Origin of the sequence: Bradyrhizobium sp., assembly GCF_030646015.1 — a bacterium.
In the GTDB taxonomy this organism is placed as follows: Bacteria; Pseudomonadota; Alphaproteobacteria; order Rhizobiales; family Xanthobacteraceae; genus Bradyrhizobium.
Genome location: NZ_JAUSLT010000193.1, coordinates 1 through 48,846, shown reverse-complemented (window position 1 = coordinate 48,846; position 48,846 = coordinate 1). Strand labels below are relative to the sequence as shown.

Here is a 48,846-nt window from a genome sequence, read left to right as displayed (position 1 = left end):
GAGCACGGCCCGGGTATGGGCATAGCCGGCGTCCCAGCGCTGCCGGATACCGGACGGACTGAAGTCGATATCCTTGGTATGGTTTTCACGATCGAGCTGCGGCGCCAGCAACCGCACCACATGCATCTGCGTCGGGCAACCGTAGCCGGCCAATTCCTTCACCGCCTCGCTGTTGCGTTCGGCCTCGGGTATCCGGGCGGCAAGCTGATTGATGACATGACGCAAGCGATGCGCCTGCTGCTGGCGTTCGATGTGGCTCGCAATCCGGCTCGAATACTGCACGTCCTTGTGCCGGTTGAGCACCTCCGCCATCGTAGTCGGCTCGGCGCCCGCCGGGTTCCACATATGCACCGCGAAGATCAGGGAATTCTTGCGCGGATTGTCGTCGAACACCGCTTCGGTCGGCGTGTTGGACAGAATGCCGCCGTCCCAATACATCTCGCCGTCGATCCGGACAGCGGGGAACGCCGGCGGCAGCGCGCCCGATGCCATGATGTGTTTGACGCCGATTACGCCGTCGCGGCTGTCAAAATATCGCATCTGGCTGGTGCGGACATGGGCGGCGCCGACGGTCAGCCGCGGCCTGCAACTGTTCACCAGATCGAAATCGACCAGTTCGGCCAGGGTCTGCTCGAGCGGCTCCGTGGAGTAGTACCCGGCCCGCTCGGCACCGAGCGGATAGTCGTTGCCGGCGTGGGCCAGCGGATTGGGCCTGAAGAACCCGGAGATTCCGTTCGACACGGTCGACCAGTAGAGCAGCTTTTCGTTGAAGCCGGGAAACGCGCCCGGAAGGCTCCAGACCGGGCGCTGCTCCATCCGCTTCCAGAATTCCTGCAAGCGCGGCAAGCGGTTGTTCGGCGTGTTGCCGGCGATCAGGCTGGCATTGATGGCGCCGATCGAGGTGCCGATGATCCAGTCCGGCTCGATGCCGGCTTCATGCAGCGCCTGATAGACGCCGGCCTGATACGATCCCAGCGCGCCGCCGCCCTGCAGCACCAGGACGATCTGGCCGGGCAACGTCTTGCCCAGCGACTTCAAGTTATGCGGCGACCGCTTGCCACGAGCGTCATTCATGTCTCACTCCCGTTCGATATCAACTGCATCAAATGATGTTCGCGAGCGATCCGCTCTTGTTGCATCGACATCCGCTTCAGTGCGCGGTCCAGCCGCCATCGACCGGCAGCGCGGTGCCGGTGATCGACGCCGCCGCGTCGCTGGCAAGAAATACCGTGACCGCGCCCAGCTCTTCGACGGTGGCAAAGCGCCTGTTCGGTTGCTGCGCCAGCAGCACGTCATGGACGACCTGCTCGCGGGAAATTCTGTGCGCCCTGGCCTGACCGTCGATCTGCGCCTCGACCAGCGGGGTATAGACGTAGCCCGGGCAGATCGCGTTGCAGGTGATGCCCTGTTCGGCGGTCTCCAGCGCCGCGACCTTGGTGAGGCCGACGATGCCATGCTTGGCGGCGACGTAAGCGGCCTTGAAAGGCGACGCGACCAGCCCGTGCGCGGAGGCGATGTTGATGATGCGCCCGAACCCGTTCTTGCGCATCGCAGGAAGTGCCAGCCGCATGGTATGAAACGCCGACGACAGGTTGATCGACAGGATGGCGTCCCATTTTTCGACCGGAAACTGGTCGAGCGGCGCGACATGCTGAATGCCGGCATTGTTGACGAGCACGTCGAGCCGGCTGTGGTCGGCGAGCGCCGTGTCGATCATCCCGGCGATCGCCTCGGGCTTCGTCATGTCGGCGGCGGAATAGGTTACCTTGACGCCGCTATTTTCGGCCATCTGGTCCCGGGTTCTGGCGATCTCGGCGGCATCGCCAAAACCGTTCAGCACCACGGCCGAACCGGCCTCGGCCAGCGCGCGGGCAATACCGAGCCCGATGCCGCTGGTGGAGCCGGTGACCAGCGACACCCTGCCGGCGAGAGACCGCGCCGCCGGCGAGGCCTGGGTTTTCAACTGGAAGTTCATCACCGAACCTTTCGCTGTAACGCTTGAGCCTTCACGGGCGTAACTCGCTGCGTGAAATCTGCGGTACGGCGGCGGCTTTCGGAAATGCCCTTTGGCTTCCGAAACCATAGGCTGGCGCTATTGCGGTTCTGATGTCATTGCGGCATCCAATCAGCTAATTTACCGGCAGATCAGATCGGGGCTCGATCATGGAAATGCACCAGGTTCGCTACTTCCTCGCCGTCGCGAGCGTCCTCAACTTCACGCGCGCGGCCGACGAGTGCAACGTCACCCAGCCATCGCTGACGCGGGCGATCAAGCAGCTCGAAGCCGAACTCGGCGGCGATCTGTTTCGCCGCGAGCGGCCGGCGGCGCAATTGACCGAACTCGGCCTGCGCATGCATCCCCTGCTCAGGCAGTGCTTCGAGGCCGCGACCGGCGCCCGCCAGCTGGCCTCGTCCTTCAAGAGCGGTGAAGTCGGCGCACTCCGGATCGCCCTCACCCATTCCGTCGACCTGACGCTGCTGATTCCGCATCTCGACCAGATCAAGCGGTTGTTCAACCGTCTCGAGTTCCGGTTCCTGCGCGGCACCAGCCGGGAGGTTGCGGAGTTTCTCAAGAAGGGCGAAGCCGAACTCGGCATCGCCGCCGAAATCGGCGAAGACTGGGACCGGCTCGACGCCTGGCCATTGTTTACCGAGAGCTTTCAGCTGGTCATGAACAGGCAACGTCCGCTGGCAGGCCTTGACCGTATAGAATTCGAGGATCTGCGGGCCGAGCAGTTGCTGCTGCGAAATTATTGCGAGCATGCGGAGCGGCTGAGTTCGTCGCTTCGCAGTCACGGCATCGACGTCGATCACAGCCACGAAGTCTCGTCGGAGCGCGACCTGATCGAACTGCTCGAAGCCGATATCGGAATTGCCGTTATCCCGGACACCGCGTCGATTCCGCAGACCCTGAAGCGTTCAGCGGTCGACGGACTGGACCAGCGCCGCACGGTTCACCTCTACGGCGTCGCCGGACGTCAGCGCACCGCGGTGGCCTCCGCCGTGATGCGGCTGCTGCGCGGCGCGGACTGGCAGCAGGTGCTGGGCCACAGCGCGAGTTCCTGAGGTCGGTCGCCCGGCACGCTTCGAAGATGCGATCCTAGTTCTCTTCACTGGCGCGCTTCAAGGCGGCGATCAGGTCGTCGATTTCCATGCGCTTGCGGAAGTCGGGATCGACGAACCGCGCCTTCACCAGCCCGTCGCGGCCGACCACGAAGGTCGCGGGTATCGGCAGCACCCAGCCGTCATTGCCGTGAAAATGTTTCATGTCCTGATACGACAACAGCCGCTCGATCTCGGTGCCGAGCCATATCGCGAGGTTCAGCGACAGTGCATAGCCGTTGTCGAGATCGGTCAGCACCGGGAACGGTGCATCGGCCTCGGATTTGAATTTTTCCGCGAATTGCTGCACCTCGGGCATGATGGCGACCACGTCGCCGCCCAACGCCCTGATCCGGTCCAGCGCCTGGATCACGGCCCTGACGTTCAGCCGGCAATAGGGACACCAGTGACCGCGATAGAACATCACGGCGACCGGTCCTTTTTCGAGCAGCGACGTCAGGCTGACCAGCCGACCGGTCACGTCGGGCAGAATGAAGGGCGGCATCGGATCGCCAGGCCGCGGCGCGTTTTCGCCGCCACCGTTTTCGTGGATCCGCGCCACCAGCCGATCGACCGCCTCGCCATAGGCCGGAAAGAACTCACGCCCCGCCGCGGCATAGGCTTCGAGCTGTTCGTTCAACGTTCCTTCCATGTCGCGGCAGGCCTGGAAGGCCAGTTTGAGACGCTCGGCATTGTCTGGCGATAGCGAGGTCATGTCCTGCTCCGGCGTCGGGTTTCCCGAACATTGCTTTCACTGGAGGCCGCCCGCAAGGGGCGACCCCGTGGTTGCGAGAAAAAATACGCGTATCTCGATTCAGGGACGATAGAAATTCCCGGTCGGATCGAGCGTGCCCGAGGTCGAGTACAGCTGTCCGCCGTCCATGAAGAACACGGTATTGTCCGGCACCTTCTTGGCGCCCTTCATCATCGCCTCGTGATTCTTGGGGCTGGACGCCATCGCCATCGACATCATCTTGCCGCCGCGGAACATCATGGCCATCCCCGGGCTCATTTCGGTAGCTGCCTACGAGAACGCCGATGTTGCCATCGCCGCGAGCGCAGCGGCAGCGATCAATGTCTTGGACAGGTTGGTCATTGGAAGTACCTCCGAATTAGATTGAACGCCCGCTATCGGGCGCTGGCCCATCAGAGGGGAGACCGTCGAAGATTAGAAATGCCGTTGCGCCATCGGTTCGATAGCCGGGAAGCATCGCGGGCCGGCAATAGCGCGCGGCTATCGACTTCAGAGCAAGACCGTATTTCAACCGGGGGCAGGAAGCGTCGATGATGTCCCGAAGCCCGGCTCCCGGCAAGCATCGACAGACAGGAGACATCCCATGAAGACCCGCATCTCGAATTTTGCCACGTCGCTGGCGCTGATACTGCTGCTGATCTCGGCCGCTTCCTCCGCGAGGGCAGACAGCGATGACGGCATCGTCCGGGTCAAGAGCGCGGTGCCGATGTCCGAGGCGATCACCCGGATCAAGGCCGACATCGCCGGCAAGGGCATCAGGTTCTTCTCGGAGATCGATCAGTCGAAGCTGGCGGCCGATGCCGGGATCAAGCTGAGGCCTTCAACGCTGCTGGTATTCGGCAATCCGCCGCTCGGAACCCAGTTCATCACTTCGAACCCGAACGCCGGGCTCGATTGGCCAGTCCGCCTGCTACTGACTCAGGACGACAATGGCGACGTCTGGGCGGTCTGGACCGACTTCGAATGGATCGCCAGGCGCCACAACATCAAGGACCGCGTCGCGCAATTCAAGATGGCGACCTCGGTGGTGGGCTCGATTACATCGACCATCACCACCAAGTAACGAAGTTCCGCGTGCAATGCGTCGGGCCGCGTCCATGGCGCGGCCTGCCATCAATCCGGACGGGGTGAATTCGATGACACCAGAAACATTCGACGTGGTGATCCTCGGCGGCGGCAATGCGGGCATCGGCGTCACCGGTCCGGTCAGGCGCGCCGGGATGTCGGTCGCGATGATCGAATCGCATGATCTCGGCGGCACCTGCCCGAACCGCGGCTGCACGCCGAAGAAGGTGCTGGTCGCCGCCGGGCACGCCCTGCACGAGATCGAACGCGCCGCGGTCCACCACATTGCGGTCGGCAAGCCCAAGCTCGACTGGGCCGCGTTGATCGATCGCGAGAAGGACATGATCAAGGACATTCCCGCCAACCTCGCGCGCTCGATGGCGCATCGCAATGTCGAGGTGATCAAGGGCCACGCCGTCTTCGCCGGCCCCAACGCCATCCGCGTCGGTGATCGCCGGCTCGAGGCCAAGCATATCGTGATCGCGACGGGATCGAAGCCGCGCCCGCTGCCGATTCCGGGCGCAGAACACATGATCACCTCGGACGTCATGCTGAGCGAGCGCGAATTGCCTGAAACGGTGATTTTCGTCGGGGGTGGCGTCATATCCCTGGAATTCGGCCACGTTTATGCCCGGGCCGGCGCTGACGTGACGATCCTGGAAGCGCTGCCGCAGCTATTGCCCGCGATGGATGCCGACGCGGTGGGGCACCTCCAGACCGAGAGCGCGCGCATCGGAATTCGCATCAAGACCGGCGTCGGGGTGAAACGGATCGAACCGGTGAATGGCCGGCTCCGGGTGATCTTCACCCATGACGGAAAGGAATATGCCGCCGAGGCCGATCGCGTCGTCAACGGCGCCGGCCGCGTCGCCAACGTCGATACGCTGGATCTCATGGCGGGCCAGGTCGAGCACAGCAACGGCCGCGTCGCGCTGGACCGCCATTTGCGCTCGACCTCCAACCCTCTGGTTCATGTTTGTGGCGATGCCGTGCCGATTTCCCCGCAGCTGTCGCCGATCGCGACCTACGAGGGCGACATTGTCGGCCGAAATATCGTCGAGGGGCCGAACTACAGCCCCGACTACGGCAGCATGGCAACCTCGGTCTACACCGTCCCGGCGCTCGCCGCAGTCGGCCACACCGAAGCCGCCGCGAAGCAAAACGGCCTGGCGATCAAGGTACACAGCAACGACATGCACGACTGGTTTTCCGCCCGCACCTATGCGGAGACCGTCGCCTGGTCCAAGATCATCGTCGATGAGGCCACCGACCGTATCCTCGGCGCGCATTTCGTCGGTCATGCCGGCCAGGAGTTGGTCAACCTGTTCGGGCTGGCGATGCGCTTTGGCATTACCGCAAGCCAGATCAAGGACAACGTCTACGCCTATCCGACATTTTCCTCCGACATCAAGCATATGCTCTGAGGCTCTCGCGCATAGCGCGGCGCTATGGATTCAACAGCCAACCGGCATTTCCTTCAACCGATGAATTCACCGATGGTTCGTGCACAGCCGGCCAGTCATCAGGGGCCGCGGCACAACAGAGGAGAGACCAGATGTTCAAACCATCCGTCAAATCGCGCACGCTCTGGCAAGGCCTGGCGCTGGCCAGCATGATCGCCGGATCGGTCGCCACCACATCGGGTGCGCTGGCCGGCGAATGCCCGGCCGACAAGATGAAGGCCAACGCTCGCGAAAAGGTCGACTTCAAGTCGGTCGGCGTCACCGACGTCACGCTGGGTTCGATCGATCTCGAGAAGCAACCCGCACAGATCAAGGGCCGCGAGCTGCGATTTCGCAAACTGACCATCGCACCTGGCGGCGTCGTGCCATGGCACAGCCATGACGATCGGCCCGCGCTGATTTTCGTGCAGCAGGGCGAGATCATCGAATATGCCAGCAACTGCGCCGAGCCGATCCTGCACAAGGCCGGCGAGATCAGGCCGGAAGTGTTCGGCACCTCGCACTGGTGGAAGAACCTCGGCACCGAGACCGTGATTCTCTATGTCGGCGACATCCGCAAGGATCCCGGCGACCACCACATGTAGCCACCGCCACGTAACGAGCGCCCCTCGCCTCGTTGCCGGATGTGACGTGCTGGAGTCCCACGTGTTGCCCCGCACGGCCAGGCGTCACATCCCCTTGTTTCCATCCGAGGAGCACTGCGCCGTGACGGACATCCCTGCTGCCACGCAATCCGACGGCATGGACATGCACAGCCGTTCGCCGGGCATGGTGCTGCGTTCCCTGGTCATCGGCCTCACCGCATTCCTGACCGTGGTCGATCTGTTCGCGACGCAGGCGATCCTTCCCTCGCTGACCAGGCATTACAACGTCACCCCGGCGGCGATGGGCTTTGCCGTCAACGCCAGCACCATGGGAATGGCCATCGCCGGCCTTGTGATCGGCCTGCTCAGCCGGCACATCGACCGGCGGCTCGGCATACTCCTCAGTCTTGCATTTCTCGCAATCCCCACCACCCTGCTGGCCATTGCACCGGATCTCACCGTCTTCACCATCCTGCGGGTGACGCAGGGACTGTGCATGGCATCGGCGTTCGCGCTGACGCTGGCCTATCTCGGCGAGCAATGCAGCGCGATCGATGCCGGCGGCGCGTTCGCCGCCTATATCACCGGCAATGTCGCCAGCAATCTGATCGGCCGGCTGGTGTCGGCCGGTGTCGTCGACACGTTCGGGCTGGCTTCGAACTTCTACTTCTTTGCGGCCCTCAACCTGGCGGGCGCTGTTCTGGTGTATTTCACCATCCAGCGGGTGCAACCGATGCATGCGATGCCGATGGCAGGGTCGCCCTTCGCGGCGATGCTCGCGCACTGGGGCAGCCCGGCGCTGCGCGCGGCCTTCGGCATTGGCTTCTGCATCCTGTTCGCCTTCATCGGCACCTTCACCTACGTCAGTTTCGTGCTGGTGCGGCCGCCGCTGTCGCTGGGGCGGATGGAACTGGGACTTATCTATTTCGTCTTCCTGCCCTCCATCGTCACGACGCTCATGGCGGGGGCTGCAGTCAACCGCTTCGGCACGCGGCCGGCGATCTGGGGAGCGCTGGCGGTAGCTGCTTTGGGTCTGCCGCTGCTGCTGTCATCACATCTCGCCGCCGTTGTCGCCGGCATGGTTCTGGTTGGCGTCGGAACGTTCTTCGCGCAGGCCGCCGCGACCGGCTTTGTCGGACGCGCCGCCCTCGATAACCGCGGCGTCGCCAGCGGGACCTATCTCGCCTGCTATTTCCTCGGCGGTCTCGCGGGCAGCGCGATCCTCGGCCAGTTGTTCGATCGCCTCGGATGGACCGCCTGCGTCGCCGGTGTCGGCGCAGCGCTGCTCACCGCCGGCATGCTAACGACGCGGCTGAGGCTTCCGCCGGAATCCAGCTAAAGCCGCAGCCCGCTCGATCCGGGCACTGCGGTTCGCTCCACTATTCGCGGATGATGACCAGCCGGCCGTCTTCCAGGCCCGCAACCAGACCCGGACGTCCCCCGATACCGGCTGATCCGATATTCGTTGCGAGGCGCGCAGGCAGCGGTATCCGGGCGATATCGCGAACCTTTGGCACGAAGGCGATGAGCCGAAGCGAGCGTCGATCGAGACTTGGCACCGCCAGATCGGGGTGGCCGTCGGCGTCGAAATCCGCCGTCCAGCTCATGCCAAGCGCTTTCGACCCGATGAAGTGATTGGAAGCATCGGGAACCTCGGCGGCCTTCCTCAATTGCCGATCTTGCCAGGACCATAGCTGCAACAGGCCGACGACGTGGGGTTGGCGCACGAAGGCAATATCGGTGGTGCCGTCGCCATCGAAATCGGCGATGCCGGCCGGATTCAGCCACGCATGCGCGTGACCGATCGGCGGCGTCTCCGCAATGATCCTCATGGACTCGGCGTCGATAATCGCCAGCGCCGAACCGCGCTGAAGATACGACTTCACCACCACGATTCGGTCGAGGCCATCCAGGCTAGCGATACGTGGCAACAGGTCCTCGAACACCGCGTCGGCGCCGGCAGTTACGGTGCCGATCCTTCCATCGCTTCGCTCGATGACCAGGCTCCCGGCTTCGATGGCATCGCCGAGAACGCCATGACGATAACGATCGGTCGGATGAGCGAGCCAGGCGCGGGCGATTGCGCCGTCACTGCTTGCGACCCGTCCATCCGAAAGGCCGCCCGGAGGCACGGCGGGAAAGCCAGGCGCTGGCGCGGGGATCAGCATGCCGGTCGCGGGGGCAATCCGGTACCATTTCTGCCTGATCGCGATCCGCGTATCCGTGCCCCGGACCTCGACCGAAGTCACAGGGCCTGACGTCGGCACCGTTTCGGCCCGCCATTCCGCGCGGGCCGGCCCGAGGGCCAGCCACGATATCAGCGCTATCAGGAGCAACCTCATTCCCGTCCAACAATCATGCGCGGCCGGGATTGTCACTGCGCAGCGCGAACACATTTGCGTTGGCCGCGAAAGCCGCGTGCGGACTGATCTCGGACGGTCAGTCTTCCCGCGTCAGGAGATGGGTCAGGCTTCGAATCGCGGGGGCTGCGAACAGCACGATCGGCAACATCATGATCCAGGCCATCAACCAGGATTGCAGCCAGTGCGTAACGAATGCCCCCGCCGCCAGGAACGGGATGCTGGCGATTGCCGCTGCGACCGCGCAGGTCAGACCGGACTGAATGAATCCGAAGACGAAGTGACTGAACCGGCGCGGTATCCGCAACATTTGGACCTCGGGAAAAGGTGGTCACAAATGTCAAGCAAGAGCCGTGCCTGAGCTTCAGGCGAGTGCAAAGCAGGGATCGCAGGACCGGCTACGCCGGCCGCACCGTCGAAGGTTTCGCCTCGACCGCCGGCGCAACCGCCGGTTCGTCGTCGGCGATGGCGCGCAAGGCCGCGCCTTCGAGATCGTCATACTGGCCGCTCTTCAGCGACCAGAGGAATCCGATCAGGCCGACCAGCCCGAGCCCCAGCGCCAGCGGCACCAGAAAGACCAGCACTTCCATCAGGACCTCCTGTCCGCGACGCGGCGGGCGCGCAGCGCGTTGAGCATGACCAGGATGGAGGAGCCCGACATCGCCGCGGCGGCGATCAACGGCGTCACCACCCCGCTGATCGCAACCGGGACCGCCAGAAAATTGTAAACGACCGCGAGCCAGAGGTTTTGACGCATCAGCAGCAGCGCCTTGCGGGAAAAGTCGATCGCCGCCACCACCGGGGCCAGGGGCTTGCCGAGGAAGACCAGGTCGGCGGTCGCCTGGCTCAGATGCGCGGCGGAGATCGGCGACATCGAGACATGCGCCGCCGCCAGCGACGGCGCGTCGTTCAGGCCGTCACCGACCATCATCACCTTGGTCCCCTGGGCCTTCAGTTCCTCGATGCGCGCGATCTTGTCGGCCGGCGTAACGCCCGCCCACCAGTCGCTGACGCCAAGCGCGCGGGCAGCGGCGCGCACCGCGGGCTCGCGGTCGCCCGAGAGAATCTCGACCTTGATGTTGCGCAGCTGCAACGCCGATATCATCGCCTGTGCATCCGGGCGCAGTCCCTGCCGGACGCAGAACACGTAGCTTTTTTCGCCATCGCTGAACGCAACGATGGAGGCTTCCGGATCAAGGTCCTGGCTGTCGCTGGCCAATTGCTCGGCATCGCAGAACGATGGCCGTCCAAGCCGCAATTCTCTTCCGTCCAGAGTGGCGCGCACCCCCTGCCCGGGCTCTTCGACGGCGCCGGCCAGCGGCGCCTTCGCATTCGCTGCGCGCGCCAGCGCGGCGGCGACCGGATGATGACTGGCCAGCGCCAACTGGCCGGCGAGCTTGAACACGTCCTCCGGAATGCCTGAAGCGTTGACAACCTCGAGATCGGGCAGCGTCAGCGTTCCCGTCTTGTCGAAAATGATGTGGTCGACCTCGGCCAGCCGCTCGATCGAATCGCCGGAATTGAGCAGCACGCCGGCCCGAAACATCGCGCCGGACGCCACCGTCTGCACCGTCGGAATGGCGAGCCCAAGCGCACAGGGACAGGTGATGATGAGAACGGCGACGCCGGTGACGATGGCGTCGTGCCAGCTTGCGCCGAACAGGACCCAGCCGAGGATCGTCAGCAGCGCGGTGGCGTGCACCACCGGCGCGTACAGCCGGGAGGCGCGGTCGGCGAGGCGCACGTAACGGGAGCGGGCCTGCAGTGCGTTGTCGAGCAGCCGGGTGATTTCCGCCAGCAGCGTGCCTTCGGACGCCGCGGAGACGCGAACCCGCAACGTGCCCGTCATGTTGAGCGAGCCGGCATAGACCGCGGTGCCCTGCTCGGCCGCGACGTGGCGGGTCTCGCCGGTGATCAGGCTCTGGTCGATCTCGGATCGTCCCTCGATCACGGTGCCGTCGACCGCGCAACGCTCGCCCGGCCGCAGCAGCACGATGTCGCCGGGGTCGATCGCGGCCACCGGCACTTCCGAAATTTCGTCGGGGCCGACGAATTTGGTCGCGGTCTCCGCCTTCAGTGCGGCGAGGTTCCCGGCCACCGCGCGGGTACGCCGTCGCATGCTCTGGTCGAGATAGCGCCCGACCAGCAGGAATGTCAGCAGCATGATCGCCGCGTCGAAATAGGCATGTTCGGCGTGGTTGATGGTTTCCACCACCGACATGCCGAGCGCGAGGATGACACCGATCGAGATCGGCACGTCCATGTTGACATTGCGCGTGCTCAGCGCGTTCCAGGCGGAACGGAAGAACGGCTGGCCGGCATAGGCCGCGGCCGGCAACGCGATCAGCGCCGACAGCCAGTGAAAGAAATCGCGCTGCTCGGGGATCATGTCGCTGACGTTGCCGGACCACACCGGGATCGACAGCATCATCACGTTCATGGTGGCGAACGCCGCGACGCCGAGACAGCGCAGCAGAAAACGCGATTGTTCGGCCTCGACGGCTTCCGCACCCGCGGTTTCGAACGGATAGGCCTTGTATCCGAGCTCGGCTAGCCGGTCGATGAAACGGGCGGGATCGAGCGTACCCTGCTTCCATTCAAGCGCCACGCGGCGGTCGGTCAGATTGACGCGCGCCAGCGTGACGTCGGGTATCGCCGAAAGCCCGCGCTCGATCTTCGACATGCAGCCGGCGCAACTGACGCCCTCGACCGCCAGATCGATATGCGAGAGGCCCGCGCCCGCGTCCTTGACGTAGTGTGAAAAATCCCGTGTCGCCTGCATCACGCTGCCTCTTCTAGTTCAGCACCACGCGGTTCTTCGACAGGAACATCCGCTTTCCCGCCGCGACGCCCTCGATCACCAGGTCCCATTGCCCGGCGGCGATCAGCGGTGCGTTGCCGCGATAGATGCCGATTCCCATCTCCGCCATTTCCACCGGCTGATCGGCGCGTCGATCGGTCGGGCGCTCGAAACGGCCCTGAAACTTCAGGCCCGACATCGGCTTGCCGTCATTGTCCCTGGCCTCGACCCGCAGCGTCGCGCCGCCATTCGGAGCACGTTCGATATGGGCGTCGACCTTCCAGTTTCGCGCGTTCTGGTCATGGGCGGTCACGATCTCCTTTTCGTAAGCGAGGCTCGCGGTATAGGCGCTGTCGACGTCGGTGCCGGGCATTGTCTGGATCGCAAGCCGCATCATGACCATGTTGACCGAGAAGATGACGCCGAAGAAGGCGATCAGCATGGCAAGCACCTTGCCCCCGGTCAGCGGTTTCGGGGAAACGGGCGGTCTGTTCATGCGAGACTCCTGTGCGCTCATGGCGAAACGAAGTTGTCGGTCGCCGACGTAACTTCGCCGAGCCCGATATCGGTGACCCGGAATCGTACCGGTATGGATTTTTCGGGGTTGTTCTCGGCGGGCGCGGTGACCAGAACTCTGAGTTCGGTGGTCTGATCCCGTCCGAGCACGATCATGGGACGGTCCGGCGTCACGGAATCAGCGCCCACGACATGGACCAACGCGTTGACCGGGCCGTCGATGTCGATCGCGATGACCCGGTCGAAGCCGCGCTTGTTCAGGAGGCGAACGGTATAGGCGTTGCGGATCGATCCGTCGCTCAGTTTCACCGCGACCGGATTGCGGTCGTGCAACACGTTGATATCGAGCAGCGACCGCGTCATCAGCGCATACAGCATGATCGCGCCGACAACCGAGATCAGGGCGGAGTAGACGATGGTGCGGGGGCGCACGATGCGGTAGATCGGCGGTTTGCCGGCCTGGCGCCGGTGGATGTTGATATCGTTGTCGTAGCCGATCAGGCGGGTTTCCCGACCGATCTTCGTCATCACGGTATCGCAGGCATCGATGCAGAGGCCGCACTGGATACAGTCGAGCTGTGAACCGTCGCGGATATCGATGCCGGTCGGGCAGACCGCGACGCACTGGTAGCAGTCGATGCAATCACCGGCGACTTCGCCCACCGCCCGCAATTCGTTCGCCTTCTTCAGCGACGTGCGCTTCTCGCCGCGATCGTATTTGTAGGTGACGTTGAGCGCCCATTCGTCGGTCAGCGCGGCCTGGATCCGCGGCCACGGGCACATGTAGACGCAGACCTGCTCGCGCATGAAGCCGGCCAGCACATAGGTGGTGGCGGTCAGGATCGCGATCCAGATATAGGCCAGCATCGGCGCCTCGAAGGTGACGAGCTGCTTCACCAGCGTCGGCGCATCGTTGAAATAGAGAACCCAGGCGCCGCCGGTCCACCAGGCGATCATCAGCCAGATCGAGTGCTTCAGCGTGATCTCGGCGAAGCGCTGCATCTTCATGGTGCCGCGCGCAGCGTCCTTGCGCATGCGCTCGCGGCGATCGCCCTCGACCAGGCGCTCGACGGCGTAGAACAGATCCGTCCACACGGTTTGCGGGCAGAGGTAGCCGCACCAGATGCGGCCGCCCACCGAATTCATCAGGAACAGGGTCAGGGCGGCGACGATCAACAGCCCGGTAAAATAGTAGACTTCCTGCGGCCACAGCTCGATGAAGAAGAAGTAGAAGCGGCTGTTGGGCAGATCGACCAGCACCGCCTGGTCCGGGGCTCCCAGACCGCGGTTCCAGCGCACGAACGGCAGCAGATAATAGACCCCGAGGCAGAATGCCATCAGGCCCCATTTGATGCGGCGGAAGGTGCCCTTGACGCTCTGCGGATAGACCTTCTTCTGGGCCACATACAGCGGCCCATCGTCGTCGACCTGCAGCTCGATCGGTGCGGTTTTAGCCATCGGAGGGATTGATCTCGCGTTCACCATTCGAGCCTAGACTCAACCACGAAGGCGTAGTTGATCCACCTCAAACAAGCGCCAAGCTTCCTCGTCTGACCCCGGTTACTTGCCTCCGCCGAGCGAGTGGACATAGACCGCCAGCGCCTTGACGGTGGAGGGGTCGAGACGCTCCACCCAGGCTGGCATGACGCCGGCCCGGCCGTTGGTAATGGTCTCGATCAGCACGGCTTCGTCGGAACCATACAGCCAGATCTTGTCGGTAAGGTCGGGCGCGCCGAGTTCCTGATTGCCCTTGCCGGCGTCGCCGTGACAGGACGCGCAGTTTTCGGCGAAGATCTTGCCGCCTTCGGCCGCGTTGTATCCCTTGGCGGTGGCCAGGCCCGACAGCGATCGGACGTAATTGGCGGCGGTGACGATCTGATCCTTCTTCAGCACGCCTTCCTTGCCGAAGGCGAGCATGGCGCTTTCGTGGCCTTTCGCATGCCCCGAACGCACCCCGAACTGGATCGTCTGCAGGATCTGGTCGAGCGAGCCACCCCACAGCCATTCGTCATCGTTCAGGTTGGGATAGCCCTTGGCGCCGGCGCCGCCGCTGCCGTGGCAGGGTGCGCAATTGTCGCCGAACACGGTCTTGCCGCGGGCGCGCGCCAGCGCCAGCAGGGCCGGATCCTTCTCGATTTCCGCCAGTGGTGCCGCTCCGAGCTTCACCATCTTGTCGCCGCGTATCTTGTCCAGGTTGGCGAGCTCGACGGCGACGTCGGCACGGCTCGAATACCCGAACAGGCCCGTCGTGTGGTTCGTCAGCAGCGGCCATGCCGGATATACCAGCCAGTATCCGAACGCCCAGACGATGGTGATATAGAACGTGATCACCCACCAGCGCGGCAGCGGCGTGTTCAGTTCCTTGATGCCATCCCACTGATGGCCCGTGGTCGACGTGCCGGTGACCTGGTCGATATCGTTGTGTTCAGCCATGATTCTTCATTCCTCCCGCAACGGGATTCTAGCCGCCTCGTCGAAGGTCGCCTTGTTGCGAGGCCAAAGCGCGTAAATCACGATCGCGACGAATATTCCGACAAAGATCGGCGTCCAGAAGCTCGTGACGAACTCCGAAGTGATATTCTGGACCGTTAGGATTGCTTTCATCGTATGGGCCTTCTCAGCGGAGATTTGCCTTTTCGTTGTAGAGCTTGAAGTCGACCAGCGTGCCGAGCATCTGCAGGTACGCGACCAGCGCATCCATCTCGGTCGGCAAGCCGGCCTTGCCGTCGAAGTTACGCGCCACCGCCTTCGGATAGCGTTTCGTAAAGGCGTCCACTCCGGGATTGTCGGGATCGGCCTGCGCCTTCAGATCGGCAACCGCGTTGGCGATCTGGTCGTCCGAATAGGGGACGCCGACGGTACGGCTGGTCCGCAGATGACCTTCCATGCCGGCGATATCGACCTCGGTCTCGGCCAGGAACGGATACCCGGGCATCACCGATTGCGGAACGATGGCGCGCGGATTGGTCAGATGCGTGACATGCCATTCGTCGGAATATTTGGCGCCGACCCGCGCCAGATCCGGCCCGGTTCGCTTCGATCCCCACTGGAACGGATGGTCGTACATGCTTTCGGCCGCCAGCGAGAAATGACCGTAGCGCTCGACCTCGTCGCGCAACGGCCGGATCATCTGCGAGTGGCAGAGATAGCAGCCCTCGCGGACGTAGATGTTGCGGCCGGTCAGCTCCAGCGGCGTGTATGGCCTGATGCCGTCGACCTTCTCGATCGTGCTCTTCAGGTAGAACAGCGGGGTGATCTCGACCAGGCCGCCGATGGCGACGACCGCGAGAATGCCCACGATCAGGATGATCGAGTTCTTTTCGAAAATTTGATGCCGCGTCCAGAAAGACATTTTATCGTTCCTCATTCCGCCGGCTGAAGGGCGGCCGGCGCCTGCACTTCCGCCTCGCCGGCGCGCACCGTCATCCAGAGATTGTAGGCCATGATCAGCGAGCCAATCAGGAACAGTCCTCCTCCGGCGGCGCGGATGATGTAGAAGGGATGCATCGCCTCGACGGTTTCAATGAACGAATATTCGAGGAAGCCGAGCGAGGTGTAAGCGCGCCACATCAGGCCCTGCAGGATCCCGGACACCCACATCGCGGAGATGTAGAGGACGATACCGATGGTCGCGATCCAGAAATGCCAGTTGACGAGCTTGAGGCTGTAGAGTCCCTTGCGGTCCCACAACCAGGGAACCAGGCAATAGAGCGCGCCGAACGAGACGAACCCGACCCAGCCCAGCGCACCGGCATGGACGTGACCGATGGTCCAGTCGGTGTAGTGGCTGAGCGAATTCACCACCTTGATCGACATCAGCGGACCTTCGAAGGTCGACATGCCGTAGAAGGCGACGGACACCACGAGCATGCGCAGCACGGGATCGGTGCGAAGCTTGTCCCAGGCGCCCGACAACGTCATCAGGCCGTTGATCATGCCACCCCATGACGGCATCCACAGCATGATCGAGAAGGTCATACCCAGCGTCTGCGCCCAATCCGGCAATGCCGTGTAGTGCAGGTGATGCGGGCCAGCCCAGATATAGAGGAAGATCAGCGCCCAGAAATGGATGATCGACAGCCGGTAGGAATAGATCGGCCGCTCGGCGCGCTTCGGGATGAAGTAGTACATGATGGCGAGGAAGCCGGCAGTCAGGAAGAAGCCGACCGCGTTGTGTCCGTACCACCACTGGAACATGGCATCCTGCACGCCGCCCCAGGCGATGTAGGACTTGGAGCCGAACACCGACACCGGCAAAGCGGGGTTATTGCCGAGATGCAGGACGGCGATGGTGACGATGAAGGCCAGATAGAACCAGTTGGCGACGAAGATATGCGGTTCCTTGCGCTTCACCAGCGTCATCAGGAACACCAGCAGGTACACCACCCACACGATGGTCAGCCAGTGATCCGCATACCATTCCGGCTCGGCATATTCCTTCGACTGGGTGACGCCGAGCAGATAGCCGGTGCCCGCGATCAGGATGAAGAAATTATAGCCGAGCACGACAAACCACGGCGCAAGATCGCCGGCGAGACGGGCCCGGCAGGTCTTCTGCACCACATAGAACGAGGTTGCGATCAGCACATTGCCGCCGAACGCGAAGATCACGGCCGACGTATGCAGCGGCCGCAACCGGCCGAAGCTGATCCACGGCAGGTCGAAATTGAGCGCCGGCCATGCCAGCTGGCAGGCGATGATCAACCCGACAAGAAACCCGGCAATGCCCCAGAACACCGATGCGACGGCGGCGAACTTGATCGGGGCCATATTGTAGTTGGGCCGGCCGTTGATTTCCTGCGGCGGCAGTGCCGCCGGCCGGTCGTAATACCGGTTCAAAATGGCAAAAACCGCCGCCAGACTGGCAGCGGCGCCCAATGAGGCATGGAATGCGAAGGGCGCATCGAGCGCTTTCGCCGCAGCTATCATGCAGAGAAAGGCAGCAGCCGCGAACACCAGCGTCAAGCCACTTTCACCTGTCGTCATCGTCTTCGCGTTGGGGGCTTGGCTCATGTGGAATCTCTCGTGAGGATACGGGAACCAAAAATCACAATCCCGCCGGAACCGATTTGATCGAGATCAATTTTTGTGGTTGCGGGCCGAATTCGATCGCGGGAATACCCGGAAACGATGGCCGGCCACCAGCCGCAGCGCCGCCGCGATGCCGTTTTCGCCGCGTTACAGCGCCGCCACGGTCCAGGCGATCATTTCCTTCGCCATTCGACCGAACGCGTCGCTGAAGGCGGCCACGGCTGCCGGCGGCTCGAGTTTGTCGAACTTCTGACTTCCTTCAAACAGGCGCGAGGCAATGACTTTTCCGCCCTTGTCGACGATTCGTACCGACAACCCGATCTCCGCCGCGGGCCCTGCGTCCACCGCAATCCGGAAGTGCCTGACGTCGATCAGGAGCTGGTGGTCGGCCTGTCCGATATCCGACGCGTGCAACGGAGCGTGCGCGATATCGTAATTCTCAAAGCTCTCGATCAATCGGGCCTGCAGCAGCTTCGGAATGCTGTCGGCCCAGAGAAAGTCCGCAAATCCCGGATAGTCCTTTGCCGGCAAGAACAGCATGCGCTGCGTCGCCAGCATGGCAACCGCCGTGGGCTCCGGGATCGCCAATTGGCCCGTGAGGGTCTTGCCTGCCGGCCCGAGATTCTGCGGCGCCCGCAAATCATAGGTGATCTTCTGCGCAGGCGTGCCGCCACCGGTGAGCTTTTCCAGGCCGACGATGATGCTGTCGAGTTTACCGGTATTACGCGCGAGCCCGTCCGTGAAGGTTTCCAGATTGGCGATGGTCTTTTTGAGCGGCTCGGAATTTTCAGTCAGGACCGAATCGACCTTGCGCAATGCGTCGCGGGCGGCCTGGGTCATGCTCTGGCCCGCGCCGGATTCGGCAATCAGGGTCGGCACCGCACCGGTATTCGCCAGCAGCACGCCGCCTTCCAGTGCAATGACGGGAACGCCGGTCAGGCCCTGGAATTCCAGACCGACCTTGGTGTCGGAACGCACCGGCGTCGTCGCGGCCACCGAGATCGTGGCATTGACGCGGCGCGGATTATCCGGCGCAAGGCCAAGCTCCGTCACTTCGCCGACGCGGATGCCATTGAACAGCACGCCGGCGCCGACCAGCAGACCCGGCACCGAGCCGTCAAACTGGACGTGATAGGTCGTGCGCGGACCGAGCCCGCCGGAATTGTGGAGCCAATAGACGAAGCCGAAAACGGCGATGATAGCCGCCAGCACGAAGGCGCCGACAACGGCGAAGGGAGCGCGGGTTTCCATCGCTTAACTCGCTTTGGGTTGCAGCATCTGGGAGCGTTTGCCGTGAAAATAGGCACGTACCCAGGGATGCTCGGATTGAAGCAGCTCGCGCATCGGTCCGATGGCGACGATCTTGCCGTCCGCCAGCGCTGCCACGCGATCGCAGACGGTATTGAGGCTGGCGAGATCATGGGTGACCATGAACACGGTCAGCCCCAGGGTTTTCTGCAATGTCTTGATCAGGGCGTCGAAATCGCCCGCCGCAATCGGGTCGAGACCGGACGTCGGCTCGTCGAGAAACACAATCGCGGGATCCAGCGCAAGCGCCCGGGCCAGCGCCACGCGTTTGGTCATTCCGCCGGACAATTCAGCAGGAAATTTGTCGCCATCCTCCGGCGTCAGCCCGACCATTTCGAGCTTGGCGGTGGCGATCTCGTCCATCAGCGCCTGCGACAGCACCAGATTTTCGCGCAGCGGAAACTGGATATTCTGCCGCACCGTGAGCGAGGAGAACAGCGCGCCCTGCTGAAACAGGATTCCCCATCTCCCGGCGGCAGCCTGGGTGGTCCGGTCGTTGGCGCCGCTGATCATCGAGCCCATCACCTCGATCTCTCCACTCCGCCGCGGAATGAGGCCGATGATGGTTCGCATCAGCACCGACTTGCCGCCGCCGGAGGCTCCGACCAGACCGAGGATCTCGCCTCTGCGGACATCCAGCGACAGATGATCGATGACCACCGTCTTGCCGAATCCGACCACAAGGTCGTGAACCCGAATCGCGAACTGCGGCGCAACTTCCTGCATCGCTACATTCCGATCGATGCGAAGAACACTGCAAACAGCCCGTCGAGCACGATCACCAGAAATATCGACTTCACCACCGAAGTCGTGGTCTGCTTTCCAAGCGACTCCGCGCTACCCTTCACCCGCAGGCCTTCGCTGCAGGCGACGATGCCGATCACCAGTGCCATGAACGGCGCCTTGAGAATGCCGACCTGGAAGTGCGTGACGGATACGGCCTCATGCAATCGCGCAATGTAAATCGGCGGCCCCATGCCGCCATAAAACTGTGCCACCAGGCCGCCGCCATAAAGCGCCGCCATCGCCCCGATGAAACTGAGGATCGGCAGCGCCAGGACCAGTGCGATGATGCGCGGCAGGATCAGCACTTCGACCGGATCGAGGCCCATGGTCGACAGGGCATCGATCTCCTCGCGCATTTTCATCGAACCAAGCTCGGCGGTGTAAGCGCTGCCGGAGCGGCCGGCGACCATGATGGCGACGATCAGCACGCCGAGCTCTCGCAGCACCAGAATGCCGACCATGTCCACGACATAGGACTCGGCGCCGAACTTGCGAAAATGAAAGAAACCCTGCTGCGCAATGATGGCGCCGATCAGGAAGGTGATCAGCACGACAATCGGGATCGCCTGCCAGCCGACCCGATAGAGCTGATAGACCAGCGACGTCAGCCGCAGCGATCGAGGACGGCGCAGCACGCCGACGAGGGCCATGAAGAGCGAGCCCAGCATCTGCAGGAACACGTTCACGTCGTCCATCGCACTGACGGCAGAGCGGCCGATATCTCTCAGCTTGGCCACCCCGGGATTCAGCGTCGGCGGCGGCACCGGATTGCGACGATTGACCTGACGAACCTCCTCGATCAATCCGGTGTAATTGTCGCCAACGCCGACCAGCTCAACCGGATGGCCGGCCGACGATGCCCGCCGTGACATCTTCTCCAGCAGCCAGGCCCCGAGCGTGTCGAGTTCGCGCAGGCCGGCCAGGTCCAGCTTGATTGCATTCGACCGATCAAGCTGCGGCGCAACACCCTCGGACATCGCCTCCAGCTTCGTCACATTGGCTGCGGTCCAGGATCCGGCAGGACGCAATTCGAGCACATCGCCCGACGGCGTGACGGTCAATTCGGGTGCAGTCGCCAAGATCCATGTCCTTTGAAAATACGCAGCATTTCTAAACGCTCACACTGCCAATCAAATTGACCTGCCTCAAGACCGAATTTCCTCCGGTGCGGTGCTTGACGCAAATCAACAGCACCGCTCCTGCCCGGAATAGGATGTAGTTCGACTATGTCGGCGAGAATCTGGTTGGATTGTGTCAGCGAGGACGAGATCGATGTTCGATACAAGTGCACTCAGGGAAGAGCTGCATACACTTAAAGCCGACGTGTCTCGGCTGTTCGATACGGCAGGCGAAGGAATTCGGGACACCTCCAGGACCCACGCCGAGGCACTTGCCGATCAGATCAAGGCCGCGCTGAACGAACTTGGCGAGACCCTGAGCGAGCAGGAGGACGAGGTCGCGCATTTCGTTTCGGATCGGCCGATTACATCACTCGCCTCGGCATTCGCCCTCGGCGTCGTTGTCGGCTTCATGCTGAGGAGGCACTAAGGTGAACATCGAGAGCATCCTGACCAACCTGCGCGTGCTTTGGCGCACGGACCGAATCATTGCCGATATCCGGATGCGCCATCTGCTCGTCGGCCTCGCGCTCAGGGCTCTCGCTGCCTTGATTGCGGGTTTCGGCTTGCTGATGCTGGAACTGGCGGCCTATTTCGCGCTGGTCCAGGTCTGGAGCGCCATATCCGCCGCGGCCGCTCTCGGCGCCGTCAACCTTGCGATCGCCGCAATGTTGTTCATTCTTGCTTCGAGGCCGCCGGCGGGCCGCGAGCTGGAGCTCGCCACTCAAATTCATGATACCTCGGTCGAGGCGTTGCAGGTCGAGGCCCGGGCGCTGCAGTCGCAGCTGAGCGGCATGATCCATCACCCGTTGAACGGGGTGCTGCCTTCGCTGATCGTGCCGCTGATCACCGTCATCATCCGGAGTCTGAAGGCGCGGGCGGCGCCATCGGCCCCCACGGCCGCGGCCCCGCCGAAGTAATCGCGGGCGGTCGCAAGGATTCAAATCTATCAACAGGGAGTTTTTCTGATATGCAAGACGCTCATCCAAAACCCATCCTGAATGCATCGCTTCCGGCGCAGTTTCGGCAGATCCGCCTCGAACTCGCTCGCGAACCCGGTCATCCCGAGGGCGATGCGGCGGTGGCTTATGTCCTCATCGCGCCACTTGACGCTGAGGGCCGCATCGATCCAGCCCTCTGGCGGGAACACCGTGAAGCATGCCGGGTGGCGCGGCTACGGCCGGACAGCGACCCCCGGTCGGGCCAGCTGGTCCATCGTCAAGGCGGCGGCTGGGCATTCCACTACCCTGCTGCAGCCAATATGCCGGACGAGACAGGCTTTCACTTCGCCGATGAATGCTTCGTGGCCGGTGAATACGTCTCGATCAACGAGGCCGGCAAGATGCATACCTATCGCATCGTCTCGGTATCGCACCTCTAGCATATCACGCGGCCATCGCGGCCGCGTCCCGACCGAGCCCGAAATTGTTCGGATCAATCCCGACACCGGGGGCGCGCCCAGCGCCCCCAAGCGGTCTCAATGGCAGGATTCCCGGCCAGTTTCAGTACTGCGGTCGACTGCCGAACAGCTTCGTGGCCGTTTCGATCATCTGCTCGCCGTGCCTGAGGAGCCGGTCGGTATCGCGGCGCACATAATCGAGCTGATGGCGGCTGCATTCCGCCCACATCTTCTTGTAGTCACCGACGCTGTGGGCGCTGGCGATCTTTGAAGACAATTCAGCAAACAGGTGCATCTCGGTCCGAGCATGGTCGAACATCTCATTGCCGGCGAACACCATTTCCTGAAGCAACGCCGTCTGCACGCCCATCATCAGCTGGAGAGCATCCCTACTGGCGTCGGAAAATCGTGCAGCTTCGTCAACCGATGGCTGGCCGATCCCGGTATCGCGTACGGCGACTTCTGTCATGGACTTGCTCCTTGTTATCTCACATTACAGAATTTAGATCACGCACCCGGGCGACGGCTTGCGTTGCATCAATGTGGGAAGCCAGCCGCTATTTAATGTTGATCAAGTTTTTCGTTCCTCTATATCGTATGTTTTCCCGGCGAACTGCAGCTTCGGAGGCCGTCATGCGCGCCCATCAGATCATGACCCGACCCGTTATCACCGTCACGCCGGAGACCACGATCGTCGAGGCCGCCACCACCATGCTGCAGCGGCACATCAGCGGGCTACCGGTGGTGGACGCGGCCGGGAAGCTCGTCGGCATCGTCTCGGAAGGCGATTTCATCCGCCGCAGCGAGCTCGGTACGCAACGCAAACGCGGCCGTTTCCTGGCTTTCATTCTCGGTCCGGGCCAGACTGCGACCGATTTCGTTCACGAGCACGGCCGCAAGGTGGCCGAGGTCATGACGCCAAAGCCGTTCACCATCACGGAGGATACTCGGCTCGAGGAAATCGTCGCGTTGATGGAGAAGAATCACGTCAAGCGCCTGCCGGTGGTGCGCGGGGACAGTGTGGTCGGCATCGTATCGCGCGCCAACCTGTTGCAGGCGGTGGCGAGTCTTGCCCGCGAGATCGCGGATCCCACTGCCGATGATGATCACATCCGCAATCGCATCATCGATGCGCTTCACAAGAACGAGTGGTGCCCGCAGGGCCTCAACATCGTCGTCCGCGACGGCATCGTCCATCTCGGCGGCATCATTACCGACGAAAGGTCCCGGCAGGCCTCGATCGTCGCCGCGGAGAACGTCACCGGCGTGAACAAGGTCCACGACCATCTGTGCTGGGTCGACCCGATGTCCGGCCTCTATTTTATCGCTCCGGAAGACGACGATCTGGCCAAGGCGGGTTGAGCCCGATTCCCGATGCTCCACGACCGCGATTGCCCTGCGGGCTCTAGCCGCTGCCGCGGGCACATTCCTCCAGCGCCCTGAGGATATCCCCGCGGGCGATCATGCCCTCCAGCCGGTGGCCGATGTCGATCACCGGAACGCTGCGGAAACGATGCTCGACCATCAGCTGCAGCACCCGCGTCAGTTTGGTGTCGGAGCGAACGTAGATGAACTCCGAAGTCATGATGTCGGCGACGGTACGCTTCATCAGGTCGTCATAGCGCGGCACCATCTGGTTGGGCGTAAAGGCAAAACACTTCAGGAAGTCGAACTTGGTGACGAGGCCGACCATCTGTCCGTCGTCCTCGACCGGATAGGCGTTGAAATCGTCACGCTCGAACATCGGGCCCAGTTCGCGCATCGTGAGCCCGCGCGTCACCGTCCTGACGCTACGTGTCATGTGGCCGGCGACGGTTTGCTCGAGAAATTGATACAAGGCGCGATTCCGATCGGTTCCGGTGGTTGTGGTAACGCTTTTAATGCGACAGCAACACGCAACGCGCGGTCTGGGTGATGAGATGCTGGGTCATGCCGCCGAGAATCAGCTCGCGGAACCGCGAATGGCCATAGGCCCCCGCGACAATGACGCCGGCGCCGACGTCGGCGGCAATGCCGTCGAGCTGAGCCGCGGCGTTGCGGCCGCCGCTTTTCTCGGGTGCCAGCTCGCGGGCGACGATACCGTGGCGCGACAGCCAGGCCACGACATCGCGAACCCGCGAAAGCGCCGCCGGCCGGCCCTCGTCGCCTTCCACGATTTCCGCGACGGTAACGTCCTTGGCCTTGCGCAGCAGCGGCAGGGAATCGACGATCGCCCGCCTCGCCTCGGCAGTATCCTTCCACGCCACCAGCATACTGCGCAGGTCGAGCCAGGTGACGGTGTCGGGGACAACGAGCAGCGGCCGGCCGGCCTGCATCACCAGATCTTTCGGGCTGGCCCCCACAAAGGGATCCGAAAATGCATCGCTATGCCCGCCGCTGACGATAATGTCGGCGCAACGCGCCTGCTGCAGCAGGTACCGGGCCGGAAAGTCGATGGCGCTGCGCCATTCGATTGACTTGGCTCGCTTCCTTGTCGCTCCGAGGAATTGGCCCTCAAGCTCCGCCATGCGGCTTTTCAGCGCCGCCTGGCCCTGGTCGATCAGATTCTGGGCCTGCTCTCCCGAAGTGAAGTAAAGCGGCGGGCTGAATTGCGACGCCGCGATCCCGACGACGGCTGCGTCAAAACGTTCCGCGATCTGGCAGGCGGCTTCGAGACGAGCCTCGTTCGGCTGGTCCACCGCCAAATTGACCATGACGGTCGCGTAACTCATTCAATCTCTCCGCTGCCACGAAATGCCGCCCTTTTTAGACCATGGACCGAAGCGCGAAATGAGATAGATCAAAGTCCGGCAATGGCCGGGCGACCTGGGGCTCGCGGGATTTGGCAAGACACCCGGAAAAATATACGGTGGGTCGCGCTGGCAGAGCCGGAATGGAAGGCGAAGACTTAGACGTGACCGGTAAAACCCAATCGCCATCGGATGATCCGGCCCGCAATGAGCATTTCCGGCTCAAAATCGAAGGATTCGGCGTCGGAACCTGGGATCTGAACCTTGCCACCCGGGAGCTGGATTGGTCCGAAACGACGCGAAATCTCTTCGGAATCCCGCGGGACGCGGCTGTCAGCTACGATCTGTATCTTTCGCTGCTGGAACCGCGCGATCGTGAGCGCACCGAACGGGAGATCGCGCGGGTTACCGCGTTCGGCGGCAATTTCGACGTTTCCTTCAGGGTCGGTGCGGGCTCTGGAGCCGGTCAATGGATCCGCCAACGTGGCAGCCTGGTCAAGGACGAGGCCGGGATCGCCCGCCATGTCGGCGGCATTGCTTTCGATATCAACGCGGAAAAGGAACTCGAGGAGACGCTGAGAACCCGGGAAAACCACCTCCGCTCCATCCTCGACACGGTGCCGGATGCCATGATCGTCATCGACGGACATGGCATCATGCAATTCTTCTCTAGCGCCGCCGAGCGGCAGTTCGGCTATCCCGAACAGGACGCCATTGGTCAGAACGTCAGCATGCTGATGCCCGAACCGGACCGGACCCGCCACGACGGCTATCTCGCACGCTACCAATCCACCGGCGAGCGGCACATCATCGGCATCGGCCGGATCGTGACCGGCAAGCGCCGGGATGGAACGACCTTTCCGATGCACCTGTCGATCGGCGAAATGCAGTCCGGCGGCGAGCCCTACTTCACCGGTTTCGTGCGCGACCTCACCGAGCACCAGCAAACCCAGGCGCGGCTGCAGGAACTGCAGTCCGAGCTGGTCCATGTTTCCAGGCTGAGCGCGATGGGAGAGATGGCGTCGGCGCTGGCGCATGAGCTCAATCAGCCGCTCGCCGCCATCAGCAATTACATGAAGGGCTCGCGCCGGCTGCTGGCCGGCAGCGCCGATCCCAATACGCCGAAAATCGAAAGCGCGATGGACCGCGCCGCCGAGCAGGCGCTGCGCGCCGGCCAGATCATCCGGCGTCTGCGCGACTTCGTCTCGCGCGGCGAATCCGAAAAGCGCGTCGAAAGTCTCTCCAAGCTGATTGAAGAGGCCGGTGCGCTCGGCCTCGCCGGCGCCCGCGAGCAGAACGTCCAGCTTCGTTTCAATCTCGACCCGGAGTTCGACCTGGTACTGGCGGACCGGGTCCAGATTCAGCAGGTGCTGGTCAATCTGTTTCGCAATGCGCTGGAAGCGATGGAGCAATCGCAGCGGCGGGAGCTGATCGTCAGGAATGGCGGGGTGGCGGACGACATGGTCGAAATCGAGGTGTCCGATACCGGCTCGGGATTCCGCGAGGACGTCAAGCCCAATTTGTTCCAGACCTTCTTCACGACCAAGGAAACCGGCATGGGAGTGGGACTCTCCATCAGCCGCTCGATCATCGAGGCCCATGGCGGCCGGATGTGGGCCGAAAGCAACGCCGCTGACGGCGCGACGTTTCGTTTCACGCTGCCCGCAGCAGCCAATGAGAGCTGAGTGATGTCGAACAAGGGAAAGGTCTACGTTATCGACGACGACGAGGCGATGCGGGATTCGCTGAACTTCCTGCTGGAATCCGCCAACTTCAACGTCACGTTGTTCGAAACCGCCCAGCATTTTCTCGATGTGCTGCCCGATCTCGAATTTGGCTGCGTCGTCTCCGACGTGCGCATGCCGGGTATTGATGGAATCGAGCTTCTGAAGCGCATGAAAGCGGGCCACAGTGCGTTTCCGATTCTGATCATGACCGGCCATGGCGATGTCCCGCTCGCCGTCGAGGCGATGAAGCTCGGCGCGGTCGATTTTCTGGAAAAACCGTTCGAGGACGACCGGCTGATCGGCATGATCGATGCGGCGATCCAGCAGGCGGAACCGGCCGCCAGGAGCGAGGTGGTCATCCAGGAGATCGCGGCGCGGGTGGCAACGCTCAGCCCGCGCGAGCGCCAGGTCATGGACGGCCTGATCGCCGGGCTTTCCAACAAGCTGATTGCCCGCGACTACGACATCAGTCCCCGCACCATCGAGGTCTACCGGGCCAACGTCATGACCAAGATGCAGGCCAACAGCCTGTCGGAACTGGTGCGGCTGGCGATGCGGGCCGGCCTGCTGAACGATTGAGCTAAATCAAACCACGGCGCCCGCAACGGGTGTTAGCTGGCACCATGAATCAAGCAACTCATTACTCGGTGGGTGGGGATCTCATGATGCCGTTTCCCGCAAAGCCTACCATCTACGTCGTCGACGACGACGCCGACGTGCTCGGCTCGCTGCGGTTTCTGCTTGAGTCGGACGGCTTCAACGTCCGGACCTTCAGGAGCGGCTCGGCACTGCTGAATGCCGCCCGTTCGACCGGCGTGGACTGCTTTGTGATTGACTACAAGATGCCCGATATGAACGGCATCGATCTGGCGAAGCGCCTGCGCAACCGCGACATGGCGGCGCCGATTATCCTGATTACCGGTTACCCCGACGAGAACATCGCGGCGAGGGCCGCGGCCGCGGGCGTGCACGATGTTCTGCTGAAACCGCTGCTGGATGAGAGCCTTGTGACGCGTATTCGGGGTGCGATTCAGGGCGGCCAGGCCGCCGCCGGCCCCGGACACTGACCTACGGTATTATACGTAGGTAAACCTCCTTAAGATATCGCACGAAATTTCCAGTTTCGAAGTTGCCGCGTAGCAATGGCCATCCGCCGCAAGGAGATGACCATGCTCACCCAGACCCTCACCCCTTCCCCTATCGCCAGCCGCGTCGGCCCGGTTCCCCACTCGGCCCTCGACCAGTTCGGCGCGGTCACCGGCTACGCTGGCCTGATTGCCACCGAGTTCAGCTACCGGAAGGATGAGGAGATCTACGGCGAGGACGAGCCCGCGGAATACGTCTACCAGGTGATCTCAGGCGCCGTTCGCAGCTACAAGCTGCTGTCCGATGGACGCCGCCAGATCGGCGCATTCCATCTGCCGGGCGACGTTTTCGGGCTGGAATCGGGCAGCGTGCACCGGTTGGCGGCCGAAGCCATCATCGATACCACTGTGCGTCTGGTCAAACGCCGCAGCCTCGAACAGGCCGCTGGCGTGGACGTCAAGGTCGCGCGCAATCTCTGGGCCATGACGGCCGGCGACCTCAGGCACGCCGAAGATCACATGCTGCTGCTCGGCCGCAAGACCGCGATGGAGAAGGTCGCCACCTTCCTGCTGGAAATGGATCGCCGCCTGGCCGTCGCCGGCATGATGGCGCTGCCGATGTGCCGCCGCGACATCGGCGATTATCTCGGCCTGACGCTGGAAACGGTCTCGCGCGCGCTTTCGCAGCTGCAGGCCCAGGGCGTGCTGGGATTTTCCGGCGCCCGCCAGATCGTGCTTCGCAACCGCCAGCGCCTGCGCAACATGGATGCGTGAACTCCTCTCCTCTCCCCTCCCTAGAAGCCTGCCCGGAGAAACCTTCTCCGGGCTTTTTCTTGGTCAGCGTGCGCCGCGCCGCGTTTCCGGCATCACCAGCAGGATCATCGCAAGGCCTGTCGCCGCAACGCCGGCGAGCCCCATGAAAGCGATGTTGGTCCCCAGACGGTCGGCGGCGTAGCCGGCCAGCACGGTGCTGAGGGAGGCGCCGATCCCGGTCGCGGTGCCGACGATGCCCTGCGCCATATTGAAGTGACCGCTTCCGAAAGCCACGTCCGCCACAATCAGCGGGATCATGACGGCGAACACCGCCGCGGTGATGCCGTCGAAGATCTGGGCTGCGACCAGCAGATAGGGATCGGTCACGACGGCAAACAGCAGGCCGCGAATCGCCAGCGCGCCGAATCCGGCGAGCAGGAATGGCCGCCGCCCCCATCGCTGCGCCATGCGCCCGACCCATGGTGCGCCCAGCGCCACGATCGCCTGCGGCACGATGATGCAGAAAGCGATCAACACCGGGGCCCACTGGCTCGACCGGGTAGTGACCACCCCCGCCATCAGCGGAAGCATCGCGGCATTGGCCAGCTGCAGCAGCAGCACGCTGCCGGCGAAGATCAACAGCGGACGGCGGCGCAGCAGGCTCCAGACGCTGGTGGTACTGACGTCGGCCACGTCGCGCACGACCGCGCCATGCGCCTGCGCGACGTCGATTTCCCGCTCCCGGATTCGCCCCAGCGCCAGCATCGTCGGGATCGCCAGCAGCGCGGTGACGACAAACACCGAACGGCTCGACAGAAAATAGCCGCAGGCGCCCATCAATGCTGCGGCCGATCCGTTGCCGAGCGAGGCAAAACGGGCATTCCGTCCCAACCGCTCGCCGATCGCACGCGGCCCGACCAGGCCGAGGCTGATCGCGGCAATGGCCGGACCGAGCACACAACTTGCCGTCGCATGCAGGGTTGCGGCCGCGACCACCACGGGGAAGATCGGCCAGATGGCGTATCCGAGCGCGCACACACCGATGGTCGCGACCGCGAGGCTCGCGACCAGCCGCTCGGACCGGGCGGCATCGATGATGGCGCCGCCCGGCATCTGCCCGATCAGGCCGACGATGCCGCCGATCGACAGCACGAAACCGATCTCGACCTGAGTCCATTTCTGCGTCGTGAGGTACACCGCGATGAACGGACCGAAGCCGGTCTGCACATCCGCCAGAAAGAAGATGAACCAGTCAAGGCCGCGCAGGCTTTGGCGCGAGGGGGCAGATGTCGCCTTCGTCACCTGTTCCGGCACCAGCGACACAACCTTGTCCTTGTCGCCGCCACTATCGCCGGCCGACCGCGCGGGACGATCACCGTCGATAATGTCGATCGAATGGGACGGGCGAGCGATCAGGATATTTTCTCCGTTTCTCCCTAGCGGTCGAACTCCAGCGGGCTGAGCTTTCCGGCGGCGCCCAGCACGATGACCGGCGCATCCTCCTTGTATTCAGGCGCCGCGCTCACCTGCTCCTTGGTCAGCTCCAGGCCGATGGCGTCCTTCTTGTTTGAAATGCGCTGGAAATGCAGCGCGCTCCAGTCGACGACGATCTTGCGGCTGCCGACGCCGAGAAAGCCGCCGAAGTCGATCACCGCCGCCCGCACCTGACCCGCGCGATCGACGATCACGTCCACGATGCGTCCCATGTTCTCGTCCGCGGCACTGCGAACCTCGCGGCCGAGCATGCCATGCGCATCCCGTGCGCCGATGACGGAGACCGACGGCGGCGGTGCGGGCTCCCTGGCAGCCCCTTGCGGAACCGCGCGATTTGCCGGCGGTGGCGTGTCGCTTTGCGCGAAGGCCGGCGCCACCGCCGCCAGCACCGCTGCGAGAAACGCGATCGGCAATTTGGCACTCATAGGACCTCCTGAAACACGACGCGCCATCTTCAATGGGTCAGGACGATCGACACCTGAATCTGGCCGCGCTTACGCATCACCTCGAGCGACACCTCCTCGCCGTGGCGGCGAATCCGAAGATCGACGCTGGACGGGCCGAGTTGCAGATCGCGCAACACCACCTCGTTGAGAAAGGCCGGCAGCCGCGGGTCGCGCAGGCGGATTTCACCGCGCTGGACGTCGAATTCGAGACCGAGCGCCGCCTCCAGCAAGGTGAACGGCGTGGCACTTGCCCAGGCCTGCGGCGCGCAGGCGACCGGATAAAGCGTCGGCCCGCGGCGCTTCTCGCGCTGAAATCCGCAAAACAGCTCCGGCAGCCGCCGCAAATCCATGTAGCTCGCGGCGTCGAACAGGCCCTCGAACAGATGTTCGACCGAATGCTTCAGTCCGTAGCGCGCCAGCCCGAGCGCGATCAACGCATTATCGTGCGGCCAGATCGAGCCGTCGTGGTAGGACATCGGGTTGTATCGCGCTTCGCCCCGCGCCACGGTGCGAATGCCCCAGCCGGTGAAGAAGTGCGGCCGCATCAAATCGGCGGCGACCTTACGGGCGCGGTCCTGGCTCGCGATGCCGGTGAACAGCAGCTGTCCGGCATTGGAGGTTCGCACCTTGCACTGGCGCTTGGCGCCGTCGAGCGCCAGCGCATAGGTGCCGAGTTCCTCGCACCAGAACGCGTCTTCGAATCGCGCGGCCAGCGCCTGCGCCTCGGTCGCGAGCTGGCCGGCTTTTTCCGCCAGCCCCATGCGCAGGGCGCAGCGCGCGGCCAGCTGCTTGGCGGCAAATACATAGCCCTGCACTTCGGCCAGCGCGATGTAACCCTCGGCGAGTTGTCCGTCGGCATGGAAGATCGCGTCGTAGGAGTCCTTCCAGCCCTGATTGGCGAGCCCTTGCTCGGAGGCGCGCTGATACTCGACAAAGCCGTCGCGGTCCGGATCGCCCGCGCCGTCGATCCAGCGCAGCGCGGCCTCGATCGCGGGCCACAACTCGGCAAGCGTCTCGTCGTCGCCGGTACGTTCGAAGTAGAGACCGGCCAGCAGCACGAACAGCGGCGTCGAATCGACGCTGCCGTAATATTGCGCAAACGGCACTTCGCGCAGCGCCGCCATCTCGCCGCCGCGCATCTCGTGCAGGATCTTGCCGGGCTGGGCATCGGCGAGCGGATCGACCGACTTTGCCTGGTAGAAGGCCAGCCGCATCAGCACGCCGCGCGCGATACGCGGGTCAACCCAGAGCATTTGCAGCGCGGTGATCAGGCCGTCGCGGCCGAATGTCGTCGAGTACCAGGGAATTCCCGCATAGGGATATCGGCCCTGCGGCGTTTCCGTCATCAGCATATTGAGATCGGCCATCGCCTGGCACAGCACCTCGTTGAAGATGTGGTTGGAGGTCTCGGTACTGGTTGCGCCTGCGGTCGAGCGGCGCATTTCGCGGCGATGCGCCAGCATTCCGCGAAAGAACGGCGCCGGCTTGTGCATCAGCGGCTTGTTGCAGGACACCGCGATGAACAGCGAGGTCATCTGCTGGGGGGCGAGCTCGAACTGGTACGTCGCCGCATTGGCCAAGAGCCTTGCGGGCGCCGGCTCGAAGTGCAGCCCGGTCCTCCGCGCGGCGCCGTCCAGCCCGAGATACTCCAGCGTCACGTCCGCGGCGCCATCCACCTTGCTGGAGGCGACACCCCGGCGCGGGCGGCGTTCGCCGCGAACCTCGAACAGATCGGCGAAATCATTGTCGAACAGCAGCGTCAAATCGAAGCTCGCCGGCCCCTCGCCATGGTTGCGCACGCCGATCCGCTGATACGCGGTTCCGCGCCACAGGAAGATCGTGCGCACGATGTGCAGCATGTCCTTCTGCAGCACGATCCGGTCGCCCCGATAGACGTCGGGATTGGTAAGGTCGATCGTCAGCGCCGAGTTGTCGTCGCGCAGATTGGAGCCGAGCAGCAGCGGCTGCACGTCGTCCAGCACCAGTTCGAGTCGGGCGAGATAGCGGGTGTCGGCATTGAACAGGCCGTCGGGCCCGCCGGCGGACGCACCGATATCGCCGTGGCTGTCGAGCACGATGAAGGTATCGTCGTGCTTGAGCGAACGCCGCGGCCTCGACGCCGGCCCGGTCATCGGGATGTAGAACGGCGACTCCTGGACCGCCTCGGCCTCACGAATCTTGGATATCTGGGTCACGGCTTCCATTGCCATCGATTGCCCCTTGGCTGTTGTGCTTGCTGCGCGTTCCCCGCGAAAGGTACGCCGATCGGAACAAACTCTGACGAGAACAATGCCTGTCGCTCAGGCCGCATGCGTGGCAAGGCGGCTCATTTCCCGCGCTACCAGTTCCTGATATGGGCCGGTGCCCTGCATCAGCCGGTCGGGCGGGCCGTCTTCGATGATCGTGCCACCCAGCAGCATGATCACCCGGTCAAAATTGCGCAAGGTGGCGAGCCGGTGAGCGATCGCAATCACGGTGCGCCCGCGCATCAGCCGGCCGAGCGCCTCGCGGATCGCCTCTTCCGATTCGCTGTCCAGCGCCGCGGTGGCTTCGTCGAGCAGCAGGATCGGCGCATCCTTCAGGAATGCGCGGGCGATCGCGATGCGCTGCCGCTGTCCGCCTGACAATTTGATGCCGCGGTCGCCGACCTCGGTCGCCATGCCCTCGGGCAAGGTGTCGACGAAATCACAGCGAGCCGCTTTCGCCGCGCGCCGCACCTCGGCATCGGTCGCGTCCGGCCGCCCGTAGCGGATGTTTTCCAGGATCGAGCGGTGAAACAGCGAGATATCCTGCGGCACCACCGAGATCGCCGAACGAAGGCTCTCCTGGGTCACCTTCGAGATGTTCTGGCCATCGATGGCGATATGGCCCTGGTTCACGTCGTAAAACCGCTGCAGCAGCGTGAAGATGGTGGATTTGCCGCCGCCGGATTGTCCGACCAGCCCCACCCTTTGGCCCGCATTGAGCCTGAGGCTGAACTTGTCGAACACCTGCAATCCGCCGGGGTAGCGGAACGACACCTTGTTGAAGACGATCGCGGCTCCCGCCTTCACCAGCGGTTCGGCTTGCGGATGATCGCGCAGTTCATGCGGTTGCAGCAGCGTGGCGATGGCTTCGGTCAGCCGCGCGACATGCTGGGTGACATCGACCAGCGCCACCGCGAGATCGCGCGTAGCATTGAGAATGGAAAGTCCCAGCGTACACACCAGCACCACGTCGCCGGTGCTGGCGCCGCCGTTCTGCCAAAGCATGATCACCCAGGCCAGCAACCCGATGGTCAGAACGACGGTGATCGCGGCATGGGTCAGCCGCAGCTTTTCGAGATAGCGCAGGCTGCGGCCTCGCGCCGTCAATTCCCTGTTGACGGTCTTGTCGAACCGGTCGTGCTCGAGCCGGAGGCCGCAGAACGCGCGCACTAGCGGCATGTTGTTGATGACGTCGACCATTTCGCCGTCCACCGCGGCGGCCTTGTCGGCGAACTCGTCGTGCAGCGGCCTGCCTCTGGCAGCCAGATGGAACATCGCAATCACCATCGCACCGGCCACCAGGGTCAATCCGCCCGCCATGACAGGACTGACGGTGCCGATCAGTGCAATGGCCGCGATCGTCGCGATGCAGGGTGGCAACACGTTCCAGACGAACATGTTTTCGACGGTAAAGACGGCATTCGATGTCGCGGTAATGCGGCTCGTCAGCATCCCCGGCAAGCGCTCGGAGAAATAGCTCGGGGCGTGGCCGGTGAGATGGCGAAAGATGTCGCGGCGCAGATCGCCGGTGACGCCGACGAAGGTGAAGCTCGCGGTCCAGCTCGCGATCCGCCACAGGAAATTATCCGCGGCGATCAGCGACATGAGAAAAATGAAGGCCAGCCATACGCTGCCGGCACGGTCAGGTCCGGCCGACAACCCGTCGACAAGATATTTGACGCCATATTGCGTGCTTACCGAACAGGCAACCGCCGCAACAACGCACGTCAGGATCACCACATGCGAGGCGAGACGCTGCCTGATATAGCGCAGCACGAATGCAAAGGGGCGTAGTGCATATCCTGAGAGACTGGCCATGGGACGATGCAAACCTGTTGAAGGAGCAGGAGGATCTACGGCGCGCGCACGAAGACGTGAAGAGCGGCAGGTCGGAGTTCCCGCCGCGCGGCCATCACTGCGCAACAATCCTGCAGCATCAGCAACGATAGAAACCTGATCGGGCTGGATGGCATCAGCAAGACCACAGTGTGGAAGAAGTACGCTTGCACAGGGGAACTTCGCACATGCGAGAACGTTCCCGACTCGGCATCCCCACGCCAACACCTCCAAGGGGCGTTTGTTCAACGCTTATGCACAACAGGAGACGAATAGATGCGCATCGCGCAGGTTGCTCCGCTGACAGAAGCTGTTCCCCCCAAACTGTATGGCGGAACCGAACGGGTCGTACACTGGCTGACCGAGGAACTGGTCGCGTTGGGAAACGACGTCACGCTGTTCGCCAGCGGCGATTCGCAGACCTCGGCGAAACTCGACGCGACTTGGCCGAAGGCGTTGCGCCTCGACGGATCGGTGCGCGATCCCAATGCCTTGCACATGGTGATGCTGGAGCGGGTGCGGCAGAAATGCGATGATGAGGAATTCGACATCCTGCATTTCCATCTCGATTACTATCCGTTCTCGCTGTTCTACCGGCAGCCGACCCCCTTCCTTACCACCATGCATGGTCGGCTGGACCTGCCCGAACATCAGCCGGTATTCACCACCTACTCGCGGGTTCCAGTGATTTCGATCTCGGACTCGCAGCGACGCCCGGTGCCGCAGGCCAACTGGCTCGGCACCATCCATCACGGCCTGCCGGAAAAACTGCTGACGCCGCAGCTGTGCAAGCCTGGTTATCTCGCGGTGCTCGGCCGGATTGCGCCGGAAAAGGGCGTGGACCGCGCGATCCGAATCGCGACCCGCTGCGGCATTCCGCTCAAGATCGCCGCCAAGGTCGACCGGGCCGATCAGGAGTACTACGACGAACTGATCCGCCCGATGATCGACAGCAATCCGCTGGTGGAATTTATCGGCGAAATCGGCGACTCCGAGAAATCGGAATTTCTGAGCGGCGCCATCGGCCTGCTGGTCCCGATCGACTGGCCGGAGCCGTTCGGCCTCGTGATGATCGAGGCGATGGCGTGCGGCACGCCAGTGATCGCCTATAACCGCGGCTCGGTCGCGGAGATCATCGACGATGGCCTGACCGGCTTCATCGTCGAGGATGAAATCAGCGCGGTCGCCGCGGTCGGCCGGCTGGCCGGGCTGAACCGCGATGCAATCCGCAAGCAGTTCGAGGCGCGCTTCACCGCGCGCCGCATGGCGCTGGATTATCTCGCCGCCTATCGCAGCCTGATCGAAGCCGCCAAACCGCGCATCAAGCTGGTGAGCAGCGCGGAGTAACGTCCGTAGGGTGGGCAAAGCACAGCGTGCCCACCATCTTTGTCGCGACACATTGTGGTGGGCACGGCGCGAAGAGCGCGCCTTTGCCCACCCTACGACTTCAGCTCACCGCCACCCGCTTCGGTTCGACGATCTCGAACATCCGCGGGAATTCGTCCATCAGCGCCATCAACTCGGCGAGCCGCATCGGATTGCCGGTGAATTTGATTGCCCCGCTGCCGACGCCGTCCTGAAACGTCGTCAGCTTCGCGATCACCTCGTCGAGCGTGCCACGCGGCAGCGTGAAGCCGGCGTCCGCAGTCGCCGCCTGCGCGCCCGCGACATAGGTCAGCGCGCAGTTCTCCAGCGTCAGGACAAACGTCTCGCCGGTATCGGTGAAACTCCAGTTCAGCACGATGTGCTTGCCTTCGGCCTTGGGGCCGTTGAGCCTGACACCGAGCACGTCCCACAATTGCTCGGTGCGCAGGGCCGCCAGCGTCTCGCGCGGCATCGCTGCGCGCGCCGGCACCTTCGGCATGCCCTGCCGCAGCTCCTGCGCGCCGAACAGATAGGCGTTGCGCCAGGTCGCACTTTCGGCGGCATAGCCGAGCTGCTCCATGGTATCGGCCAGCAGCGCGCGGGCGGCCTGATTGTCGGGATCGGCGAACACCAGATGGCTCAACGCCTGCGCGATGAAACGAAACTCACCTCTTGCAAAGTCCTTTGCAGCCCGCGCAAGGATCGTATCGGCGCCGCCCATATATTCGACGTATTTTTTGCCGGCCTCGACCGGGGGCAGCGGATCGAGATTGACCGGATTGGCGTCGTACCAGCCGAGATATTTCTGGTAGATCGCCTTCACATTATGCCGGATGTGGCCGTAATAGCCGCGCGCATGCCAAGCGCCGTCGAGACTGGCAGGCAGTTTTATCGTTTCGGCGATTTCGGTTGCCGTCAGCCCATGGTTCATCAGGCGGATGGTCTGGTCGTGCGCGAATTTATAGAGGTCGCGCTGCTGGCGGATCATGGTGTCGATGCGCGCTTGTCCCCACACCGGCCAGTGGTGCTGGCCGCACATGGCATCGGCCTTGCCGCCCCACATCTGCAGCGCCTCGCCGAGATATTTCGACCAGGCCAGCGCGTCGCGCACGTCGGCGCCGCGAAACGGCAGCAGATTGTGGAAATTATGCGTGCAGTTTTCCGCCAGATTCAGAAGCTTGTAACGCGGAATGAAGAAATGCATTTCTGCCGGCGCTTCCGAGTTCGGCGCCATCTGGAATTCGAACTCGACCCCGTCGATGCTCCTGATGTCGCCGGTCGCCATGATCAGATCGGTCGGGCGCAGCAGCGCCACCGAACCCGTCGCCATCGACTTGCCGAGGCCGCAATCGATCTGCCCGCGCGGGCCTTTTGTCAGCAGCGGCCCGAACTGGTACTGCGCGCGCCGCAACATCGCGGGGCCGGCGATGATGTTTTCGGAAACCGCATGCTCCATGAACAGGTTGGGAGCGATGATCGGAACCTCGCCGCCGGCCAGCGCCGCCTCGTCGAGCACGCCGCGCGCACCGCCCCAATGGTCGGTATGGGTATGGGTGAAGATCACCGCCGCCACCGGCCGCTGGCCGCGGTGCTGGAAATACAGCGCCATCGCAGCGCGCGCGCCTTCGATCGAGGTCAGCGTATCCACCACGATGACGCCGCTGTCGCCCTCGATCAGCGTCATATTGGCGATGTCGAGCCCGCGCACCTGATAGACGCCGGGCACGACTTCGAACAGGCCGTGGTTCATGTTGAGCCGCGACTGCCGCCACAGGCTCGGATCCACCGTCGGCGGCGCTTCCGCTTCGGACAGGAAGCCATAGGGCTCGAGGCTCCACACCACCCTGCCCTGCGCGTTGGCGATCCGCGCATTCTCCACGGTGCCGAGAAAGCCGCGCGCCGCCTCGTCGAAATCGCGCGTATCTGAAAACGGCAGCGCCTTCAGCATTGCCGCATGCTGCGCGACCACGGGCGCCGAAGCGTCCTTCGGGGTTTCCTTAGAGATTTCGCTGGTGCCTGCTTGGGCCATCTTGTTCTTGCTCCCTCGCGTGATGAGACTACTTCTCCCTCTCCCGCAAGCGGGGAGAGGTTGGATTATGACGGCCGCGCCGCGAGATACGGTGAGTCCGTGATCGACCAGGACGGCATCGCTTCCATCTTGAAAATCTGCCGCAGATGCACCTCGTCCGGCCCGTCGCCGATCCGCAGCAGGCGTCCCCAGGCCAGCGCCTGGTGGATCGGGGTATCGTCGGATCCGCCCATCGCGCCGAACACCTGCATGGCGCGATCGGCGATCCGTTGCAGCATCGCGGGCACCGCGACCTTGATCAGCGAGACGTCGCGCCAGGCACCGTGGTGGCCGGCCTGGTCCAGCCGCCACGCGCAGCGATAGGCCAGGAGGCGCGCCTGCTCCAGCTCGACGCGGGATTCGGCAATCCAGCGCTGCACGGTGTCGTATTGAATGATGGCGCGTCCGAAGGCGGAACGCTCGGCCGATCGCACCATCATCAGCTCGATCAGCAGTTCGCACAGCCCGATCGAGCGCATGCAATGGTGAATGCGCGCCGGCCCAAGGCGGATCTGGGCGACTTTAAAACCCTCGCCTTCGGCGCCGAGCAGGTTTGCGGCGGGTATGCGAACATTCTCAAAGGCCAGTTCGCCGATCGGGGCGGTGTGATCCTCGCAACCCATCCAGCGCAGCGATCGCACCAGCCGGACGCCGGGCGTCTCCATCGGCACGATGATGCAGGAATGGCGGCGCGTGCGGTCGGCCTCCGCATCGGTCACGCCCATCACGATCAAAAAACTGCAGCGCGGATGCGCAGCCCCGGTGATGAACCATTTGCGCCCGTTGATGATGTAGTCGTCGCCGTCGCGGACCATGCGCGTGGCGATATTGGTGGCATCGGACGAGGCGACGTCGGGTTCGGTCATGCCGAAGGCCGAACGGGTTTTGGCGCCGAGCAGCGGCTGCAGCCAGCGCGCCTTCTGTTCCGACGTAGCGCAATTCTGCAGCGCGATCATGTTGGGCACGTCGGGCGCCTGGCAGTTGAAGACTTCGGAGGCCCAGAACAGCCGTCCCATGATCTCGGCCAGCGGCGCATATTCTGAATTGGACAGCCGCGTCCCCGGCTCATCATCGGCGAGTTCGGGCAGGCCGAGATTCCACAGCCCCGCCTGCCGTGCCTTCTGCTGCAGCTCGGCCATGAAGGGCGGCGCCTCCCGGCTGACGGCGACGTGCTCGAGCCAGGCGCGGTGGCGCGGCAGCACTTCCCTGTCGAAGAAGGCTTGCAGCTTCGTTCGCCATGCTTCCGACCGTTCGGATAAATCGAATTCCATACCGCCTCTGGATTCCTGATCTGACGCATTTTGTTGACGCGAACCGGCCGCCACTTCGCCTGAAAACGCCCCGGTGGAGGCGGCATCTAAACGCATGTGGACACATATTGCAAATCTGTTTCGATATGTTGACAAAATTTCGCTGCTTGTCCAATATTGCGTATGGCTTCGACATCCCCCTTAAGCCGCCCTGCTGCTGTCAGACCGAAAGCCGTGGCGGACCACAGCGATCCGTCCTTTGCGACCACTCTGGCGCACGGGCTCGACGTGCTGGCCGCGTTCCGCAACAGCACCGGTTCGCTGTCGAACGCGGATCTCGCCGCCAGCACCGGCCTGTCGCGGCCGACGGTGTCACGGCTGACGCACACGCTGGCGCAGCTCGGCTATCTCAAGCGCGACGCCAAGGGACGCTTCCTGCTCGGGCTTGGCATCCTGGCGGCGGCCTATCCCGTGCTGTCGCCCCTGAAGGTGCGGCAACTGGCGCGGCCCTTGATGCGCGACTTCGCGGCTTACACCGGCGGTACGGTATCCATCGCGATGCCGTTCGGCCTCGACTTCATCTATGTCGAGACGCTGCGCACCACCGATGCCGTGCCGCATATGCCCGACGTCGGCTTTACCGGAACGATGGCGACCACCGCGGTCGGCCGTGCGCTGCTGTCGCTGTTCACCGACGACGAACGCGACACCTACGTGAAAACCGTGAAGGCGGAGCGTCCGGAAGAGTTGAAATACGTGCAAACGCGGACGCTGCCCGACAGCGAGCTCTGCAAGGAACGCGGATTCGCGGTCTCGCTCGGCGAATGGCGGCGCGAGATCTTTGGCGTCGCAGCACCGCTTTACCGCACGCCGACCGGCGATTGCCTTTCGGTGAATTGCGGCATTCCCTCGTTTCGCTTCAGCGCCGAGCAGATCGAGCGCGAATGCGGGCCGCGCATCCTCGGCCTCGCCCGCAGCATCAGGTCACTCGTCGCCAACGAATAGGTTTCATCACCACGGTCCAACAAACCAGAACAAAAGACATCGCTCGAACGATGTTTCGTACATGGGAGGGGAAAATGAGGGGCATCCGGACCTTTGGCTTCGCTGCGGGGATCGCCGCAACCATGCTGGCCGGCGCCGCATGGGCGCAGGCGACGGACAATTATCCGAATCGCCCGCTTCGTATCATCGTGCCCTACCCGGCCGGCGGCATCGTCGACCTCGTCGCCCGCGCCGTGACCGAGCAGGTCGGCCGCGACTGGAAAACACCTGTCATCGTCGAGGCAAGGCCCGGCGGCAACAGCAACATCGGCACCGCGGCGGTCGCGCGAAGCGATCCCGACGGCTACACCTGGCTGGTCACGGGGCCGGCGGTGCTGGTTAATCCCGGCCTCTACAAGGATGCCGGCTGGGACACGATGAAGGACTTCAAATGCGTCGGGCTCGCGGTCTGGAACCAGAGCGTGGCGGTGGTCAATCCCACCCTGCCGGTCAAGACCATCGGCGAATTCGTCGAACTGGCGCGCAGCAAGCCCGGCGAGCTCAACTTCGGCAATCCCGGCACCGGCTCATCGATCGACCTGAGCGCGAAGAAACTGTTTCAGGTCGCCAACATCGAGCTCACCAATGTCGGCTACAGGGGCCAGCCGCCGGCGCTGATCGATTTGATGACCAACATCATGAATTTCGAGATCGTGTCGCTCGAACTCGCATTGCCGCACATCAAGGCGGGCACCATCAAACCGCTCGCGGTATTGACCGACAAGCGCGTCGCGGATCTTCCCGAGGTGCCGACCATCGCGGAGGCCGGATTTGCCGAAGCCGCCTATCTCCCCTGGTACGGCATCTACGTGCCATCAGCCACGCCCGAGGCGCTGGTCAAGAAAATCAACGAAGCCATCAACAAGGCGCTGCAACATCCCGACGTCCAGCGCCAGCTGTCGGTCGCCAACATCCCGGGCAAACCGATGCCGCTGAACGAACTCGCCGCGCTGATGAAGGCCGATCATGAGAAGCTGACGAAGGTGGTCAAGACGTCGGGCATGGCGCTGCAGTGAGACTCTGATCCAAGACCACTGCCGTCATCCTGAGGTGCGAGCCGTCTTAGGCTAGAAGGATGGATCAGAGCTCTAACCTCTCATCCTTCGAGGCTCGACCTGCGGTGCAAGTGCACCGCACGGCTCGCACCTCAGGATGACGCCGTGCTTCGTCGCGAAGTGCTCCTCGCAATGACGGCTTCTGCTACTCGTAATTCGACGGCCCCATATCCCGATACGCCCAGCAGCCCTCGCGCGGCAGCGATACCGTGGTCTCCTCTCCGACCTGATGACGCGCGGCGGTGCCGAGTTCGAGCGCCTCCAGCCGGCGGCCGAACAGGTCGACGTCATAGACGGTCTGGGTGCCCTGATAGCGGCGATCGACCACGCGCGCGGGAAACTGGTTGACGCCATCCTGCTTGCCAAGCCCGATGGCTTCCGGCCGCAATGCGATCCGCACCTTGTCGCCTGAAACGAGCGGCTGCAGCAACGCCGCCTCGCCGGAGTGCCCACCACCGAAGTCGACCACGCCGAATTCGCCGTTGCGCCCGACCAGCGTGCCGGTCAGTTCGTTGGTCGCGCCGGTAAAGTTGGCGACGAACAGATCGGCCGGCCGGTTGTAGATCTGGTCCGGCGTGCCGATCTGCAGCAGCTTGCCGTCGCGCATCACCCCGATGCGGTCGCCGAGCACCACCGCCTCGGCCTGGTCGTGGGTGACGTAGAGCGCGGTCATGCCGGTCTGCTTGAGGATGATGCGGAGATCGTCGCGCAGCCTCAAGCGCAATTTCGCATCGAGGTTCGACAAGGGCTCGTCGAGCAGCAACAGCTGTGGCCGGTACACGATGCTGCGCGCCAGCGCGACGCGCTGCATCTGGCCGCCCGACAGCGCCACGACAGGCCGGTCGGCGTATTCCGTCAGGCCCACCAGCGCCAGCACCTCGTCGACCTTGCGGCGGGCCTCGGCGCGCGCGATTCCGCGGTGTTTCAGCGGATAGACCACGTTTTGCCGCACGGTCATGTGCGGCCACACCGCGTAGGACTGGAACACCATGCCCAGATCGCGCGACCGCGGCGGCACCAGGATGCCGCGCTCGGGCGACGACACCAGGTTCCCGGCGATGCTGATGTCGCCGCCGGTCGGATGCTCCAGCCCGGCGACGCAGCGCAGGGTCGTGGTCTTGCCGCAGCCGGAGGGGCCGAGCAGCACCACGATCTCGCCGGCCGGCACGGCGAAGCTGACGCCGTCGACGGCGGGCCGGCCGATCGGAAACTGCTTGCGCAGGTCCGTGACGTCGAGGGTCGCCGTCATGAGGTCATCGATCGCATGAACGTGACGATCACTGGCGATACCCGAACGTTTTGTCCCATTCCGCCACCCATGGCTCGTGCAGCTTGACGTATTCCTCGAACTTCGGGAACCAGACCTTGACCACCTTGGGATCGAATCCTTCAGGGTAGACCGGCGCCACCTTGAGCGAGGTCAGATTGCCGAGTTCCTTGATCATGAAGGTCTGGCCCTCCTTCGACAGGCACCAGTTCAGGAACAGCTTTGCGGCATTGGGATTGGCGGCGGTCTTCGGAATTCCCGTGGCGTAGGGATTGGCCGGCGTCCCCTCGGGCGGGAAGAAAATCGCGATCGGTGCGCCGTCCTTCTGCTTCGGGTAGATCGCATTGTAGAGCAACGGGCCCATCGCGACTTCGCCGCGCACCATCGAGTCCGACATCGGCGCGCCCGAGGGATAGAGGATCGGATGGGTCGAGGCCTGCTTCTTCCAGTAATCCTCCCCCAGCACCTGGCGCTCGAACATGATGCGGGTCCAGGTGGTGCCGCCGGACCGGGCGAACACCTGCCCGGTCATCTTGTCGTATTCCGGCTTGGTCAGATCCATCCAGCTCTTGGGCGGGTTCTTGACCAGTTCGGTGTTGTAGGCGATCGACCAGACCAGGGTCACGCGCGGCCAGAGGTTCGGCGCGATCTGCGCCTCCGGATTGTAGTCGGCGGCGTTCGGCGGCGCATAGTCCTGGAACATGTCGGCCAGCGGCTGCATCAGCGCGCGGTCGGAATGATCGACCACATCGGCGATCAGCTTGCCGGCGGCGGCCTCGGTCTTGACGCGGGTGATGAGCTGACCGCCGGGCGCACGCACCATCTCGATCTTGATCTCGGGAAAACGCTTCTGGAATTCCTTGATCACCCGCTGTTCCACTTCGGCGAAATTCGCGGTGTAGTAGACCAGCTTGCCTTCCTTCTTCGCCGCCGCGATCAGTTCGGGCGAGCCGAATTCCTGCGCCTGCGCTGGCAGCGCGCCCAGCGCGAGCGCGAGACCGGCGGCGCCGGCTATAGCGATGAGTCTGGTAGCGATCCTGGTAGCGATCCTGGCAACGATCTTTTCGTTCATGGCCGATCCTCCCTTGGTTTCAATTATCCCGCGCGGGCAACACTGCCCTGAGCCTGCCCGCGTGACAGCCAGTTGGCGCCCCCGATGAGAACGCCGAGCAAAACCGTCTGCACCAGGCTGAAGGCGGCGGTCTTGCCGAGATTGCCGCCTTCGTAATAGTCGAGCAGCAGCACCGACATCACCATGGTGTTGCTGGTATAGAGAAACAGCGACGAGCCAAGCTCGCGGATCGCCAGCACGAACAGCAAGGTCATCGCGGCCAGCACGCCCGGCCGCGCCAGCGGCAGCACGATCGTCCTGATGGTGCCGAGCATGCCCTTGCCGCAGACCCAGGCGGCTTCCTCCAGTTCGCGGTGGATCTGCAGGAACGAGGTCGACAGCGCCTTGACCGTATCCGGCATGAAGCGCGCGATGAAGGCCAGCGCCAGAATCCAGATGGTGCCGTAGAGCCCGCCGGGAATCCCGATCCAGGCCCAGAGATAGGCGACGCCGACCACGAGGCCGGGGATCGCCACCGGCAAGGTCGATATCAGGTCGATCGAGCGCCGGCCCGCCACCTTGGTGCGGTGGATGGTGTAGCCGATCGCGAAGGCCAGCGCGCCGCCGACCACCGCGGTGATGATTCCGACCTCGATCGCATTCCAGATCGAGCGCAGCGTCAGCGGATTGTCGAAGATGCTGTAGAAATGCATCAGCGAATACTGTTTCATGTCGAACAGGCTGGCGGCATCGCGAATGAACATGAATTTGCGGAACGCCGCCACGATCAGCGCGAGACTCGGCAGGATCACGACGACGACGAGATAGACCATGCCGAGGCCGAAGGTGAACCAGCGCCACCGGCCGAGATCGAGATTGCGCGGCCGGTAGGCCTTGCCGGCGACGGTGGTGTAGCTGCGCCCGCTCAGCACCCGCTGCTGCAGGAACACCAGCGCGCCCGTCACCACCATCAGGATGATCGCGACCGCGGCGGCGGTGTTGTAGAGCGGCGGCGACCAGTTGGTGAGTTTGAAAATGTAGGTGGTCAGCACGCTGATGTTGGTTGGCGCGCCCAGTACCGCGGGGATGCCGTAGATGCCGAGCATGACGATGAAGGACAGCAGCATGCCGGAAACGATCGCCGGCATGATCAAGGGAAACGTCACCGTGAACACGGTCGCAAACGCGCTGGCGCCGGAGATTTCCGCGGCCTCTTCCAGGCTCGGATCCATGTTGCGCAGCGCCGAGGAGGTAAACATGTAGACGTAAGGCGCGTAGTAGATGCCGAACACGAACACCAGACCCCACATCGAGTAGAAATCGACCCGCCAGTCGAGCCCTATCCATTTGAACATGGTGTTGATCAGGCCGGTTTTCGGCGAACCGAGGATCGCCCAGGCTACGCCTGCGACCAGCGGCGGCGCGAACAGCGGCAGGATGCTGGCGGCGGCGATGAATCCCTTGAACGGCGTGTTGGTGCGCACCACGATCCAGGAGAACGCCAACCCGATCACCACCGCGATCAGGGTGCCGCCGCCACAGGCGATCAGCGTGTTGACCAGCGCCTCCGCGACATTCGGGTTGGCGAGCACGACGAGGAAGTTGGTGACGGAGAGATGGCTGAGGCTGAAGCCGTCGACCACCGGATTGGTGTCGGTTAGCGCGCCCAACAGCAGCGTGAGCAGCGGATAGATCACCAGAAAGCCGAGGATCGCCAGCAACAGCGCGACCCAGGAGCCGGCCAGCACGCGCCGACGCACGCCCTCGCCGCCGCTGCGCGCAACCTCAATGCGCCGGCCCTCCTGTCCGTTCAAAGCGTTCTTCCCCTTGGCCGGCGAGCGGCCTTCTTTATTCTTATGCGCCAAGCCTAGTCGAAGCCGCGGCCGGCGGGAAGTGGCAGAAAGTCGGTCGATGGAGGCGTATTCGTCGCACCCGTGGGACAGGGGCGCTCTTCTTCAGGTGACTTCGCCGGTTCCTACGCTCTAGGATACGCCCGTTCAGGAGGGCTGCCGTGAAGAGTGCGATTTATCCGAGTCTCAAGGACAAAGTGGTTTTCATTTCCGGTGGCGCCAGCGGCATCGGCGAATCCATCGTGCGGCACTTTGCCGAGCAAGGCTGCAAGGTCGGCTTCGTCGACATTGCCGACGACGCCGCCAGGGCCCTGATCGCCGACATCGGGCCAACAGCCCGGCTGCATTACGAGCATTGCGACGTCACCGATATTGCGGCGCTGAAGCAGGCCATTGATGCGGTGCGCAAGGCGCTCGGCCCGATCACCATCCTGGTGAACAACGCCGCGCACGATCAACGGCACACGATCGACGAAGTCACGCCTGAATTCTGGGACAACCGGCTTGCCATCAACCTCAAGCACCAGTTCTTTGCGGCGCAGGCCATCTATCCCGACATGAAGGCCGCCGGCGGCGGCGCGATCATCAATTTTTCGTCGAGCGCGTGGATGACCGCAACGGCCAATCTTTCGATCTATTCGACTGCGAAGGCCGGCGTGCTGGGCTTGACGAAATCGCTGGCGCGCGACCTTGGCGTCCACAATATCCGCGTCAACGCCGTGATCCCGGGCTGGATCATGACCCAGCGCCAGCTCGACCTCTGGCTGACGCCGGAGGCTGAAAAAGGCCTGATGGAGCGGCAATGCCTGAAGCACAAGCTCTATCCGGCCGATTGCGCGCGGATGACGTTGTTTCTGGCCTCGGACGACGCCTCTAGCCTGACAAGTCAGAGTTTCATCGTGGATGGCGGCAGACTCTAGCATTGGGCCCGAAGGGCGTCCCGCTCACTCTACGGCCTTATCCTCGGCGTCACCGATCACGCCAAATTCCGTGACCGGCACGATCCAGTAAACCAGTCTCGTTCCTGCGAACGCTGTCCTGATCCGGGCGAGTAATTGCGCGGCATCCTGCTTTTCCAGAATGATCCGCACCAGCACCTCGTCGGCGTGACCCTTCACCTGTTCGGCCGTCGACTCCAACCGGACCGCAGGCCCGTGACCGGCGCCGTCGGATGCGGTGAATCCGGATACCAGATCGCGCTGCTCGCTGAGATAGTCGAACAGCTCTTCGCGAAGGTTGCGAGCAGCGATCAACATCAGGCATACGGGTTCGCTCGTCATTTGACCGCCTTCGCAACCCCGCCGAACCGGCGATAGAGGATCGGCAGAAGGACCAGGGTCAACAGCGTCGACGACAGCAACCCGCCGATCACCACGATGGCCAGCGGCTTCTGGATTTCCGATCCGGGACCGGACGCGAACAGCAACGGGACAAGTCCGAGCGCGGTGATACTCGCGGTCATCAGCACCGGCCGCAACCGGCGCCTGGCGCCCTCCACGACAATGCGATCCTCCGGGAGACCGTGGGCGCGCAACTGATTGAAGTAGGAGACCAGCACGACACCGTTCAAGACCGCGATACCGAGCAGCGCGATGAATCCGACCGACGCCGGAACGGACAGGTACTCGCCGGTCAGGACCAGCGCAAACACACCGCCGATCAGAGCGAAGGGGATATTCACCAGCACCATCAGCGCCTGGCGGATTGAACCGAAGGTGGTGAAAAGCAGCACGAAGATAAGCCCGATGGCGACCGGAACGACAATCGACAGACGTGCGGCGGCGCGCTGCTGGTTCTCGAACTGGCCACCCCAGGTGAGCCGATACCCCTGCGGCAGCGCCAGTTCGGTCCCCACCTTCTGTTGTGCCGCCTGGACGAAACCAACCATATCGCGTCCTCGAACATTGGTCCGCACCACGCTCATCCGGGCGCCGTCTTCACGGTCTATCTTGACGGGGCCGTCGACCCGATGAATGCGGGCGACCTGGGAGAGCGCCACATGCTGCCCCGACGCCAGCGTCAGGGGCAGGTTGGGCAGCAAGGTAGGCGCCTCGCGGGTCTGCTCGCTGCCACGAAGCAGTATCGGCGTGCGGCGTCCCGCTTCCAGCGCGGTGCCGATGGTCCGGCCCTCGATCTGGGTGCGTAGCGAGGCGGCAATCGTATCCACCGCCAGACCGAGACGACCCGCCTCCAGCCGATTCACGGCGACCGTGTAATACTGCGCGCCTTCGTTCAGCGTCGTGTAGACATCCTCGGCTCCATCGATGCCGGACAGGATCGCAGACAGCCTGTTTGCGATCTCGTTCAGCTTGCCGATGTCGGGACCGAAGATCTTCACCGCGACGTCGCCGCGCACGCCGCTGATCATCTCCTGGACGCGCATGTCGATCGGTTGCGTGAAACCGAGTGAAAGTCCCGGAAAGTCATTGAGCACCTTGCGCAGCTGCTGAATCAGGGCGGCTTTGTCGGCCGTCTTCCTCTCCTCCGGCGGCTTCAGGACCAGAAACGTGTCGGTCTGATTGAGTCCCATCGGGTCGAGGCCGAGTTCGTCCGATCCGGTTCGAGCGACGATTCCCGCGACGTCGGGAACGCCCGCAAGAATAGCGGCCTGAAGCCTGGCATTGATCGCATTTGCCTGGTCGAGATTGACCGACGGAATCGCCTCGACGCTGACGATGATGTCGCCTTCGTCCATGGTCGGCATGAATGTCTTGCCGAGCTGCGTATAGGCAAAGCCCGCCGCAACGAGGGCCGCCACGGCTGCGACCATCACCTTGCGCTCATTGGCCAGCGCCCAGCCGAGCGCAGGCGCATAGCCTCGCGAGGCAAGGCGGATCAGCCAGGGCTCCCGGTGCGGGGCCGCCTTGAGCAGGAACGAGGTCGCTACCGGAATGACCGTGAGCGCCAGCAACAGCGAGGCGGCCAGCGCAAAGATGATGGCGAGCGCCACGGGGATGAACAGCTTTCCCTCGAGGCCCTGCAGCGCCAGCAGCGGCACGAAAACGATGATGATGATGAGCACGCCCGTTGAAACCGGCTCCAGCACCTCGCAGACCGACCGGAACACAATCTGGACGAGCGGCGTCGTCTTTCCTTGTTGATCCTTGCTGAGGTTTCCCACGATGTTTTCGACCACGACCACAAGCGCGTCGATCAGCATGCCGATGGCGATCGCGAGTCCGCCCAGACTCATCAGATTGGCCGACATGCCGACCGCGCGCATCACGATCAGCGCGATCATGATCGCAAGCGGCAGGCTCAGGGCGATCACCAGCGAGGCGCGCCAGTTGCCGA

48 protein-coding genes are annotated in these 48,846 nt (G+C 63.5%); 17 read left to right on the top strand and 31 right to left on the bottom strand.

What is annotated here, in order from left to right; all coding sequences use genetic code 11:
* Together Q7T45_RS27460 and Q7T45_RS27455 are read right to left on the bottom strand one after the other, a co-directional pair.
* Positions 1-1,074, bottom strand: a 1,074-nt coding sequence (locus Q7T45_RS27460) for a patatin-like phospholipase family protein (protein ID WP_304875179.1), incomplete at its 3' end; no start/stop codon positions are given.
* 76 nt (positions 1,075-1,150) lie between these two features.
* A complete protein-coding gene (locus Q7T45_RS27455; protein WP_304875178.1) occupies positions 1,151-1,975 on the bottom strand; it encodes a 3-hydroxybutyrate dehydrogenase in 825 nt (274 codons plus the stop codon).
* A gap of 188 nt (positions 1,976-2,163) precedes the next feature.
* On the opposite strand from Q7T45_RS27455, the gene Q7T45_RS27450 reads away from it, so the two are divergent.
* On the top strand, positions 2,164-3,066 hold the full coding sequence (locus Q7T45_RS27450; RefSeq protein WP_304875177.1) for a LysR family transcriptional regulator: 903 nt from the start codon (positions 2,164-2,166) through the stop codon (positions 3,064-3,066).
* Between the two features lie 34 nt (positions 3,067-3,100).
* Here the strand turns inward: Q7T45_RS27450 and Q7T45_RS27445 are convergent, their stop codons facing one another.
* Positions 3,101-3,817 carry a peroxiredoxin-like family protein gene (locus Q7T45_RS27445; protein WP_304875176.1) on the bottom strand — a complete coding sequence of 239 codons (717 nt, stop codon included), beginning with the start codon at positions 3,815-3,817 and terminating at the stop codon, positions 3,101-3,103.
* A gap of 99 nt (positions 3,818-3,916) precedes the next feature.
* Entirely contained in the window at positions 3,917-4,102 is a 186-nt protein-coding gene (locus tag Q7T45_RS27440; RefSeq protein WP_304875174.1) for a hypothetical protein, read from the bottom strand.
* Between the two features lie 337 nt (positions 4,103-4,439).
* Here Q7T45_RS27440 and Q7T45_RS27435 point away from each other — a divergent pair, with 337 nt between their 5' ends.
* The 4 genes from Q7T45_RS27435 (at position 4,440) to Q7T45_RS27420 (ending at position 8,307) form a co-directional block, all read left to right on the top strand.
* Positions 4,440-4,919, top strand: coding sequence for a DUF302 domain-containing protein (locus Q7T45_RS27435; RefSeq protein ID WP_304875172.1), 480 nt, complete (start codon positions 4,440-4,442; stop codon positions 4,917-4,919).
* Between the two features lie 73 nt (positions 4,920-4,992).
* A complete protein-coding gene (locus Q7T45_RS27430; protein WP_304875170.1) occupies positions 4,993-6,345 on the top strand; it encodes an NAD(P)/FAD-dependent oxidoreductase in 1,353 nt (450 codons plus the stop codon).
* A 131-nt stretch (positions 6,346-6,476) separates the two neighbouring features.
* A complete protein-coding gene (locus Q7T45_RS27425; RefSeq protein WP_304875168.1) occupies positions 6,477-6,968 on the top strand; it encodes a cupin in 492 nt (163 codons plus the stop codon).
* A 157-nt stretch (positions 6,969-7,125) separates the two neighbouring features.
* Positions 7,126-8,307: an MFS transporter gene (locus tag Q7T45_RS27420; protein WP_304875184.1), complete on the top strand. Its 1,182-nt coding sequence runs from the start codon at positions 7,126-7,128 to the stop codon at positions 8,305-8,307.
* Positions 8,308-8,347: 40 nt separating this feature from the next.
* Here Q7T45_RS27420 and Q7T45_RS27415 read toward each other — a convergent pair whose 3' ends face one another.
* The 13 genes from Q7T45_RS27415 to Q7T45_RS27355 form a co-directional block, all read right to left on the bottom strand.
* Positions 8,348-9,217: a VCBS repeat-containing protein gene (locus Q7T45_RS27415; protein WP_304875167.1), complete on the bottom strand. Its 870-nt coding sequence runs from the start codon at positions 9,215-9,217 to the stop codon at positions 8,348-8,350.
* A gap of 190 nt (positions 9,218-9,407) precedes the next feature.
* Positions 9,408-9,638, bottom strand: a complete 231-nt coding sequence (locus Q7T45_RS27410) for a DUF2798 domain-containing protein (RefSeq protein WP_304875166.1) — start codon at positions 9,636-9,638, stop codon at positions 9,408-9,410.
* A gap of 88 nt (positions 9,639-9,726) precedes the next feature.
* Positions 9,727-9,918, bottom strand: coding sequence for a cbb3-type cytochrome oxidase assembly protein CcoS (gene ccoS, locus Q7T45_RS27405; protein WP_304875165.1), 192 nt, complete (start codon positions 9,916-9,918; stop codon positions 9,727-9,729).
* On the bottom strand, positions 9,918-12,110 hold the full coding sequence (locus Q7T45_RS27400) for a cation-translocating P-type ATPase (RefSeq protein ID WP_304875182.1): 2,193 nt from the start codon (positions 12,108-12,110) through the stop codon (positions 9,918-9,920). The genes ccoS and Q7T45_RS27400 overlap by 1 nt, the downstream gene beginning before the upstream one ends.
* A 13-nt stretch (positions 12,111-12,123) precedes the next feature.
* Positions 12,124-12,624: a FixH family protein gene (locus tag Q7T45_RS27395; RefSeq protein ID WP_304875164.1), complete on the bottom strand. Its 501-nt coding sequence runs from the start codon at positions 12,622-12,624 to the stop codon at positions 12,124-12,126.
* Between the two features lie 17 nt (positions 12,625-12,641).
* The gene (gene ccoG, locus Q7T45_RS27390) at positions 12,642-14,102 is read right to left on the bottom strand and encodes a cytochrome c oxidase accessory protein CcoG (RefSeq protein ID WP_304875163.1); all 1,461 of its coding nucleotides are present in this window, start codon (positions 14,100-14,102) and stop codon (positions 12,642-12,644) included.
* Between the two features lie 102 nt (positions 14,103-14,204).
* A complete protein-coding gene (gene ccoP / locus Q7T45_RS27385; RefSeq protein WP_304875161.1) occupies positions 14,205-15,077 on the bottom strand; it encodes a cytochrome-c oxidase, cbb3-type subunit III in 873 nt (290 codons plus the stop codon).
* A 6-nt stretch (positions 15,078-15,083) separates the two neighbouring features.
* Complete coding sequence (locus tag Q7T45_RS27380; RefSeq protein WP_304875159.1) at positions 15,084-15,248, bottom strand: cbb3-type cytochrome c oxidase subunit 3; 165 nt, start codon at positions 15,246-15,248, stop codon at positions 15,084-15,086.
* 13 nt (positions 15,249-15,261) lie between these two features.
* Complete coding sequence (gene ccoO / locus Q7T45_RS27375) at positions 15,262-15,996, bottom strand: cytochrome-c oxidase, cbb3-type subunit II (protein ID WP_304875158.1); 735 nt, start codon at positions 15,994-15,996, stop codon at positions 15,262-15,264.
* Positions 15,997-16,007: 11 nt separating this feature from the next.
* The gene (gene ccoN / locus Q7T45_RS27370; protein WP_370691376.1) at positions 16,008-17,630 is read right to left on the bottom strand and encodes a cytochrome-c oxidase, cbb3-type subunit I; all 1,623 of its coding nucleotides are present in this window, start codon (positions 17,628-17,630) and stop codon (positions 16,008-16,010) included.
* A gap of 192 nt (positions 17,631-17,822) precedes the next feature.
* Complete coding sequence (locus Q7T45_RS27365; protein WP_304875155.1) at positions 17,823-18,926, bottom strand: MlaD family protein; 1,104 nt, start codon at positions 18,924-18,926, stop codon at positions 17,823-17,825.
* A gap of 3 nt (positions 18,927-18,929) precedes the next feature.
* Entirely contained in the window at positions 18,930-19,709 is a 780-nt protein-coding gene (locus tag Q7T45_RS27360) for an ABC transporter ATP-binding protein (protein WP_304875154.1), read from the bottom strand.
* Positions 19,710-19,711: 2 nt separating this feature from the next.
* Positions 19,712-20,848 carry an MlaE family lipid ABC transporter permease subunit gene (locus Q7T45_RS27355; protein WP_304875153.1) on the bottom strand — a complete coding sequence of 379 codons (1,137 nt, stop codon included), beginning with the start codon at positions 20,846-20,848 and terminating at the stop codon, positions 19,712-19,714.
* 193 nt (positions 20,849-21,041) lie between these two features.
* On the opposite strand from Q7T45_RS27355, the gene Q7T45_RS27350 reads away from it, so the two are divergent.
* From Q7T45_RS27350 to Q7T45_RS27340, 3 genes are read left to right on the top strand one after another with little or no spacing between them, the layout of a single operon-like run.
* On the top strand, positions 21,042-21,317 hold the full coding sequence (locus Q7T45_RS27350; protein WP_304875152.1) for a YqjD family protein: 276 nt from the start codon (positions 21,042-21,044) through the stop codon (positions 21,315-21,317).
* Between the two features lies 1 nt (position 21,318).
* Positions 21,319-21,807: a phage holin family protein gene (locus tag Q7T45_RS27345; RefSeq protein WP_304875150.1), complete on the top strand. Its 489-nt coding sequence runs from the start codon at positions 21,319-21,321 to the stop codon at positions 21,805-21,807.
* 50 nt (positions 21,808-21,857) lie between these two features.
* Entirely contained in the window at positions 21,858-22,268 is a 411-nt protein-coding gene (locus Q7T45_RS27340) for a hypothetical protein (protein WP_304875149.1), read from the top strand.
* A 121-nt stretch (positions 22,269-22,389) separates the two neighbouring features.
* Here the strand turns inward: Q7T45_RS27340 and Q7T45_RS27335 are convergent, their stop codons facing one another.
* Positions 22,390-22,755, bottom strand: a complete 366-nt coding sequence (locus Q7T45_RS27335) for a hypothetical protein (protein ID WP_304875147.1) — start codon at positions 22,753-22,755, stop codon at positions 22,390-22,392.
* 164 nt (positions 22,756-22,919) lie between these two features.
* Here Q7T45_RS27335 and Q7T45_RS27330 point away from each other — a divergent pair, with 164 nt between their 5' ends.
* Positions 22,920-23,648: a CBS domain-containing protein gene (locus Q7T45_RS27330; protein ID WP_304875146.1), complete on the top strand. Its 729-nt coding sequence runs from the start codon at positions 22,920-22,922 to the stop codon at positions 23,646-23,648.
* A gap of 43 nt (positions 23,649-23,691) precedes the next feature.
* Here Q7T45_RS27330 and Q7T45_RS27325 read toward each other — a convergent pair whose 3' ends face one another.
* Together Q7T45_RS27325 and Q7T45_RS27320 are read right to left on the bottom strand one after the other, a co-directional pair.
* Positions 23,692-24,123: an HPP family protein gene (locus Q7T45_RS27325; RefSeq protein ID WP_304875145.1), complete on the bottom strand. Its 432-nt coding sequence runs from the start codon at positions 24,121-24,123 to the stop codon at positions 23,692-23,694.
* Positions 24,124-24,163: 40 nt separating this feature from the next.
* Positions 24,164-24,997, bottom strand: a complete 834-nt coding sequence (locus Q7T45_RS27320; protein ID WP_304875144.1) for a universal stress protein — start codon at positions 24,995-24,997, stop codon at positions 24,164-24,166.
* Between the two features lie 182 nt (positions 24,998-25,179).
* Here Q7T45_RS27320 and fixL point away from each other — a divergent pair, with 182 nt between their 5' ends.
* From fixL to Q7T45_RS27300, 4 genes are all read left to right on the top strand, one after another.
* Positions 25,180-26,700 (top strand): sensor protein FixL, encoded by a 1,521-nt coding sequence (fixL, locus tag Q7T45_RS27315; RefSeq protein ID WP_304875142.1) that lies wholly within the window; start codon positions 25,180-25,182, stop codon positions 26,698-26,700.
* 3 nt (positions 26,701-26,703) lie between these two features.
* Positions 26,704-27,321: a response regulator FixJ gene (fixJ, locus tag Q7T45_RS27310; RefSeq protein WP_304875141.1), complete on the top strand. Its 618-nt coding sequence runs from the start codon at positions 26,704-26,706 to the stop codon at positions 27,319-27,321.
* 86 nt (positions 27,322-27,407) lie between these two features.
* Entirely contained in the window at positions 27,408-27,809 is a 402-nt protein-coding gene (locus tag Q7T45_RS27305) for a response regulator transcription factor (RefSeq protein ID WP_304875180.1), read from the top strand.
* 102 nt (positions 27,810-27,911) lie between these two features.
* The gene (locus Q7T45_RS27300; protein WP_304875140.1) at positions 27,912-28,601 is read left to right on the top strand and encodes a helix-turn-helix domain-containing protein; all 690 of its coding nucleotides are present in this window, start codon (positions 27,912-27,914) and stop codon (positions 28,599-28,601) included.
* 63 nt (positions 28,602-28,664) lie between these two features.
* Here the strand turns inward: Q7T45_RS27300 and Q7T45_RS27295 are convergent, their stop codons facing one another.
* From Q7T45_RS27295 to Q7T45_RS27280, 4 genes are all read right to left on the bottom strand, one after another.
* A complete protein-coding gene (locus tag Q7T45_RS27295; RefSeq protein ID WP_304875139.1) occupies positions 28,665-29,903 on the bottom strand; it encodes an MFS transporter in 1,239 nt (412 codons plus the stop codon).
* 113 nt (positions 29,904-30,016) lie between these two features.
* A complete protein-coding gene (locus Q7T45_RS27290; RefSeq protein ID WP_304875138.1) occupies positions 30,017-30,499 on the bottom strand; it encodes a PRC-barrel domain-containing protein in 483 nt (160 codons plus the stop codon).
* Positions 30,500-30,528: 29 nt separating this feature from the next.
* Entirely contained in the window at positions 30,529-32,730 is a 2,202-nt protein-coding gene (locus Q7T45_RS27285; RefSeq protein WP_304875137.1) for an amylo-alpha-1,6-glucosidase, read from the bottom strand.
* A gap of 90 nt (positions 32,731-32,820) precedes the next feature.
* Positions 32,821-34,584 (bottom strand): ABC transporter ATP-binding protein, encoded by a 1,764-nt coding sequence (locus Q7T45_RS27280; RefSeq protein ID WP_304875136.1) that lies wholly within the window; start codon positions 34,582-34,584, stop codon positions 32,821-32,823.
* A gap of 294 nt (positions 34,585-34,878) precedes the next feature.
* Between Q7T45_RS27280 and Q7T45_RS27275 the strand changes: the two genes are divergently transcribed.
* Complete coding sequence (locus Q7T45_RS27275; protein ID WP_304875135.1) at positions 34,879-35,949, top strand: glycosyltransferase family 4 protein; 1,071 nt, start codon at positions 34,879-34,881, stop codon at positions 35,947-35,949.
* Between the two features lie 100 nt (positions 35,950-36,049).
* Here Q7T45_RS27275 and Q7T45_RS27270 read toward each other — a convergent pair whose 3' ends face one another.
* Positions 36,050-37,996 (bottom strand): alkyl/aryl-sulfatase, encoded by a 1,947-nt coding sequence (locus Q7T45_RS27270; protein WP_304875134.1) that lies wholly within the window; start codon positions 37,994-37,996, stop codon positions 36,050-36,052.
* 65 nt (positions 37,997-38,061) lie between these two features.
* A complete protein-coding gene (locus tag Q7T45_RS27265) occupies positions 38,062-39,306 on the bottom strand; it encodes an acyl-CoA dehydrogenase family protein (protein WP_304875133.1) in 1,245 nt (414 codons plus the stop codon).
* A gap of 213 nt (positions 39,307-39,519) precedes the next feature.
* On the opposite strand from Q7T45_RS27265, the gene Q7T45_RS27260 reads away from it, so the two are divergent.
* Entirely contained in the window at positions 39,520-40,290 is a 771-nt protein-coding gene (locus tag Q7T45_RS27260; protein WP_304875131.1) for an IclR family transcriptional regulator, read from the top strand.
* 74 nt (positions 40,291-40,364) lie between these two features.
* Positions 40,365-41,345: a tripartite tricarboxylate transporter substrate binding protein gene (locus Q7T45_RS27255; protein ID WP_304875129.1), complete on the top strand. Its 981-nt coding sequence runs from the start codon at positions 40,365-40,367 to the stop codon at positions 41,343-41,345.
* Positions 41,346-41,529: 184 nt separating this feature from the next.
* Here the strand turns inward: Q7T45_RS27255 and Q7T45_RS27250 are convergent, their stop codons facing one another.
* The 3 genes from Q7T45_RS27250 to Q7T45_RS27240 are packed head-to-tail and all read right to left on the bottom strand — an operon-like array spanning position 41,530 to position 45,516.
* Positions 41,530-42,633, bottom strand: a complete 1,104-nt coding sequence (locus Q7T45_RS27250) for an ABC transporter ATP-binding protein (protein ID WP_304875127.1) — start codon at positions 42,631-42,633, stop codon at positions 41,530-41,532.
* A gap of 28 nt (positions 42,634-42,661) precedes the next feature.
* The gene (locus tag Q7T45_RS27245; protein WP_304875125.1) at positions 42,662-43,723 is read right to left on the bottom strand and encodes an ABC transporter substrate-binding protein; all 1,062 of its coding nucleotides are present in this window, start codon (positions 43,721-43,723) and stop codon (positions 42,662-42,664) included.
* 23 nt (positions 43,724-43,746) lie between these two features.
* A complete protein-coding gene (locus Q7T45_RS27240; protein WP_304875124.1) occupies positions 43,747-45,516 on the bottom strand; it encodes an iron ABC transporter permease in 1,770 nt (589 codons plus the stop codon).
* A gap of 197 nt (positions 45,517-45,713) precedes the next feature.
* Between Q7T45_RS27240 and Q7T45_RS27235 the strand changes: the two genes are divergently transcribed.
* Entirely contained in the window at positions 45,714-46,472 is a 759-nt protein-coding gene (locus tag Q7T45_RS27235; protein ID WP_304875123.1) for an SDR family NAD(P)-dependent oxidoreductase, read from the top strand.
* 24 nt (positions 46,473-46,496) lie between these two features.
* Here the strand turns inward: Q7T45_RS27235 and Q7T45_RS27230 are convergent, their stop codons facing one another.
* Together Q7T45_RS27230 and Q7T45_RS27225 are read right to left on the bottom strand one after the other, a co-directional pair.
* Positions 46,497-46,832: a DUF3240 family protein gene (locus Q7T45_RS27230; protein WP_304875121.1), complete on the bottom strand. Its 336-nt coding sequence runs from the start codon at positions 46,830-46,832 to the stop codon at positions 46,497-46,499.
* Positions 46,829-48,846: efflux RND transporter permease subunit (locus Q7T45_RS27225; protein WP_304875120.1), on the bottom strand; the 2,018-nt coding region annotated here is incomplete at its 5' end. The genes Q7T45_RS27230 and Q7T45_RS27225, both read right to left, overlap by 4 nt.

Bases quoted from the DNA above. Each gene is read 5' to 3' on its own strand.
- Q7T45_RS27380 (WP_304875159.1), bottom strand. From the start codon at position 15,248: ATGAAAGCAATCCTAACGGTCCAGAATATCACTTCGGAGTTCGTCACG.
- Q7T45_RS27430 (WP_304875170.1), top strand. From the start codon at position 4,993: ATGACACCAGAAACATTCGACGTGGTGATCCTCGGCGGCGGCAATGCG.
- Q7T45_RS27275 (WP_304875135.1), top strand. From the start codon at position 34,879: ATGCGCATCGCGCAGGTTGCTCCGCTGACAGAAGCTGTTCCCCCCAAA.
- Q7T45_RS27270 (WP_304875134.1), bottom strand. From the start codon at position 37,996: ATGGCCCAAGCAGGCACCAGCGAAATCTCTAAGGAAACCCCGAAGGAC.
- Q7T45_RS27300 (WP_304875140.1), top strand. From the start codon at position 27,912: ATGCTCACCCAGACCCTCACCCCTTCCCCTATCGCCAGCCGCGTCGGC.
- Q7T45_RS27250 (WP_304875127.1), bottom strand. From the start codon at position 42,633: ATGACGGCGACCCTCGACGTCACGGACCTGCGCAAGCAGTTTCCGATC.
- Q7T45_RS27450 (WP_304875177.1), top strand. From the start codon at position 2,164: ATGGAAATGCACCAGGTTCGCTACTTCCTCGCCGTCGCGAGCGTCCTC.
- Q7T45_RS27230 (WP_304875121.1), bottom strand. From the start codon at position 46,832: ATGACGAGCGAACCCGTATGCCTGATGTTGATCGCTGCTCGCAACCTT.
- Q7T45_RS27320 (WP_304875144.1), bottom strand. From the start codon at position 24,997: ATGAGTTACGCGACCGTCATGGTCAATTTGGCGGTGGACCAGCCGAAC.
- fixJ (WP_304875141.1), top strand. From the start codon at position 26,704: ATGTCGAACAAGGGAAAGGTCTACGTTATCGACGACGACGAGGCGATG.
- ccoN (WP_370691376.1), bottom strand. From the start codon at position 17,630: ATGACGACAGGTGAAAGTGGCTTGACGCTGGTGTTCGCGGCTGCTGCC.
- Q7T45_RS27255 (WP_304875129.1), top strand. From the start codon at position 40,365: ATGAGGGGCATCCGGACCTTTGGCTTCGCTGCGGGGATCGCCGCAACC.
- Q7T45_RS27410 (WP_304875166.1), bottom strand. From the start codon at position 9,638: ATGTTGCGGATACCGCGCCGGTTCAGTCACTTCGTCTTCGGATTCATT.
- Q7T45_RS27330 (WP_304875146.1), top strand. From the start codon at position 22,920: ATGCGCGCCCATCAGATCATGACCCGACCCGTTATCACCGTCACGCCG.
- ccoP (WP_304875161.1), bottom strand. From the start codon at position 15,077: ATGGCTGAACACAACGATATCGACCAGGTCACCGGCACGTCGACCACG.
- Q7T45_RS27440 (WP_304875174.1), bottom strand. From the start codon at position 4,102: ATGGCCATGATGTTCCGCGGCGGCAAGATGATGTCGATGGCGATGGCG.
- ccoS (WP_304875165.1), bottom strand. From the start codon at position 9,918: ATGGAAGTGCTGGTCTTTCTGGTGCCGCTGGCGCTGGGGCTCGGGCTG.
- Q7T45_RS27420 (WP_304875184.1), top strand. From the start codon at position 7,126: ATGGACATGCACAGCCGTTCGCCGGGCATGGTGCTGCGTTCCCTGGTC.
- Q7T45_RS27365 (WP_304875155.1), bottom strand. From the start codon at position 18,926: ATGGAAACCCGCGCTCCCTTCGCCGTTGTCGGCGCCTTCGTGCTGGCG.
- Q7T45_RS27290 (WP_304875138.1), bottom strand. From the start codon at position 30,499: ATGAGTGCCAAATTGCCGATCGCGTTTCTCGCAGCGGTGCTGGCGGCG.
- Q7T45_RS27340 (WP_304875149.1), top strand. From the start codon at position 21,858: ATGCAAGACGCTCATCCAAAACCCATCCTGAATGCATCGCTTCCGGCG.
- Q7T45_RS27265 (WP_304875133.1), bottom strand. From the start codon at position 39,306: ATGGAATTCGATTTATCCGAACGGTCGGAAGCATGGCGAACGAAGCTG.
- ccoO (WP_304875158.1), bottom strand. From the start codon at position 15,996: ATGTCTTTCTGGACGCGGCATCAAATTTTCGAAAAGAACTCGATCATC.
- Q7T45_RS27305 (WP_304875180.1), top strand. From the start codon at position 27,408: ATGCCGTTTCCCGCAAAGCCTACCATCTACGTCGTCGACGACGACGCC.
- Q7T45_RS27435 (WP_304875172.1), top strand. From the start codon at position 4,440: ATGAAGACCCGCATCTCGAATTTTGCCACGTCGCTGGCGCTGATACTG.
- Q7T45_RS27350 (WP_304875152.1), top strand. From the start codon at position 21,042: ATGTTCGATACAAGTGCACTCAGGGAAGAGCTGCATACACTTAAAGCC.
- Q7T45_RS27360 (WP_304875154.1), bottom strand. From the start codon at position 19,709: ATGCAGGAAGTTGCGCCGCAGTTCGCGATTCGGGTTCACGACCTTGTG.
- ccoG (WP_304875163.1), bottom strand. From the start codon at position 14,102: ATGGCTAAAACCGCACCGATCGAGCTGCAGGTCGACGACGATGGGCCG.
- Q7T45_RS27425 (WP_304875168.1), top strand. From the start codon at position 6,477: ATGTTCAAACCATCCGTCAAATCGCGCACGCTCTGGCAAGGCCTGGCG.
- Q7T45_RS27445 (WP_304875176.1), bottom strand. From the start codon at position 3,817: ATGACCTCGCTATCGCCAGACAATGCCGAGCGTCTCAAACTGGCCTTC.
- Q7T45_RS27245 (WP_304875125.1), bottom strand. From the start codon at position 43,723: ATGAACGAAAAGATCGTTGCCAGGATCGCTACCAGGATCGCTACCAGA.
- Q7T45_RS27285 (WP_304875137.1), bottom strand. From the start codon at position 32,730: ATGGCAATGGAAGCCGTGACCCAGATATCCAAGATTCGTGAGGCCGAG.
- Q7T45_RS27280 (WP_304875136.1), bottom strand. From the start codon at position 34,584: ATGGCCAGTCTCTCAGGATATGCACTACGCCCCTTTGCATTCGTGCTG.
- Q7T45_RS27455 (WP_304875178.1), bottom strand. From the start codon at position 1,975: ATGAACTTCCAGTTGAAAACCCAGGCCTCGCCGGCGGCGCGGTCTCTC.
- Q7T45_RS27395 (WP_304875164.1), bottom strand. From the start codon at position 12,624: ATGAACAGACCGCCCGTTTCCCCGAAACCGCTGACCGGGGGCAAGGTG.
- Q7T45_RS27400 (WP_304875182.1), bottom strand. From the start codon at position 12,110: ATGCAGGCGACACGGGATTTTTCACACTACGTCAAGGACGCGGGCGCG.
- Q7T45_RS27335 (WP_304875147.1), bottom strand. From the start codon at position 22,755: ATGACAGAAGTCGCCGTACGCGATACCGGGATCGGCCAGCCATCGGTT.